This is a genomic window from Micromonospora wenchangensis, from assembly GCF_002210435.1.
GTDB lineage: Bacteria > Actinomycetota > Actinomycetes > Mycobacteriales > Micromonosporaceae > Micromonospora > Micromonospora wenchangensis.
This window is the reverse complement of the sequence record NZ_MZMV01000017.1, coordinates 57,672-112,040: the sequence shown is the minus strand read 5'-3', so window position 1 is coordinate 112,040 and position 54,369 is coordinate 57,672. Positions and strand designations below refer to the sequence as shown.

The window sequence follows — 54,369 nt, the reverse complement described above, 5'->3', positions numbered from 1 at the left end:
CTGGTCGCCGAGACCGAGGTCGGCGGCGTCCCACTGATCCGGACCCGGGCCCGGATCGGCCACACCGGCCACGAGCTGCGCGCCGGCCATCACCGCTACTTCACCAGGCGCGACGGCGAGCTGTTCAGCGGGATCTACCCCTACGTCTCCGAACCGGTCAGCCCGTTCGAGATCGAGTCGGTGGAGTTCCTCGACCCGCGGCATCCGAGCTACGCGCTGCGCCCGGAGAACCCCCTGCTCATCGCCGGCGGCTGCTACGCCCCGCGTACCTCGTTCGCCTACCCGGGCGGGTTGACCCGCCACCCCACGCCGCCCGCGCCGGCCCCCGACCGGCGGGACCTACCAGGTGCCCTTGCGGCGGGCGTGCAGCGGCCGGCCGTCGGGGTCGTAGACCAGCCGGTACGCCGGTAGCGCCCAGAGCCGGGTGTACCAGGGCAGCCGCTCGGGCCGGTGCGGGCGCAGCCGGCCCGGCGGCCGGGGGCCCGAGCGGCCCGAGTCGTGCCACCGCTGGAGGGCGTCCGCCGTGGCGGTGATCGCCGCGACCGCGTCGGCCGGGTCCAGCAGGTCGGCGTCGTCGGCACCGTCCGGGTCGCGGTCCAGGTGCTCCCGCCACAACCGCAGCCGCAGGTCCCGGGCGAACACCCGGGCCCCGTCACCCTGACCCGCCGGGTCGACGGGCACCCGCTCGTCGCGGGTCTCGTCGAGCACCGCGCAGGACAGCTCGCTGTCGTGCGTCCAGGAACGCCTGTTGAAGTTGTCGCTGCCCACGCTCGCCCAGACATCGTCGACCACGCAGATCTTGGCGTGCACGTAGACCGGGTCGCCCGCCCGGTTCTCCACGTCGAAGACGTGCACCCGGTCCGGCGCGGCCCGCTCGCACAGCGACAGCGCCTGCTCCCGGCCCACCGTGTTGGGCGGCAGCGCCAACGCGCCGTCGACGTCCGGGTAGCGGGGGACCACCGCGACCAGGTGCAGGTCGGGATTGTCCCGCAGCGCCTCGGCGAACAGCTCGGCCACCTCGGTCGACCAGAGGTACTGGTCCTCGAGGTAGATCAGCCGGCGGGCCCGGCGTACCGCCTTGGTGTAGCCCCGGGCCACCGTCCGCTCGCCGTCCGGGGCGAACGCGTAGCGGGGACGCACCGCCGGGTAGGTGCGCAGCACCTGGATGTGGTGCGGGCCGCAGGGCGGCGGATCGGCCGGCGGGTCGGGCAGCGGATCGGGGCTCAGGTCGGAGCCGCGCAGCCGGTCCCGCAGGTAGGCCAGCGGGTTCTCCGAGTCCAACGGCATCGGGTCGGTCCACCGCTCACGGAACGTGGTGTCCAGCGCGGCGACCACCGGACCCCGGACGGCGAGCTGCACGTCGTGCCACGGCGGGTGCGGGCCGTACTTCGGTGACATGGCGAGGGCCTGCGGGTCGCCGTGGTGGTCGGCGTCGTCGCGGCGGCTGTGGCACAGGTCGATCCCGCCGGCGAAGGCGACGTCCCGCTCCGGGGCGTCGCGGTGGCGCAGCACCACCAGCTTCTGGTGGTGCGACCCGCCCCGCCGGACGCGCTGGTCGAGCAGCACCTCACCACCGGCGGCGTTGACCGTCTCGCTCAGGTCGCGGTTCTCCGCCTCGCTGTAGGACAACGAGTCGAGGTGGGAGCGCCAGAGCAGCCCCTTGACCAGCACGCCCCGCTGGGCGGCCCGGGCGAAGAGCTGGGCCACCGTCGGGCCGTCCGGGCGCATCCGCTCGTCCGGGTCGCCCCGCCAGTCGGTGAAGAAGAGTTGGTCGCCTGCGCCGAGCGCCTCGACCTCGGTGACCAGGCGGTCGAAGTACGCCGAGCCGTGAATCAACGGCTCGGCGAGGTTTCCGGACGTCCAGACGGGTATCCCGGAGACCGGGTTGGCGCGTTCCTCAGCGGTCAGGAACCAGTCCTCGATCGCCACGTTCCAGCCTCCCGAGGTCGACGACGTCCTCACGGTAGGACCCCCGCCGTCGGTACGCACTCCGGGTCTCCCGGAACCCGCCCGGACGGTGGCCTACCGCACCCCGCGAAGCCGTGAACGCCGAGGAGGCCAGGCCATGCCCGCCGAGACGACGAACCCCGCGACCGAGGACCGTACGGATGCGGTCGAGAGCGAACGCGGCGCGATCCTGGCGGTGCTGCTCATGGTGATCCTCGGGGTGGCCGGGATCTTCGCGGTCTCCTGACCGGCGCGGCCCCGCCCTGGGCGTCCGACGGGCGTCCCGGTGGCACCGGGACGCCCGTCGGAGGGCGGTCTCAGGGGCGGTCGCCCTGGCCGCCGGTGTGCGGCAGCCGCTGGGCGGGAACCACGCCCAGCTTGCCGGCCTGGAAGTCCTCGAAGGCCTGCATCAGCTCGGCGCGGGTGTTCATCACGAACGGCCCGTAGTGCGCCACCGGCTCCCGGATGGGCTGTCCGCCCATGATGTAGAGGTCCAGGGCCGGGGTGTTGCCGTCCTGCCTGCCGGCGGCGGTCACCCGCAGCGCGTCGCCCGGACCGTGCACGGCCAACTGGCCGCCCTGGAACGGACGCCGGTCGGTGCCGACCGTGCCGCGACCGGAGAGCGCGTAGACCAGCGCGTTGAAGTCGGCCCGCCAGGGCAGGTCCAGCTCCGCGCCGGGCTCCAGCGTGACGTGCGCGATGGTGATCGGGGTGTGGGTCGACCCCGGCCCCCGGTGCCCGGCGATCTCACCGGCGATGATCCGGATCAGCGCGCCGCCGTCCGGCGTGGTCAGCAGCGCCGACTCCCGGCCACGGATATCCTGGTAGCGCGGCGGCATCATCTTGGCCACCCGGGGCAGGTTGACCCAGAGCTGGAGGCCGTGGAAGAGACCGCCGCTGGCGACCAGGTGCTCCGGCGGGGCCTCGATGTGCAGCAGGCCGCTGCCGGCCGTCATCCACTGGGTGTCGCCGTCGGTGATGGTGCCGCCGCCGCCCTGCGAGTCCTGGTGGTCCATGATCCCGTCGATCATGTAGGTGACCGTCTCGAAGCCCCGGTGCGGGTGCCACGGGGTGCCCTTCGGCTCGCCCGGCGCGTAGTCCACCTCGCCCATTTGGTCGAGGTGGATGAACGGGTCGAGATCCGACATCGGCACCCCGGCGAAGGCGCGGCGGACCGGGAAACCCTCACCCTCGTAGCCGCTGGGGGCGGTGGTCAGCCGGCGGACCGGCCGGTAGCTGGTGGTCTCGTCGAGCCGGGGCAGGCGGGGCAGGACGAGGACGTCGTCGACGGTGATCGCGGGCATCACGGGCTCCTCAGGTGTCGCGGTGGGTGGACGACGCGTCCCGGTCGGCGCGCAGCCGCCGGCCGAGCCGGTCGAAGACCCGGGTCAGGGTGGCGACCTCGACGTCGTCGAGGTCGTCCATCAGGTGCCGCCGGACCGAGGCGAGGTGCCCCGGCGCGGCCTCACGCAGGGCGAGCAGCCCGGCGGCGGTGAGCACCGCCTCGCTGCCCCGACGGTCCCCGGGGCAGGACTGCCGGGCGACCAGACCCCGCCGCTGCATGGTGGAGATCTGGTAGGTGAGCCGGCTGGGGGAGAAGACCAGCCGGGCGGCCAGCTCGCCCATCCGCAGCCGCTGGCCCGGTGCCTCGGAGAGCAGGACCAGCACGTGGTAGTCGGCGAAGCTCAGCCCACCGTCGGCGCGCAGATCGTCCTCCAGCTGGGTGAACAGCCGCTGGCTGGCCTCGATGTAGGCACGCCAGCAGGCCATCCGCTCGCTGTCCAGGCTCTCCGTCATGCCCCGAACAGTAGCACTCTTTCAAATTTAAACAAGCTCTCCCCAATCCGTGTGAGCAGCGAGACAGCTCTCCTTGACGGGTGGAACTTCGGGATTTGAAAGGAAGGGCTGGCCGGTGAGCTGGCAGACTGCCCCGGTGGAACCCGTACAGATCACCGCACCCGGCCTGGTGCTGCGCCCCTGGCGGGCGGCGGACGCGCCGGCCGTACTGGCCGCCCTGGTCGACCCCGACATCGTCAGGTGGAACGGGCAGGGGGTGACCGACCTGGCGCAGGCCGCCGCGTGGATCACCCGACGGGCCGACCGCAGCGACGGCAGCCACGTCTCCGTCGCGGTGACCGACGCCACCGACGGGACGCTGCTCGGCGGGGTCTCCGTGCACCAGATCCGGCACGGCAACGCCGCCGTCGGCTACTGGACCGCCGGCCCCGCGCGTGGACGCGGAGTCGCCGTCGGCGCGCTGCGGGCGCTCACCGGCTGGGCCTTCACCCACCTCGACCTGCACCGGATCGAGCTGTGCCACGCGGTCGACAACCCCGCCTCCTGCCGGGTCGCCACCCGCGCCGGCTACCGCTGGGAGGGCACACTGCGCGAGTCGTACCGCTACGGCGACGGCCACCGCCACGACGAACACCTGCACGCCCGCCTCGCCACCGACGACTGACCCGCCCCCCTCCCGCTCACCCGTCGCCCCCGCTCACCCGTCGCCCCCGCCGCGGGCTGCCTGCCCTGTCCCGGGTGATCAAGAGCTTTGCGTCACCATTGAGCCGGAATGCTGACGCAAACTTCTTGATCACCGCCGCTCGGCGCGGTGTCCCGGTGGAGCGTCCCGTGATCAAGAGCTTTGCGTCACCGTTGAGCCCGATTTCCGCCCCAAACTTCTTGATCACCGCCGCTCGGCGTCGTGTCCCGGCGGTGTCCCCGGTGATCAAGAAGTTTGCGTCATCGTTCAGCCCGATACTGACGCGAACCTCTTGATCACCGGGGACGGCGGTTCGGGGGCTGGTTAGGGTCGACGGGTGGACGACCTCGACGTGCTCGACTGGCGGGAACGCACCGCCGCGCTCTACCTGTCCGACACCGACCTGGCCGGCTTCCAGGCCGCCCGGGACGAGTTGTTCCGCAGCCACCCGGCCAGCCCGCTGCCGGCCGCCGACCGGGCCGGTTTCCCCGGGCTCGGCTGGTTCCCGCCGGACCCGGGGGCGGTGGTCGAGGCCCCGCTACGCCCCGCCTCCGGCACCGAGACCATCGACACCGGCGGCCCGGACGGCGTGGTGAGCTACCGGCGGGTGGCGGTCGCGGAGACGCCGTGGGGGCCGCTGACCGTGTGGTGGATCGAGGCGTACGGCGGGGGACTGTTCGTGCCGGTCCGCGACGGCACCAGCGGCCGGGAGACGTACGGCGGTGGCCGGTACCTCACCGACACGGTCAAGGGGACCTTCGGGCGGGGGCTCACCGTGCTCCCCGGCCACCGGGTGCGCCTCGACGCCAACTACCTCTACAACCCGAGTTGCGCGTACGACGACACCTGGGCCTGCCCGCTGGCACCCCCGGAGAACCGGCTCGCCACACCGATCCGGGCCGGTGAACTGGTCTATCCCCGCCGCGACCGCTGACCCTGCCACGTCCCCGCCCCACCCGCCCCACCCCACCCGCCCCGCCGCTCGGCGAGAGGTGAGGTCAGCGGCCGGCCTGGCATGCCCAGGTCAGGAACCGGTCGGTCGTGTCCACGGGCCTGCCGCCGTCGAGCTGCGTGAGCTGGTCTTCGGCTTCCTCCCTGAGCTTCGACAGCAGGGTCAGCAGGCCCGGCCGGTCGTCGGCGTACGCCACGAGGAGCGCGAGTTTCGCTTCCCCGCAGGGCCACGGGTGGGCGTCGATCCGGCAGAGCCAGGTGGGTGGCAGCGGCGTGTGCCGGCCGGGAAGCAGCTCGGTCACGCCACCACGACCCTTCCCGGGATCGGCCTGCGCGGAGCCGGTCGACGGGGGCCGGGCTCCAGGCGCGTCGCTCCGGCCGGCATCAGGAACAGGGTCCGCCGCCGGACCGCGTCGCCGGCTGCGTCCAGCTCGTAGGCGTCGATCCACAACCAACAGTCGTACGTGTGCCGGTCGGTGAGCACCCGGATGACCCGTACCGCGATCGGACGGATGAACTGCACGCTCGCGGCGCGCGTCAGGTGGAGCACGTCGCCGGGGCGGATCGTGTGCGGCGTCACCGGGCTGGCTCCCGTTCCAGCCGGGAGGCCCGGCGGTGGCAGGGGGTCCGGCGGTGGCAGGGGACGGCGTTCGTCAGCCGGCCGGGGCCCCGCCACGGTAGGACGAACGGCCCGATCGGGCCGGGCACCGACGGGCGTGCCGGTGGTGGGTCGTCAGGCTTGCGGCGCGGCTCGGGCGGCGGTGGGCTGTCGGGCTCCGGCGTGTCCGGCATGGTTCCCCCTTCGTAGCGGTGGATGGAACGGGGGCCGCCTCCTGCCCCTCCACAGGAGACGGCCCCCGCAGCAGACGCGGCCGGCGGATCTCCCCTCCGACCGGCGGCGCCGCTCTGGACTCCACCTTGCCGAGGGTTGTGTAGCAAACACACCGCGTAGCAATATGCAGGCGGACGTCCAGAACGTTCGGCCGCAACGTGGGAGGGAACGGGATGAATCTGGCAGTCAAAGAGGCCATGGCGCAGACCGGGGAGACCGCCGAGAGCCTGGCAGCTCAGGTCGGGGTCGACCCGAAAACCGCAGCCAGGTGGGCACGCCACGGGAGCATCCCGCAGACCCGGCATCGCGCCAAGGTCGCGGCGGTCCTGGGCCGCGACATCCTGGACCTCTGGCCGGATGCGCTTAAGCGTCGTGAACCGGCATGGTTCCGATCCTGGGTCGACATCGAGCGCGAGGCGGTCGCCCTACGGGGATTCGAGCTGGCATGGGTGCCCGGCCTCCTCCAAACGGAGGCGTACGCGCGGGCGACGCTGGGGCTGGCGACAACCACCCCCGAAGAGGTCGACGAACTGGTGACGGCACGGATGCAGCGGCAGGCGATCCTGCACCGGCCGCAGCCTCCGCTCGTCGTCGCGGTGCTCGATGAGGCGGTCCTCCGGCGGCGCGCAGGCCGCGACGGCAAGCTGATGCGCGAGCAGTGCGAACACCTCGCGGCCTGCGCCGAACTGCCGTGCGTGCAGGTGCACGTCGTACCGCTCGACACGCCTATCTACCTGGGCATGGGCGGTCCGTTCGTCCTGGCCGAGCTGCCGGACGGTGCGCGGATGGCGCACCAGGACGGTCCGGCCAGCGCACACGTCACCGACGACGCGGCAGAGATCGCTAGCCTTGAACGTAGGTGGGCCCGCATAGTCGGCGAGGCCCTACCCCGGTCGCAGTCTCTCGACCTCATCAGGAAAGCGGTGGCAGCATGGACCTGACCGGCGCGCGGTGGCGCAAGAGCACGAAGAGCGGGGACAACGGCGGAAATTGCGTCGAGGTCGCCGACAACCTGCCCGGCGTCGTCCTGGTGCGGGACACGAAGGACCGTGCGGGTGGGACGCTGGCGTTCGCGCCGGGTGCGTGGCGGGGGTTCGTGGACTTCGCGAGGGCGTCCCGCTAGCCAGAAATCCCAGTGCCCCCGTCGGCCGGGGCCTTATCCGGTGCGTGGGTGACAGGTGCTCCCGGCGGGTCGTGGTCGGGCCGCCCGCCCCGGTCGGGGGCGACGACGCGACCGCCGCCCCGGCGCGAACCGCCGCCCCGGCGCGAACCGCCGCCCCGGCGCGAACCGCCGCCCCGGCGCTGGGCGCGTCGGGACGGCGGCGGGGTCGGACGGGTCAGCGGGCGGTGGCCCCGGTCGGGGTCAGGTGCATCCGGCCGAGCATCTGCCGCGCCTGGTCGGCCAGGGCGGCGTCGACGGTCACCGCGTACTGGCCGGCGCGTAGCGAACTGGCCGAGGTGAAGTCGCGCTGGCCGCCGGACATGGCGTGCGCCACCGCGCCGAACACGGCACCCCAGATCGCGCCGATCACCAGGCCGACCAGGATCACCGCGAGCCAGTTGCCGACCGTGAAGATGCCGAACAACAGGCCGATGAACAGCCCGAACCACGCGCCGGTGCCGGCACCCAGCAGGGCGGCACGTCCCGTGGTGAGCCGGCCGAGCACCGTCTCCACCAGGGTGAGGTTGGTCCCGACGATCGCGGTGTGCTCCACCGGGAACCGGTTGTCGGCCAGGTAGTCCACCACGCGCTGTGCGGACGGGTAGTCCGGGTACGCGCCGATCGTCACCGTGGGCGGGCCGCCCTGCGGGCCGTGTCCGTCCCCCGGTGGGGTCGCCGGCCGGCCGGCCGGACCGGACGGGAGGTTGTCGCCGCCCGGCATCCCGGGTCGCCAGGTGGCGGTCGGGTTCGCTGCTCTGGTCATGGCCTCCTCCTTCGTCAACGACAGGCGTTCCCGCCGACCCGCCGGGATAACGCCGGCAGCTCTGGTAATCCGGGCCGCACGGCAATCCGGGCCGCCGGGACAACCCCGCCGGGCGAGGAATGCCGGACGAGGAGCCCGGGTAACCCGCCCCGTGGACAGCGGACGGATCAGCGAGCACGGGTTCCTCGCCGACGGGCGCAGCGCCGCGCTGGTGGACCGGCACGGCTCGGTCAACTGGTGGTGCCCGGCCCGGTTCGACAGCCCGTCGGTGTTCGGGCGGCTGCTCGACGACCGGGCCGGGCACTGGTCCATCACGCCGGAGGGCGACGACGTCCGGGTGTCCCGCTCCTATCTGGACGACTCGCTGGTGCTGCGTACCGTCTTCCACACCCGCACCGGCTCGGTGGCGGTCACCGACGCGCTGGCCCTGGAACCCGGGGCGCGGGGTCACGACATCGGCCTGCGCTCGCCCCGGGTGCTCGCCCGGCTGGTCGAGGGGCTCTCCGGCGAGGTGCCGGTACGCGTCGAGTTCGCTCCCCGGTTCGAGTACGGCCGGGTCACCGCGTACCTGACCCACGCCGCCGGGGTGATCGACGCGCGGGCCGGCGCGTGCCGGCTCAGCCTGCGCTCCGACGTGCCGTTGGCCTGCCGGCACGGCGACGCCGTCGGCCGCGCGACCGTCCGGGCCGGGGACACCCTGCGGCTCACCCTCGGGTACGCCCCGACCTACGACGGCGGCGAACCGGCGCTGCCCGACGCCGACCGGGTGGTGGCCGACGCGGTGACCGGCTGGCGTTCCTGGGCCGACCTGCACGACTACCGGGGCCTGTACCGCGACCAGGTACGACTCAGCGCGATGGTGGTGCAGGGCATGACCTACCAGCCCAGTGGCGCGATCGTCGCGGCGGCCACCACCTCGCTGCCGGAACAGGTGGGTGGCGACCGCAACTACGACTACCGCTACGTCTGGGTCCGCGACTTCAGCCTCACCCTCCAGGCGCTGTGGCGGTCGGCCTGCCCCGACGAGGCCGACCGGCAGTTCTCCTGGGTGGCGCGGGCGATGGGCCGCATCGACGACGGCCGGGTGCCGATCATGTACGGCGTCGAGGGGGAGCGGGACCTCACCGAACACTCCCTCGACCACCTGCGCGGCTACGCCGACAGTCGACCGGTGCTGGTCGGCAACGACGCCTGGACCCAGCGGCAGAACGACGTGCTGGGCGAGATCCTCGACGCCGCCTGGCTGATGCGGCACTACCTGGACCCGATGTCACCCGACGTACGGCACCTGCTGCGGGCGCTGGCCGACCAGGCGGTCCGGGCCTGGCACCTGCCGGACTCCGGCATGTGGGAGGCCCGCGACGCCGAACGGCACTACGTGTCGTCGAAGGTGCAGTGCTGGACGGCGCTGGACCGGGCGGTCCGCTTCGGTCCCCGGCTCGGTGACCCGGCCGACGTCGCGCGGTGGACGCGGGCCCGCGACGAGGTCCGCGCGGCGGTGCTGCGGCGGGGGTGGAACGACCGGCTGGGCGCGTACACCGGGGCCTTCGACTCCGACCGGTTGGACGCCTCGGTGCTGCTCATGCCGCTCGTCGGTTTCCTGCCCGCCGCCGAGGCGAGGATGCGCTCCACCATCGACGTGGTGGAGCGGCGGCTGTCCCGGGACGGGCTGCTGCGCCGCTGGGACGGTGACCCGGCCGGCTTCGTGATCTGCTCGTTCTGGCTGGCGAGCTGCCTGGCCCTGGCCGGCGAGCAGGAGCGGGCCACCCGGCTGTTCGAGCAGCTCGCCGGCCGGGTCAACGACCTCGGCCTCTACGCCGAGCAGATCGACCAGGCCACCGGCGAACAGGTGGGCAACTTCCCGCAGGCCTTCTCGCACATCGGCCTGATCAACGCGGCCGGGTTGCTCACCGACATCGCCGAACGACGACGCGACCTCGCCACCGACCGGCCGCACTTCGTGACGACCGGCACCGACGTCGTGGCGACGTCGACGTGAGCCGTGCCGACCGGCACGGACCGACGGAGGGAACACGCTGATGAGCGGACGACTGACCGGCCGCACCGCCCTGATCACCGGCTCGGACTCGGGTATCGGGCAGGCCACCGCGATCGAGTTCGGCCGGGAGGGCGCCGACGTGGTGGTGCACTACCTGCACGACCATGCCGGCGCGAACCACACCCGGGCCGAGATCGAGAAGGCCGGCCGACGGGCGGTGGTGGTGCAGGGCGACATCAGCGTCGAGCACCAGGTCGAGGCGATGTTCGACGAGGCGCTGGCGGCGTTCGGCGCGCTTGACGTGCTGATGAACGACGCCGGGGTGGACGCCTCCGGCATCTCGGTGGCCGACCTGGATACCGCGACCTGGGACCGGTGCATCCGCACCAACCTGTACGGGATGTTCTTCTGCTGCCGGCGGTTCGTCCGGCACCGCCGCGACCAGGGCGGCGGCGGGAAGATCATCAACATCACCTCGATCCACCAGGAGGTCGCCCGGGCCGGCGGGGCGGACTACGACTCCAGCAAGGGCGGCATGCTCGAACTGGCCAAGAGCCTCGCTCTGGAGGTCGCCCCGATGCGGATGAACGTCAACAACATCGGACCCGGGATGGTGCTCACCCCGTTCAACCAGGAGGCCATCGACGACCCGAAGTACCTGGCGGAGCAGGTGCAGAGCATCCCGTGGAAGCGGGCCGCCGAGCCGGCCGAGATCGCCAAACTGGCCGTCTTCCTGGCCAGCGACGACGCCGACTACGTGACCGGGTCGACGTACTTCATGGACGGCGGTCTGATGCAGAATCAGGGCCAGGGCGCCTGAGCCGGCCGGCCGCGCCCGGCCCCCGCCCGGAAGGCCCGCCTGATGCGGCTGCTCATGATCGCCGACACCCACCTGCCCCGGCGCGCCCGGGACCTGCCGGACGAGGTCTGGACGGCGGTGGACGCCGCCGACGTGGTGCTGCACGCCGGGGACTGGGTCGAGGTGGGGCTGCTCGACCGGCTGGCCGACCGGGCCCGTCGGCTGGTCGGCGTGTACGGCAACAACGACGGCCCCGACCTGCGGGCCCGGCTGCCCGAGGTGGCCGAGGTGGAGCTGGCGGGCCTGCGGGTGGCGGTGGTGCACGAGACCGGGCCGAAGACCGGCCGGGAACAGCGCTGCGCGGCCCGGTTCACCGACCACGACCTGCTCGTCTTCGGCCACTCGCACATCCCGTGGGACAGCGTCGCGCCGGGCGGCCTGCGGCTGCTCAACCCGGGCTCACCCACCGACCGGCGGGCCCAGCCGTACGCCACGTACCTGACCGCCGAGGTGGCGGCGGGACAGCTCGACCGGGTCGTGCTGCACCGCCTGCCACCCCGCTGAGGTCACCGGCCCCGGCCGGTCTCCTCCTGCAACTCGTCGATCCGCCGGGACGCCTCCGCCTTGGTCAGGTCGTCCGGCACCTCCTCGCCCGCCTCCCGGGCGAGGGTGTGCAGGTACGACTCCTGGGCGGCGGTGGGCGGCTCGTCCCCGGTCACCCACTCGTCCGGGTCCTTGATCGCCCCACGCGGGTCGGGCAGCTGGTCGTTGTCGGTCATCACGTTCACCTCTCCTCGAACAGCCGTGCCAATACCCCGCCGGCCGCCCGGTCATGCCGGTCGCGGTGCCTACGATCAACAGGTGGACACGGACGTGATCGTGGTGGGTGCCGGCATCGCCGGGGTGGCGTGCGCCGGTGAACTGGCGCGGGCGGGCGTACCGGTGCAGGTCCGGGAACGCGGTCGGGTGGCCGGGGGCCGGATGGCCAGCCGACGCTTCGACGGCCGCCCCGCCGACCTGGGGGCGGCGTACCTCACCGCCGACGACCCGGACTTCGTCGAGGTCGTCCGGCGTTGGCAGGCCGCCGGGCTGGTGCGGGAGTGGACCGACACCTTCGTCGCGTACGGCCCGGACGGCCGGCGGGAGGTGCCCGGACCGGTCCGCTGGGCCGCCCCGCGCGGCCTGCGCTCCCTGGTCGAGGAGCTGGCCCGGGAGTTGCCGGTGACCGTGGACCGGTTCGTGTCGGGCGTCGCGCCGGGCCCGCTGGTGGACGGCCGACCCGCCGCCGCCGTGGCGCTGTGCACCCCGGGACCGCAGGCCGCCCTGCTGCTCGACCCGGCGCTGGCCGGGGCCACCCGGGCCGCCGGCCGGCAGCGGTGGTCGCCGGTGCTCGCGGCGGTGCTGCGCTTCCCCGGCCGGCGGTGGGCCGACTTCCGGGGTGCCTTCGTCAACGACCACCCGGTACTCGCCCTGGTCTGCGACGACGGCGACCGGCGGGGCGACGCCGCCCCGGTGCTGGTCGCCCACACCACGCCGGAGTTCGCCGCCGGGCACCTGACCCAGCCCGGCGCGGCCGGCCCGGCGATCGAGGAAGCCGTGCGGGACCTGCTCGGGCTGCCGGACCCGGCCGAGTTGGTCCACGTGCACCGGTGGACGTACGCCCGGCCGGTCGAACCGGACCCCGACGGCGGGTTCTTCCTCGACGACGACCTGGTCGGGCTGGCCGGGGACGCCTTCGGCAGGCCGCGCGTGCAGAGCGCCTGGCGCTCCGGCCGCGACCTCGGCCGGGAACTGGCCCGCCGGCTCACCTGACCGTGCGGCCGGCCCGGTCCGGTACCCGGTCAGCTCCGGGCGGCGTCCAGGGCCGGTTCGTCGCGCCTGCCCCGCTCCGACGGGTCGGCGGTGCGTTCACCGGCCCGGTCCAGCAACTGCATCACCGGGGTCGCGGCGATCCCGTGCACCACCACCGACACGACCACCACCAGGCCGACCGTCGCCCAGATCAGGTCCGCCTGGGCGAAGTCCGCCTTGGTGGTGGCGTACGCCAGGTAGTAGAACGAGCCGACGCCCCGGATGCCGAACGACGAGATCACCCAGTGCTCGGCGGGCCGACCCGGCGCGCCGCGCAGCGACAACCACCCGACCAGCGGGCGGATGACGAACACCAGGGCCAGCCCGACCGTCGCCGCCTGCCAGGTGAGCGGGGCGAGCAGGCCGGTGATCACCGCGCCCCCGAACAGGAGCAGCAGCAGGACGGTCAGCAGCCGCTCGGTCTGCTCGGCGAAGTCGTGCAGCACGGCGTGGAACTCGTGGGTCCGCTCGGCCGCCCGGATCGCCCGCGCGGCGACGAACACGGCCAGGAAGCCGTACCCGCCGATCACCTCCACCAGCCCGTACGCCAGGAAGGTGGCGGCCAGCGCGAGGAAGCCCTCGGCGTGCCGGGCCAGCCGCAGCTCGCTCGGGGCGCGGAAGAACAGCTTGCCGAGCAGCCAGCCGATCAGCAGGCCGCCGCCGATCCCGACGGCCAGCTTGTAGAGCACGTCGACGGTGAACCACTCGGCGAACCAGCCCGACGGGGCCAGCCCGGCGGTGGCGATCGCGATGGCCGCGTAGACGAACGGGAAGGCCAGGCCGTCGTTGAGGCCGGCCTCGGAGGTCAGCGCGAAGCGCACCTCGTCCTCGGAGTCCTCCGCGTCGGTGGGCTCGCCGACCTGCACGTCGGAGGCGAGCACCGGGTCGGTGGGGGCGAGGGCCGCGCCGAGCAGCAGCGCGGCGGCCGGCACCAGGCCCGCCCACCACCAGCCGAGCAGCGCCACCGCCGCGATGCACAGCGGCATCGCGATCGCCAGCAACCGCCAGGTGGACGACCATTTCCGCCAGCTCAACGGCCTGTCGATCTTGAGGCCGGCACCCATCAACGCCACGATCACGCCGATCTCGGTCAGGTGGGTGGCGACCTGCGGGTACCGCAACGGGTCCGGCGCGGGCAGCCCGATCGGCAGCGCGAAGACCAGCATCCCGAGGCCGAGGAACGCTATCGGCATCGACAGCGGACGGCGCTCCAGCAGGCGGGGGAGCACCCCGGCCAGCAGGGCACCCACGCCCACCAGCGCGAACTCGACATCGACCAGTTCCACCCCGACCGCCTCTCACCCCCGGCCACGAGCGTGGGCGGGGGTGGGACTGTGCCCCGTCGATGGTCGGGCTAAGCCTGGGTGTCCGGCTTGTCCCGGCACGGGCGGTCGATCAGTGGCCGCCGATGGGCCGCCGGCCGGGCCGGACCCGCCGGTGTGGGGCGGTCAGCCGGTGGGCAGGAGGATCTCGAACCAGACCGTCGAGCCCCGTACCGTCGGGTCGGTGCCCCAGGCGTCGGAGAGCTGTTCGATCAGCCCGAGCCCCCGGCCCCGGCTGCTCAGCGTGTCGGTCTGGGCGCGGGTCACCGTGCCCCGGGTGCCCGAGTCGGCCACCGACACCAGTAGCCGCTCCGGGCTCAGGTCGATCTCCACCCGGGCGGCGGTGCCGGCGTGCAGCAACGCGTTGGTGGTCAGCTCGCTGGTGCACAGCACGGCCGCGCCGATCACCGCCTCGGGCACCTGCCACTCGGCCAACTGCGCCGTCATCCAGTGGCGTACCCGGCTGGGCGCGGTCGGCTCGGCCGGCATCTCCATCCCGGCCGACCGGCTCGGCTTGAGCGCGTGCTCGACCGCGAGCACCGCCACGTCGTCCTCGGTGGCGCCGGGGACCGCGCCGGTGGCGACCGCGCACAGCGCCCGGGGGTCACCGCTGGCCGCCCCGGCCACCGCCGCCGCCAACCCGGCCAGGCCGGCGGTGAGGCTCTGCCGCCGCCGCTCGACCACCCCGTCGCTGTAGAGCAGCAGGGTGTCGCCGGGGGCGAAGGGCACGGTCGCGGTGTGCGGCCGGCACCCCAACCCCAGGGGCGCGCCGGTCGGCAGCTCGACGAAAGTGGCGGTGGCGACGCCGTCCGGCCCGGTCCGCCGGATCAGCGGCGGGGGATGACCGGCGCTGGCCAGGGTGATCTCGCCCCGGTCGGCGTCGACCACCCCGAAGGCCACCGTCACGAACAGCTCGTGGGTGCCGGTCTCGGTGCCCAGGCTCGCCACCAGCCGGTCCAGCCCGGCCAGGACGGCGTCCGGGCGGGGATCGGTCAGCGCCAGCGCCCGCAGCGCGGCGCGTACCTGCCCCATCCGGGCCGCCGCCTGCACGTCGTGCCCGGCGACGTCGCCCAGCACCACGCCCAGGTCACCGGAGGGGAGCAGGAACGCGTCGTAGAAGTCGCCTCCGGCGGCGTTGCCGTCGACACCGGCGTCGTAGCGGGCGGCGATGCGCAGCCGGGGCAGCGCGGGCAACTGCTCCGGGAGCATGCTGCGTTGCAGAAGCTGGGCAGTGCCGTGCTGGGTCTCGAACCGGCGGGCACGCTCCGCCGCCTGGCCGACCAGTTCGGCCGAGGCGGCCAGCAGCGCCCGTTCCGCCGCCGTCCAGCCGTGCGGGGTCTGGTAGCCCACGGCGAGGCCGCCGCGGATCACCGACGAGCGCAGCGGCAGCGCGGCCAGCGAGCGGATCTTCTGGTCGTGCCGGTCGACGGCGGTGTCCCGCAGCGGTTGGCCGTCGCCGGCGAAGAAGGGCACCCCGCTGCGCGCGCCGACCACCACCGGCGCGGTGGTGTCCGGTGGGACCGGTCGCCACAGCGGGGGCAGCCGCTCGTCGGCCTCGTCGAGCAGTTCGCCCCGGATCCGGCGGACCAGCCGCCAGGCGGGGCCGTCGTCGACGGCGAAGGAGACCTGGTCGGCGTCGAAGGAGTGCAGCGCGTAGCGCAGCGTCACCCGGGCCACGTCGTCGAGCGTGAGGGTGCCCGACAGCGCCGCGGCGAAGTCGGACAGGCTCTGCAACTGCTGGGTGAGCTGGCTGGTCTGGGCGGCGACGGTGAGCACGCCGACGATCCGCCCGGTGCTGTCGCGGACCGGGGAGTGGCCCCGGGTGAAGACGGTGTGCTCACCGGTGCCCTGCTGGTGGACGGGGAGCACCGACTCCTTCTGGAGGAAGGACTCGCCGTGCCGGTAGGCCCGCTCGATGACCTCGCCGACGCCCGGGGCGTGCCACAGGTCGGCGTAGACCTCGGGGGCGGGCCGACCCATCGCGTCGGGGTGCCGGTCGCCGATCACCTCCGCGTACGCCTGGTTGTAGAGCAGCACGAAGTCGTCGCCGTAGTGCAGCGCCATCGGTACGGGGCAGGACAGGATCACGTCGACCAGGACGCGGATGGTCACGTCCCAACCCTGTTGCGGGCCCAGCGGGGTGTCGGCCCACGGGTGGGCGGGCACGGCCGTCGCCTCCGGTTCGACCCCGGCCGGCCCCGGTGCGGGGGTTGGTGACGTCGGGGCCCGCCCGACCGTGCCTGGCATGTCCGCAGCCTATCCGGAGCCGGCCCGGACGACCCGATCATGCCCGGCGCCTCCACTGACGCCGACCTTCGTGCAGTTCCAGCCTGTTTTCTATAGACATGTCGGGAAAATCGGTGCGGATTCTCCGGCGTGCTGCTGCGGCGGACGGGTAACCGGGCGGCGCAGTCCATTGGACAGGAGGGACATCATGCCGGAAACCCTTGCGGTCAGGCAGGTCGACATCGGTAGCGCCTTGACCGACATGTGGCGGTCGGTGCTGCTGTTCGTGCCGAGAGCCATCGCGTTCATCGTCATCCTCGTGGTGGGCTGGCTCATCGCCCGCGCGGTACTCAAGATCGTGGACGCGGCGCTGGAACGGGTGGGCTTCGACCGGGCGGTCGAACGGGGCGGGATCAGACGCGCGTTGGAACGCACCAGGTACGACGCCAGTGACATCCTGGCCCGCCTGGCGTACTACGCGGTGCTGCTGTTCACCCTGCAGTTCGCGTTCGGGGTGTGGGGCCCCAACGCGATCAGCGACCTCATCCGGGGGGTGGTGGCCTGGCTGCCGCGGGCGTTCATCGCGATCGTCATCGTGGTCGTGGCCGCCGCCATCGCCAACGCCGTGCGGGACCTGGTCTCCGGCGCGCTCGGCGGCCTGTCGTACGGCAAGGTGCTGGCCGACCTGGTGGCGGTCTTCATCCTGGCGCTGGGCGTCATCGCCGCGCTGAACCAGGTCGGCATCGCCACCACGGTCACCACGCCGGTCCTGATCGCGGTGCTCGCCACCGTGGCCGGCATCCTGATCGTCGGCGTCGGCGGTGGTCTGGTCAAGCCGATGCAGTCCCGCTGGGACGGCTGGCTGGACCGGGCGGCCGAGGAGTCGCGGGCGGTCCAGGAGCACCGGCGGGCCCGCGCGGCCGGGCAGGGCGACATGGGCCGGCAGATGGCCGACCGGGGCGGCGAGCGGACGCAGGCCATGCCGCGCGTCGACGAGGCCCGCACGATGGCCGGCGGTCGGGGCACCTACCAGTCCGGCACCGGCGACGAGACCCAGCAGTTCGGCCGTCCGGGCAGCTGAGTCGGCAGTACCACCGGGAAGGGTGTCCGCGCGAGGCGGGCACCCTTCCGGCGTGGATCGGGTCAGGCCGGGTCGAGGTGCCGGGGGTCGAGGGTGCGGGCCAGGGCGCAGACCGCGAGCAGGCGGACCAGCACCCAGTCCGGGGCGGTGAAGTCCGCCGCGCCCTCGGGGAGCAGGCCGTGCGCGCGGGCGGTCTCGCGGACCCCCTCGGCGTAGCCGGACAGGGCGGCCGGGGTCAGCGGCCGACGGTCACCGTCGAGGCTGTCCCGGATCGCCGCGGCGTGCTGGTCGACCAGCGCGAGCAGGCCGGGCCGGGCCGCCGCCGCAGCGAGGCCGGGGGCACCGACCGAGGCGGTGAGCAGGGCCAGGTGGGAGCGCGCCGCGCGCACGGCGGTCCGGGTGGCGACCTGGGGGTACGGCACTCGCATGAGGACCGAGGTTAACCACCCGGTAACCCCTCCGGAGTCGGCCAGCCGGCCGGTCCGGGTTCCCCCGCCGGTCGACCGGCCCTCCACCACCGGGACCGATCCGACCCCCGGCGGGCAGACGGCGCACCGGCCACCGTCGGCGTCCGGGCGGTCAGCAACGGGACGCGGTGCCGGAATCCGCCCCGGCGTCAGGGGGTCAGTGACCCGAGCAGCACGGTGCCGCCGCACGGCACCTGCCCCACGTTGCCGACGGTCAGCACGTACTGCCGTTGCCGGGAGCCGTCCGGGTTGGCCCGCTGCACGTACCGGCTCCGGGTCACCTCCAACTGGCAGGCGGTGCCCCCGGCGGCCCCCGTCGGGGCCAGCCCGGGTAGGTAGACCGCGGTCAGCGGGTTGGCGTTGTTCCAGGTCCAGGTGGCCGAGGCCCCGACGGGCAGGGTCCCGGTCGACCACGACGCCGACGGGTCGGTCTGGGCGAGCTGGAACTGACCGGAACAGGTGACCGTGCCGATGTTGCGGAGCACGAAGTAGAACTTGCGTACCCCGTCCGGTTCCTGCCGGTACCAGCTCCGGGTGATCTCCAACTGGCAGGCGGCCGTCGCGGTCGCCCCGGTCGGCGTCACCCCCAGCAGGTACGACACGGTGGGCGCGATCTGCTCCACCCAGCCGTAGTTGCCGCTGGCCCCGGGCGCGAGCGCGCCTGTCGACCAGTCGTGGGTCGGCGTCAGCCAGGACAGCAGGACGGTGGCCGTGCAGGTGAGCGTGCCGCTGTTACGGACCACGAAGTGGAACCGCCGCTCGCCGCCCGGCTCCCGCGAGTACCAGGTCCGGGTCACCTCGAACTGGCAGGGGGTGGTGTCGCCGGCACCGGTGGGGGACAGCCCCACCTGGTAGGCGGCGTTCAGCGGGTTGGCGTTGTTCCACACCCAGCCCTGGCTGACGCCCGGCGCGAGCGGGCCGGTCGACCACGACGCCTGCGCTGCGGCGCTGCGTACGGCGGCGAGGTCGCGGGCGTCCCGCTCGCCGCCGCCCGGGGCCGCCGACGCCGCCGGGGTCGGGGCGAGCGCCGCCACCAGCGCCAGCAGGCCCAGCAGCCACGTCCACACCGTCGGTCGTCTCGTCACGGTCGGCGCTCCTCGGGGTCGGGGTGCCGGGGTACGGCGACCGGGGCGCGGCGGGTGCCGGGCCCGGTGCCGGTGTGCGGCGGCATGCCGACAAGGTCGCACACCGGTGGCCGCCGTGGCGGGGCCGATATCCGACAGCGCGGGACGACGCCCCGGACGGCCCGGCGTCGCTACAGTCCAGATCCCACCCGGAAGGAATCCCGTCGATGGCTCTGTCCCGTTCCGCCCGCCGGTGGTTCGGCGCGCGACTCGCCGGCACCGTCGCCCTGGCCCTGACCGTCCCGCTCGCCCACCCCGGGGCGGCCGTGGCCGGCACTGCGCTCGGTGACGGCGACGTGCAGATCGCCCGGACCGCGCAGGACTACACCTACCGCACCTACCAACGGCACTGGTCGGTCGTCGCCGTCCAGCCCGCCGCCACCGCCGACTGGGACCTGACCCTGCGCGACGCCGCCGGCAGCACGCTCGCCACCAGCGTCTACGGGCTCGGCCGCACCGACTTCGTGGTGGTCGACTCCACGGCCGGACACCTGCCGTTCGGCGCTTACACGGCCGTGGTCAGCGCGTACACCCCGGGCGTGTACTGGGTGCAGCAGCGCACGGACACCGCCACGATCACCCTGCCGCCGGTGACGCACTCCGGCACCACCGGCGCGTCCGACCCCGACCTGACCTTCTCCAGCCTTGTCGACCACGACGTGGTCACCGTCGCCGACCTCTGGCTGACGGCGGGGGAGTCGTTCTGGGCGCACACCACGACGGCCGCGTCCTCGCTGCTGCTGGCCGAGAGCGACCCGGCCGACCCGACGAGCTTCGTCCAGGGCCGGGCCACCGTGGCGGCCCGTCAGCACACCGAGGTCATCGACGGCTGCACCCGGTACACCGCACAGCGCACCGGCTGGCACGCCCTGATCCAGATCGGCGACCGCGCGCCGAGCACGCACGTCCCGACGCAGGGCACCGGGTACGCCCTGCACCGGATCGACCCGGCCCGCCCGCTGAGCTGCCCGCAGCGGGAGTTTCCCGGCCCCACCCCGTGACGGGGGCCGCCGGGCGGGTCAGTCCGCGGAGGTGGCGTCGGCCGGGCGACGACGGCTGGCGTCGTCGGCGATGATCACGGTGGCCACCATCAGCGCGACGCAGAGGCTGAACAGCCACGAGTCGTCGGAGGAGAACCTGGCGGAGACCGGAGCCTGGACGGCGGCGAGCAGGAAGCCGAGCCAGGCCAGCCGACGCTGACGAGGGGTGAGGAAACCGGAGCCCTGTTGCATCCCGAAAGTCTTGCGCGACCCCTTCGGATTACCGTCAGCCGAACGGTGGATTCTGGACGACCTGTCCGGTTTACTGCCCGTCCGGGCGTTCCAAACCACCGGTTCGGGGGAGGCGACAATCACGTCGACCCGTTCTCGGTGATACGGCAGGATGAGCCTCCGTGTCCGTCGCCCCGCCCCGTACCTCCCTGCTCCTGCTCGCCTACCTCGCGTTCGTCAGCCTCGGCCTGCCCGACGGCCTGCTCGGCGTCGGCTGGCCCTCGATCAGCGCCGAGTTCGGCGTGCCGACCGGCGCGGTCGGGCTGGTGCTCACCGCCGGCACGATCGGATACCTGACCTCCAGTGTGCTGGCCGGATTCACCCTCGCCCGGCTGGGCGTGGGCCGGCTGCTGGCCGGCAGCACCCTGCTGGCCAGCCTCGCGCTGACCGGGTACGCCAACGCACCGGCGCTGACCGTGCTGATCGGCTGTGCGCTGGTGCTCGGCCTGGGCTCCGGGGCGATCGACTCCGGTCTCAACGCGTACGCCGCCGGGGCGTTCGGCCCCCGGCACATGAACTGGATGCACGCCTTCTTCGGCCTCGGCGTGGCCATCGGCCCCCTGGTGATGACCGCCATGCTGAGCACCGGCGCCGGCTGGCGCTGGGGGTACGCGGTCACCGCCGCCGCCCAGCTCGCGCTGGCCACCGCGTTCGCGCTCACCGTCGGCGCGTGGCGGGACCGCACGGCCGGCTCCCCGCCGCCGCACGCCGCGCCGGTCGACCGGACGGTCGGTGCGCGGCCCGACGACAGCGTCGTCGTACCGGCCGGGCACGGTGGGCTGGTCGATGATTCGGCGGTGGCCGGGCACGGTGGGCCGGTCGACGATCCGGCGGCGGCCGGGCACGGTGGGTCGGCGGTGCCGGCGGGGGTGCGGATCGCCGACACGCTCCGGTTGCCCGCCGTCTGGTTCGGCGCGCTCGCCTTCGCCGTCTACGTGGCCATCGAGGTGTCCGCCGGGCTCTACGCGTTCCTGCTGCTCACCGAGGGGCGGGGGGTGTCCGCGGCGGCCGCCGGGGTGGCGGTCTCCGGCTACTGGGGCAGCCTGTTCGTCGGCCGGGTGGTGCAGGGGCTGGTCGCCGAACGGCTCGGCACCGCCCGGGTGCTGCGGGGCAGCCTGCTGGGCATGGCCGTCGGGGCGGTGCTGATCGCGCTGCCGGCCCCGGGCTGGGTCACGGTGGCCGGCCTGGTCGTGCTCGGGTTCGCCGCCGCGCCGGTGTTCCCGCTGCTCACCCTGAGCACCGCGGAACGGGTCGGCCGGCAGCACGCCGACCGGGTGATCGGCGTGCAGATCGGTGCCGCCGGCATCGGGGCGGCCCTCATCCCGGCCGGGCTCGGGGTGCTGCTCGGCGACACGTCGGTGCGGCTGCTCGGCCCGGCGCTGACCGTGCTGGCGGTGGCGCTGCTGGTGGCGCACGCCGCCGCCGCCCGCCAGACCGCCGCGCCGCCCCCCACCCACTGAGCCGCGCCGCCCTTCTCGGGCTCGGCCAGCCAGGGCAATCGTGCTTCTGGGCCGATGATGCGGTGTCGTTCGACCGGGACACCGCATCATCGGACCCCATGCCGCCGACCCCGACCCCGACCCCGACGCGGGCCCCGACGCCGACCGTCACATGGTGTCGGGGCCGGTGCGTCCCGTCGTGGAGGGGCGGTAGGCGCGCTCGGTGTCGGTCATCTCCCGGCGCTCGGCCTGCGGGCCGGCCCCCCGGTCCACCGGCTCGGGGCCGTGCCCGAAGGCGGCCTCCTCGCCCGCGTCGTTGCCGGTCGGGTCGTCGGCCTGCCCGTCAATGGTGGACCTGGCGATCGCCCGGTCCAGCTCCTCCAGCGGCGTCTTCCGCTCGTCCCGCCACACCCTGCCGTCGTTGTCCGTCATACCTCCGCGGTACCCCGACCCGATGATCGCAAACGGTCGGACCGGACGCGGCGACGGCCGCCGGGCAACCGGCGGCCGTCGGGGTCGTGCGTCCGTTTCGGGGGAGGCGGGAATCAGGGCTGCGGCCGGTCGACCGACCCGCGCCACGCCCCGGTCTCCTGACCGCGACGCTCGATGAACTGCTTGAACCGCTCCAGGTCACCTTTCGTCCGCCGGTCGACCACACCCAGCTTGTCGCCGGCCTGCTCGACCACGCCGTGCGGCTCGAAGTCCATCTGCAGGGTCACCCGGGTGTTGCCCTCGTCGAGCCGGTGGAACGTCACCACACCGGCCTGCTGGGTGCCGCCCGTCGACTTCCAGGCCACCCGCTCGTCGGGGAGCTGCTCGGTGATCTCGGCGTCGAACTCGCGCTTGACCCCGGCGATCTCCACCGTCCAGTGGGTCATCGTGTCCGACAGCTGCCGGACCTCCTGCACCCCCTCCATGAAGTGGGGGAACTCCTCGAACTGGGTCCACTGGTCGTAGGCGGTCCGTACCGGTACCGACACGTCCACGTGCTCGATGACGCCGCTCATGCGAAATCCTCCTCTGGCCGCTGGTGCTCGTCCGGATCGTGGGCCGATCCGGTCACCAACGCGTCGTCTCGTTCCGGTGCCCGAGTGCGGCCCACACCTCGGAAATCGTCTGGAAACGGGTGCCCTCCGGCAGGCGCTCCAGGGCGGCCACCAGGTCGTCGGGCGCGTCGTTCTCCCGGGCGTTGGCGACCAGCGTCAGCCGGTCCCCGGGCAGGGCCGTCATCGTGATGAACCGGCCCAGCCGGCTGCGCGCCTCCACGTCCTCCGAGGTCATCCCCTGCGGGGTGCCGGTGCGCAGGTCGCCCGCCGGCGCCGTGGTCGCGCCCGGCTGGTCCTCGCCGGCCGGCTCCGCCTCACGGAACTCCTCGACCCGGGAGCCACCGGCGCCGGACCCCTGGACCAGGCCGCTGACCTCCTGGCTCATCTGGTCGTCGACCCTCGGTGCGTGCTTGCTGCTGCCACGTTCCATGTCTGTTGTGCTACCCGCGCCCGCCCCGGGGAAACACCGACCCGGACGCCGAACCCGACGGGTCACGAACCGGCGGTGGCCTTCGGCGGCAGCACCGGCTCACCCGGGTCGTCCTCGCCCGCCTGCAACCTGCGCCCCCGCTGCAACTCCGCGTTGATCTGCACCCCGAACATCAGCGCCGAGTTCGACAGGTACAGCCACACCAGGAAGGCGATCACCGCGCCCAGGCTGCCGTAGGTGACGTCGTACGAGCCGAAGTTGGCCACGTACAGGCCGAAGCCGAAGGAGACGACGATCCAGGACAGCAGCGCCACCGCCCCGCCCGGGGTGAGCCACCGGAACCGGGGCTGCCGGACGTTGGGGGCGATCCAGAACATCAGCGACAACAGCGTCATCATCACCAGCGCCAACACCGGCCACTTCACGACGCTCCACGTCGTCCGGGCCAGCCCACCGGCACCCACCAGGTCGCCGACCGCGTCGGTCACCGGGCCGCTGACGATCAACCCCAGCGCCACCACCGCGAGCAGCAGCAGCGACACCCCGGCCAACCCGATCTGCAACGGGCGCAGCCGGTAGAACGGGCGGCCCTCCTGCACCCCGTAGACCGCGTTGGAGGCCCGGGTGAACGCGCCGATGAACCCCGACGCCGACCACAACGCGCCCAACAGACCGAAGCTGAGCAGCACCTTCGTCCCGCTCTGCTGGTCGACCACCGTCCGCACCACGGAGACGAAACCCTCGTTGCCGACCACCGAACCGGCCCCGATGTCGCGGGCCAGGTCCAGCACGGTGTCCACCGTCCGCTCGCCGTCGGAAACCAACCCCACCAGGGCCACCACCACGACCGTGGACGGGAACAGGGCGAGCACCCCGTAGTAGGTCAACGCCGCCGCCCAGTCGGCGCAGTTGTCCTCCACGAAACCCCGGCCGCTGCGGACCAGCACCCCGCGCCAGGTCGACCAGCTCAACTGGCGTACCCGGCGGGGCACGCGTACCCCCGGGCCGTCACCGGCTACCGTGGTCGGCTCCGTCGTCGCTGCCATGCTCGGCTCCTCGTCGCCCGACGACCCGGCGGACCCGGCGTCCGGCGCGCGTCTGCGCGGGGCGGTACCCGACGGCGGAAACCGGCAAACCCGACGTCGGTGTTTGCCGGTGCCGGCCCAGGGAACCGTTGGGGTCAGCGAGGAAACCGACACGGAGGAGGACGGGATGCCCGGGCGCGAGGTACTGCCCAGCACGCTGCGACGCTCCCCGGAGAAGGCGCAGCGCACCTGGGAGAAGACGCACGACTCGGCGGTGGAGACCTACGGCGAGGGGGAGCGCGCGCACCGCGCCGCCTTCGCCGCCGTCAAGCACAGCTTCGAGAAGGTCGGCGACCACTGGGAACCGAAGGGCCGCAAGGGGCCCAGCGACCGGCAGGCCGAGGGCGGTGGCCCCGCCCGCCGGGCCCCCACCGCCGGTGGGGTGGACGCCAACGCCACCAAGGACCACCTGATGCAGGTGGCGAAGAAACTGGACGTGCCCGGCCGCAGCCGGATGACCAAGCCGGAACTGGTCAAGGCCATCGAGAAGGCCAACGACCGGGCCACCCGCAAGGCCCGCGGCGACTGACCGGGGGTACGCGCGGAACGCGGGGCCGCCCCGGACCGGGGCGGCCCCGGCTCACCAGTGCCCGCCGGCCGGCGGTTGCAGGTGCACCGCCTTGACCGTGCTGAACTCGTCCAGCAGCTCCGGGCCGTACCCGAAGCCCTGGCCGCTGCCCCGGCGCGGCTGCGCGGCACCACCCGGCGCGCCCCCGAACACCGCGTTGACCTTGACGGTGCCCACCGGCAGCTCCCGGAAGGCCCGCTGGGCGTGGCTCATCGACCCGGTCAGCACCGTCGCCGCCAGCCCGTACGGCGAGTCGGCGGCACACCGCAGCGCCTCGCTGAACGAGTCCACCGTCACCACCGCGGCCACCGGCCCGAACGTCTCCTCCCGGACCACTGTCATCTCGTGCCGGCAGTCGGTGACCACCGTCGCCGGATAGAACGCCCCCGGCCCGTCCGGCAGCACCCCACCGGCGCGCAGCGTCGCCCCCTGCGCCACCGCCGCCGTGACCTGCCCGTGCACCTGGTCGCGGTGTCGCCGGTCGACCAGCGGGCCCAGCTCGGTCGCCGGGTCGCGGCCCGGCCCGACGACCAGCGCCCCGGCCCGCTCCACCAGCGCGTCGACGAAGTCCTCGGCGACGTCGCGGTGCGCGTAGATCCGCTCCACCGCCACGCAGAGCTGCCCGGCGTTGGCGAACGCCCCGAGGGCCGCCTGCTCGGCCGCCCAGCGCGGGTCCACCCCGGCGTCGACCACCAGCGGGTCGCTGCCACCGTTCTCCAGCAGCGCCTTGGCCCCGGTGCGGGCGCAGGCCGCCGCGATCGCCCGGCCGGTCGCGGTGGCCCCGACGTGCGCCACCACGTCCACCGGCTGCGCCGCCAGCGCCGCGCCCACCTCGGCACCCCCGGTCAGCAGGGACAGCACGCCCGCCGGGAACACCCCGTCGAACAGCCGGGCCAGCAGCCACCCGGTGACCGGGGTCCGCTCGCTCGGCTTGTAGAGCACCACGTTGCCGGTGACCAGGGCCGCGCCGAGCAGCCCGCAGGAGACCGCCACCGGGTCGTTCCACGGGGTGATCGCGGCGACCACCCCCCGGGGCTGCGGCAGCATGAAGTCGAGCGCGTCGCCGTCGCCGTGCAGCGTCCGGCCGCCGCGCAGCGGGCCCAGCTCGGCGTACTGGCGCAGGGTGCCGACGCCGGCCGCCACCCCGCCCCGGGCGTCGCCCAGCGGCTTGCCCATCTCCGCAGTCGTCGCGGCGGCCAGCTCCTCGGCCGCCGCCGCCACCGCGTCCGCCGCCCCGTGCAGCAGCGCCGCCCGCCCGGCCGCCGGCGTCGCCGCCCACCCGGCGGCCGCCTCCCGGGCCGCCTCCACCGCCTTGGCGACCTCGTCCGCCGTCGCCACCGGCACGGTGCCGACCGGCCTGCCGTCCGCCGGATCGAGGACGGTCAGCTCACCGCCCGCCCCGCCCGCGCCCCACACCCCACCGATGAGCTGCTCCACCCGGTACATGCGGCGGGATGCCCCGCTCCCGTCGAAGCAAACGCGTTTCGCCCGGTTGCCGGCCGGGTAGCCGGATCCGATGATCTCGCCGGGCACGGACACCGCGGACGCCGTCGTCATCGGCGCCGGACACAACGGCCTGGTGGCCGCGAACCTGCTCGCCGACGCCGGCTGGGACGTCCTGGTGCTGGAGGCGACCGGCGCGCCGGGCGGGGCGGTCCGCTCCGCCGAGGTCACCGCCCCCGGCTACCTCAGCGACCTGTACAGCTCCTTCTACCCCCTCGGGTACGCCTCCCCGGTCCTGGCCGGCCTCGACCTGCCCCGCTACGGGCTGACCTGGACGCACGCCCCCGACGTGCTGGCCCACCTGCTGCCCGACGGGCGCGCCGCGGTGATCAACCGGGACCTGGACACCACCGCCGCCTCGCTGGAGACGTTCGCCCCCGGCGACGGGGACCGCTGGCGGCACGCGTACGCCGACTGGGCGCAGGTGGCCGGGCCGATGCTCGACGCCATCACCTCCCCGTTCCCCCCGGTACGCGGCGGGCTGGGCCTGCTGCGCCAACTACGGGTCGGCGGCGCGCTGCGGCTGGCCCGCCGGCTGGTCCTGCCGGTGCGCAAACTCGGCAGCGAACTGTTCACCGGCGAGGGCGGCCCCGCGCTGCTGGCCGGCTGCGCCCTGCACACCGACCTGTCCCCCGAGGAGGCCGGCTCCGGCGTCTACGGCTGGCTGCTGGCCATGCTCGGCCAGCAGATCGGCTGGCCGGTGCCGGTCGGCGGCGCGCAGCGGATCACCGACGCGCTGGTGGCCCGGCTCACCGAACGGGGCGGCCGGATCAGCTATGGGGCGGAGGTCGACCGGGTGCTGACCGCCCGGGGCCGGGCGGTCGGGGTCCGCACCGTCGACGGACGGCTGTGGCGGGCCCGCCGGGCGGTGCTCGCCGACGTGCCCGCCCCCGCCCTCTACCTGGACCTGGTCGGGGCCGCCCAGCTACCGCCCCGGCTGGTCGAGGACCTGGCCCACTTCCGCTGGGACGGCTCCACCCTGAAGGTCGACTGGGCGCTGTCCGCCCCGCTGCCGTGGACCAATCCGGCGGTGGCCGGCGCCGGCACCGTGCACCTGGGCGCCGACCTCGACGGGCTCACCGGCTACTCCGCCGAACTGGCCCGGGGTGCGATCCCGACGAAGCCGTTCCTGCTGGCCGGGCAGATGACCACCGCCGACCCGACGCACTCACCGGCCGGCACCGAGTCGCTGTGGGCGTACACCCACCTGCCGTTCCGGCGGGACTGGCGGGCCGAGGACGTCGCCCGGCAGGTGCAGCGGATGGAGGACGTGCTGGAGGCCGCCGCACCCGGGTTCCGCAGCCTGGTCGTCGGCCGGCACGTCGCCGGGCCGGCCGAGCTGGAGCAGGGCGACCCGAGCCTGGTCGGCGGGGCGCTGGGCGGTGGCACCGCGGCGGCGTACCAGCAGCTGTTCCTGCGCCCGATCCCCGGCCTGGGCCGGGCCGACACCCCGGTCGACCGGCTCTACCTGGCCAGCGCCTCGGCGCACCCCGGCGGCGGGGTGCACGGCGCGCCCGGCGCGAACGCCGCCCGCGCGGCGCTGGCCCGCGACCGCGCCGTCACCGGTGGCCTGTACGCCGGCATGATCGACGCCGCGCACCGGACGCTCTACCGCTGAACCGTCCACCCACGACCCCGCTGCGGGGTCAGGAGTCCAGGTTGCGGTGCCGGGTGCGCAGCTTGAACGGCATCAGCGCGCTCTCCACCTTGGTCGCGGTGGTCATCTTGGACATGCCGTCGCGCCGCTCCTCGAACCGGATCGGCACCTCCAGGATGGTGTGCCCCAGCTTGGTGGCCAGGTAGTGCATCTCCACCTGGAAGCTGTAACCGTTCGACTGCACCCGGTGCAGGCCGATGTCGCGCAGCGCGTCGGCCCGCCAGATCTTGAAGCCGGCGGTCAGGTCGCGGATGCGCACCCGCAGCAGGGTGTGCACGTAGAGGTTGGCCCAGCCGCTGAGCGCCCGCCGGTAGAGCGGCCACGCCTCGTCGAGCTGCCCGCCCGGCACGTACCGGGAACCGATCACCACCCCCGCCTGGGTGGACAGCAGCGCGCCCAGCATCCCGGGCAGCGCCTCCGGCGGGTGCGACAGGTCGGCGTCCATCTGCGCCACGTACTCCGCGCCGCCGTCGAGGGCTCGGCCGATGCCGTCCACGTACGCCCGGCCCAGGCCCTCCTTGCCGGCCCGGTGCACGACCTGCACCCGGTCCGGGTTCTCGATGGCCAGCTTGTCGGCCACCTCACCGGTGCCGTCGGGCGAGTTGTCGTCGGCGACGAGTACCTTCAGGCCCGGCAGCGGAAGGGCCAGCAGCCGGTCGACCAGCACCGGGAGGTTGCCCGCCTCGTTGTAGGTGGGGACCACGACGGTCAGGCGTGCGTCCCGCCACGGTGACGGCAGCTCCACGGGTTCGATCATCTCGGACATCCTCAGTCGCGGTCGGCATTCCCCCACAGGGTAGCCAAAGCCCGGCGGGACCCCGCCGAGGCTCCCCGCGGCCGCCAGGTCACCGCCCGGCGCGCTCGTCGGCCTTCTGCCGGGTGGCGATGTCGGAGAGCCGGCGCAGCGTCTCCCTGTTGCGCTGGTGCAGCACCAGGTCGTTGAGCTTGTTGCGGACCCAGCGCAACGGGCCGGCGGCGAAGTCCTCGCCGATGCGGACCCGGGTCGCGCCGTCCCCTTGCGGGGTCAGCGTGAACACCACGACCGCCTCCCCGGCCGGCCACAGGCCGGCCCGCAGCACCAGCCGGTGCGGCGGCTCGCAGACCAGCACCGTCGAGGCGTCCTCCAGGGAGAACGGCCACGGGCCGGCCCGGTGGTGCAGTCGGGTGCCGACCCGGGGCCACTGCGCGTCGACGTCACGCACGTGCACCGTGCCGACCACCCAGTCGCTGTACGTCCAACCGTCGGCCAGCACGTCGAAGACCCGCTGCGGGGGTGCATCGATCACTTTCTCCACGACTGCCACCGCTGACCAGTACCCGGGCCCGCCCGGCCTAACCCGCCGCGTTAGCTTCTCCGGGGCGGCGGGTAACGCTGCACCGACGCGGGCGGGTCGACGGCGCGGGCCGGCCCGACGCCGGCAGCGGGCCGGGCGGCGTACCGCCCGGTAGGGCCAGGTTTACTCCCCGGGGCCTCGGGAACCCGCCGCCCGTGCGACGGGACGCGGAGCCGTATCAGCGCAGGTCAGGCCGGGTTGATCCGGTCGCTGACCGGGGCGGCCGCGCACTGTACGACGCGGTGCTGCTCGACCGCGACGGCACCCTGGTCGAGGACGTGCCGTACAACGGCGACCCCGACAAGGTACGGCCGGTGCCCGGCGCACGGGCGGCGCTGGACCGGCTGCGCGCCGCCGGGCTACGGCTCGGCGTGGTCACCAACCAGTCGGGGCTGGCCCGGGGGCTGTTCACCGCCGCCCAGTTGCGGGCGGTCAACGCGCGGGTCGAGGAACTGCTCGGCCCCTTCGACACCTGGCAGTGCTGCCCGCACGACGAGCGGGCCGGCTGCGCCTGCCGCAAACCCGCGCCCGGCATGGTGCACGCCGCCGCGCGGGCGCTCGGCACCACCCCGGACCGGTGCGTGCTGGTCGGGGACATCGCCGCCGACGTGGGCGCCGCCGCCGCGGCCGGTGCCGCCGGGGTGCTCGTGCCCACCCCGACCACCCGGGCCGTCGAGGTGGCCGCCGCCGGGCAGGTCGCCGCCGACCTGCCCGCCGCCGTGGAGCTGATCCTCACCCGGTCGGCCCTGCTCGCCGGGCCACCGCCGCGCCGGGCCGGCACCGTGCTGGTGGTCCGCAGCGACTCCGCCGGGGACGTCCTGGTCACCGGCCCCGCCGTCCGGGCCGTCGCCGCGTACGCGCAGCGGGTCGTGCTGCTCTGCGGCCCCCGGGGCCGCGCGGCCGCCGCCCTGCTGCCCGGCGTCGACGAGATCGTCGAGTGGCCGCTGCCCTGGATCGACGGGGCACCCGACCCGGTCGACCCGGTGGACATCGACCGGCTCACCGACCGGCTGCGTGCCGTCCGCGCCGACGAGGCGGTGGTGTTCACCTCGTTCCACCAGTCGCCGCTGCCGCTGGCGCTGCTGCTGCGGCTGGCCGGCGTGCCGAGGGTCAGCGCGATCAGCGACGACTACCCGGGCTCGCTGCTCGACGTGCGGCACCGGGTCCCCGCCGGGCTGCCGGAGCCGGAGCGGGCGCTGTCGCTGGCCGCCGCCGCCGGTTTCACGCTGCCGCCCGGCGACGATCCGCGACTGCGGGTCCGCGCCGACCGGGTGCCGCCCCCGCCGGCCGGGCTCGGCGGCCCCGGGTACCTGGTGCTGCACCCCGGTTCGGCGGTGCCGAGCCGCGCCGTGCCACCCGAACTGGCGGCCCGGATCGTGCGGACGCTCACCGCCGCCGGTCACCGGGTGGCCGTCACCGGCGGACCCGACGAGACGGAGCTGACCGCCCGGGTGGCCGGCGACACCGGCCTCGACCTGGGCGGCCGTACGGGCCTGGCCGACCTGGCCGGGGTGCTCGCCGACGCCGGCGCGCTGGTGGTCGGCAACACCGGGCCGGCGCACCTGGCCGCCGCGCTGGGCGTGCCGGTGGTCAGCCTGTTCGCCCCCACCGTCCCCTACGGACAGTGGGGGCCCTACCGGGTGCCGACGGTCCGGTTGGGCGACGCCGCCGCGCCCTGCCGGGACACCCGGGCCACGGTCTGCCCGGTGCCCGGCCACCCCTGCCTGTCGGCCGTCGAACCGGGCCGGGTCCTCGACGCGGTACGCCTGCTCGGCGTCCCCGCCGACGTCCCGGCCGGGTCGCCGCCGGTCGAGGGGACGCCGGTGACCGCCGGGCGGGGGAGCCACCGATGAACATCCTGCTCTGGCACGTGCACGGCTCCTGGACCACGTCCTTCGTGCACGGCAGGCACCGCTACCTGGTGCCGGTCACCCCCGACCGGGGCCCGTACGGGCTGGGCCGGGCGCGCACCTACCCGTGGCCGGACAGCGCCGTCGAGGTGACCCCGCAGCAGTTGCGCCACGCCGACGTCGACGTGGTGCTGCTGCAACGCCCCGAGGAGCACGACCTGGCCCGGCAGTGGCTCGGCCGGGCGGTGCCGGCGGTCTACGTCGAGCACAACACCCCGAAGGGCGACGTGCCGAACACCAGGCACCCGATGGCCGACCGGGACGACCTGCTGCTCACCCACGTCACCCACTTCAACGAGCTGTTCTGGGACAACGGGTCCACCCGCACCGCAGTCGTCGAACACGGCGTGGTGCCACCCGCGGTGACCTGGACCGGTGAGCTGGACCGGCTCGCCGTGGTGATCAACGAGCCGGTACGCCGGGGGCGGATCACCGGCACCGACCTGCTCGCCCGGTTCGCCGAGATCGCCCCGCTTGACGTCTTCGGCATGAGGGTGGCCGGGCTCGCCGACCACCTCGGGCTGCCGGCCGACCGGTTGACCAGCCACGACGACGTCCCGCAGCACCTGATGCACGCCGAGTTGGCCCGGCGGCGGGCCTACCTGCACCTGTGCCGGTGGACCTCGCTCGGGTTGAGCCTGATCGAGGCGATGACGATCGGCATGCCGGTGATCGCGCTGGCCACCACCGAGGCCGTGCAGGCGGTGCCTCCCGGGGCGGGGGCGCTGGCCACCCGGGTCGACACGCTGCTGGCCGCCGCCGCCCGGTTCGTCGCCGACCCCGCCGAGGCGCGTCGCGCGGGTGCGCAGGCGCGTACCGCCGCGCTGGGCCGTTACGGCCTGGACCGATTCCTCACCGACTGGGACCGCCTGCTGGAGGAGGAAGTATGCGCATCGCGATGATCTCCGAGCACGCCAGCCCGCTCGCCGTGCTGGGCGGTGAGGACGCCGGTGGGCAGAACACGCATGTCGCGGAACTCTCCGCCGCGCTGGTGGCGGCCGGCCACGACGTCCGGGTCTACACCCGGCGCGACGCCGTCGACCTGCCGGTCGCCGTCCGCGCCCCGGACGGGTACGACGTGGTGCACGTGCCCGCCGGGCCGGCCGAACCGGTCGCCAAGGACGCCCTGCTGCCGCACATGAAGGAGTTCAGCCACTGGCTCACCGGCCGCTGGCGGGGCGGGGACTGGGTGCCCGAGGTGGTGCACGCGCACTTCTGGATGAGCGGGCTGGCGGCGCTGGCCGCCGGCCGGCAGACCGGGGTGCCGGTGGTGCAGACGTACCACGCGTTGGGCACCGTCAAGCGACGTCACCAGGGGGTGCAGGACACCAGCCCGGCCCGGCGGATCGGCTACGAACGGGAACTGGGGTGCGCCGTCGACCGGGTCGTCGCCCAGTGCCGCGACGAGGTCGGGGAACTGGTCCGCCTCGGCGTCCCCCGGTCCCGGATGACCGTCGTGCCGTCCGGGGTGAACCTGGACACCTTCGCCCCGCTCGGCCCGGCCGTCGACCGCGACGCCGACCGGCCCCGGGTGCTCACCGTCGGCCGGCTGGTGGAACGCAAGGGCTTCCAGACGGTGATCCGGGCGATGGCGCTGGTGCCCGACGCCGAGTGCGTGGTCGTCGGCGGGCCGCCCGCCGGGCTGCTGGAGACCGACCCGTACGCCAGGCGGCTGCGGGCGCTCGCCGGCACCTGCGGGGTCGCCGACCGGGTCCGGCTGGTCGGCGCGGTGCCCCGCGAGGAGATGGGCCGCTGGTACCGGTCGGCCGACGTGCTGGTCGCCGCCCCCTGGTACGAGCCGTTCGGGCTGACGCCGCTGGAGGCGATGGCCTGCGGGGTGCCCGTCGTCGGCACGGCGGTCGGCGGCATCCGGGACACCGTGGTCGACGGGGTGACAGGTGACCTGGTGCCGGCCCGGGACCCGCAGGCGCTGGGCGACGCGCTGGCCGGCCTGCTCGGCGACCCGGCCCGCCGCTACGGCTACGCCACCGCCGCGTTGCAGCGGGCCCGCCGCAGCTACTCGTGGGCCACCGCCGCCGACCGGTTGACCGAGGTGTACGCCGAGGTCGCCGCCGTACGCAGGCCGAGCCGGGTGGTCGCCTGATGACGACCTCGACCCGGGCGGCGCGGGCCGGCCTGCTCGACGCGCACCTGACGCTGCTGGCCGAGGCGCTGTTGCCGTACCGTGCGGCGGAGCCGTTGCTGGCCCGCTGGGGCACCGAGTTGGCCGGCATCCTGGTCGGCGGCGGGCGGTTGCTGGTCGCCGGCAACGGGGGCAGCGCCGCCGAGGCCCAGCACCTCACCGCCGAACTGGTCGGCCGGCTGCGCGACGAGCGCCGGCCGCTGTCGGCGATCGCCCTGCACGCCGAGACCTCCGCGTTGACCGCGATCGGCAACGACTACGGCTACGACGAGGTCTTCGCCCGGCAGGTGCGGGCCCATGGCCGTCCCGGTGACGTCCTGCTGCTGATGTCCACCAGCGGGTCCAGCGGCAACCTGCTCGCCGCCGTGGCGGCCGCCCGGGAGGTCGGGCTGCGCTGCTGGGCGTTCACCGGCCCGACGCCGAACCCGCTGGCCGACGCCTGCCACGAGGCGCTGGGCGTCGCCTCGCCGGACAGCCAGGTGGTGCAGGAACTGCACCTGGTCTCCACCCACGTGCTCTGCGAGTACGTCGACCGGGCGCTGCCCACGGCGCTGACCGCGCTGGCCGGGCAGGCGGCGGCCACCGCGGCCGCCGCGTCGCCGGCCCGGCCCGTGGACCCGGCCGCCCCGCCGGTGGACCCGGCCAGGGCGGTGGACCGGCCGGCGACCGACGACCCGCCCGCCCCGCCGGTGGCCGACGACGGGCCGGTACGGGCCGGGGTGGAGGTGGTCGTCGACCCGGCGGCCGACGGGCGACGCGGGGACCCGGCGTGAGGGGCCCGCTGGTGGTGGTCGGGGACACCCTGCTCGACCGGGACGTCGAGGGGGTGGTGAACCGGCTGTGCCCCGACTCGCCGGTGCCGGTGCTGGACGAGACGGCCGCCGCCGACCGGCCCGGCGGGGCCGGCCTGGCCGCCGTCTTCGCCGCCGCCGCGGGCGCCGAGGTGGCGCTGGTGACCGCGCTCGCCGACGACGCCGGGGCGGCCCGCCTCAGCTCCCTGCTCACCGCCGCCGGGGTGCAGGTGTACGGCCTGCCGCTGGCCGGGGCCACCCCGGAGAAGGTCCGGCTGCGGGCCCGGGGCCGGGTGCTGCTGCGCCACGACCGGGGTGGCGTGGCGGGCGAACCGGGGCCGCCCACCGAGGCGGTGCTGCGGCTACTCGCCGGGGCGTCCGCGGTGCTGGTCAGCGACTACGGCCGGGGGGTGGCCCGACAGCCGGCGCTGCGGGCGGCGCTGGCCGCGACCCGCGCCCCGGTGGTCTGGGACCCGCACCCACGGGGCCCGGTCGCGGTGCCGGGGGTGCGGCTGGTCACCCCGAACGAACCGGAGGCCCGGGAGTTGGCCAAGGTGCCGCCGGGCGGGACCCGGCTGGCGGTCGCCGCCCGCGCCGGCCAGGGGCTGCGGGAACGCTGGCGGGCCGGCGCGGTGGTGGTGACCCTCGGTGGTGACGGCGCGCTGCTCTGCTCCGCCGGGGCGACGCCGCTGATGGTCTCCGCGCCGGTCAGCGCCGAGGGGGACACCTGCGGGGCGGGGGACCGGTTCGCCTCCGCCGCCGCGGTGGCGCTCGCCGGGGGCGCGCTGGTCTCCGAGGCGGTCCAGGCGGCCGTCGGGGCGGCGTCGGCGTACGTGGCGGACGGCGGAGTTGCCGCCGCGCTGCCCGTACCGGTGCGGGACTGCCCGCCGGTGCTGGTCGGCGGCGGGGAACGGATCGGGGCCGCCGCGGCGGGCGCGGTGGTCGCCGAGGTCCGGGCGGCCGGCGGCACCGTGGTCGCCACCGGGGGCTGCTTCGACCTGCTGCACGCCGGGCACGTGGCGACGTTGCAGGCCGCCCGGCAGCTCGGCGACTGCCTGGTGGTCTGCCTGAACTCCGACACCAGCGTCACCGGCCTCAAGGGCCCCGACCGGCCGGTGATCCCGCAGGGCGACCGGGCCCGGCTGCTCGCGGCGTTGAGCTGCGTCGACGCGGTGGTGGTCTTCGACGAGCCCACCCCGCACGCGACGTTGGGCTGGCTGCGGCCCGACATCTGGGTCAAGGGCGGGGACTACGCGACCGGCGTCGACGACGGGCCGAACCTGCCGGAGGGCGAGCTGTTGCGCCGGTGGGGCGGGGACAGCGTGGTGGTGCCGTACCTGGACGGGCGCTCCACCACCGACATGATCGCGGCGGCCCGGGGTGAACGCCGGCGCACCGGCCCGGCCGGTGGTGCCCGGCCGGAACCCGCCGGGCCCCGCCCGGCGCATCCGACGACGAAGGGAGCACGATGAGCAGCAGTCCACCCGGTGCCGGTCCGGCCGTCCTGGTCACCGGCGGGTCGAGCGGCCTCGGCGCGGCGGTGGTCACCGCCGTCGCGCGGGCCGGCGGACGACCGCTGGTGCTGGACCGGCAGCGCCCCGACGACGGGGTGCCGTGGATCGAGTGCGACCTGGCCGACACCCGGGCCGCCGAGGAGGCCACCCGGGACCTGGCCGAGCGGGTCGGCGGGCTGGACGCGGTGGTGACCGCCGCCGGCATGGACGTGCCCGGCAGGCTGGCCGACGTCCCCCGCGACACCTGGGAACGGATCGTCGTGGTGGACCTGCTCGCCACGGTGGCGGTGGTCCGGGCCGCGCTGCCCTACCTGGAGGCGTCCCGGGGCAACGTCGTCACGGTCGCCTCCACCCTGGGCGTCAAGGCGGTCGGGGACGCCACCGCGTACTGCGCGGCGAAGTTCGGGGTGGTCGGGTTCACCAGGTCGCTCGCCGCCGAGCTGGCCGGCAGCGTCGGGGTGACCCTGCTCATCCCCGGCGGGATGCGGACCGCGTTCTTCGACGACCGCGACCCGCAGTACCGCCCGGGGCCCGACGCGAAGCTCAACGACCCGGCCGACACCGCCGCCGCGATCATGTTCGCGCTCTCCCAGCCACCCGGCAGCACCGTACGGGAACTGGTGGTCTGCGCCGAGCAGGAGACCTCGTACCCGTGATCCTGGTGCTGCGGGCGCTCGGCGTCGGTGACCTGGCCACGGCGGTGCCCGCGCTGCGCGCCCTGCGGGCCGGGCACCCGGGCGAGGAACTGGTGCTGGCCGCGCCGGCCTGGCTGGGCCCGCTGGTCGAGCTGGTCGGCGGGGTCGACCGGCTGCTGCCCACCGACGACCTCGGCCCGCCGCCCTGGCCCGTCCCGCCGTCGGCCGGCCGGTGGCCAGGTCGGCCCCCGGCTGGCGCGCCGCCATGGTCCGGGCCGCTCCCGGCTGGCGCGCCGCCATGGTCCGGGCCGCTCCCGGGTGGCGTGCCGTCGTGGTCCGGGCCGCCGCCGGAGGTGGCGGTCAACCTGCACGGGCGCGGGCCGCGTTCGCACCTGATGCTGGCCGGCGCGGGCCGGCTGGTGGCCTTCCGGTGCCCGCCGGCCGGGCACCGCGACGGCCCCGACTGGGACGACGACGAGCACGAGGTGGACCGCTGGTGCCGGCTGCTCGACTGGTACGGCATCCCGGCCGACCGCACCGACCTGGCGCTGCGCCGGCCGCCCGCGGGCCGGCTGCCGGCCGGGGTGACCGTGGTGCACCCGGGCAGCAAGGTCGAGGCGAAGCGGTGGCCGGCGGACCGGTTCGCCGTGTTGGCCCGGCGGCTGGCCGACCGGGGGCACCGGGTGGTGGTGACCGGCTCGGCCGGCGAACGGGAACTGGCCGCCCGGGTGGCGGCCGGCGCGAGGCTGCCCCGCTCGGCGGTGCTTGCCGGCCGGACCGACCTGGGTGAGCTGGCCGCCCTGGTGGCCGCCGCCCGGCTGGTGGTCAGCGGGGACACCGGGGTCGGTCACCTGGCCACCGCCTACCGGGTCCCGTCGGTGCTGCTGTTCGGCCCGGTGCCGCCGGCCCGCTGGGGCCCGCCCGCCGACCGGCCGTGGCACCGGGTGCTCTGGGCCGCCGGCGAGGATTGCGCCGCCGGGCCGGGGGTAGGTACGGCGGCGAGATGGGCGGCGCTCCCGGTCGACCGGGTGCTGGCCGCCGTGGACGAGGCCGAGGAAACGGTACGGGTCTGAGGTGCGACTGCGGCGCAGTGATCCGGGTCGGGCGGGCTACGGGCGTCGCCGGCGCGGCAAGGGCTGGACCTTCCTGGACCGGCACGGGGAACGGGTCCGGGACCCGGACACGCTGGCCTGGCTGGGGGAACTGGTCATCCCGCCGGCCTGGTCCGACGTGTGGATCGCGCCGTACCCCAACGGGCACATCCTGGCCACCGGCACCGACGCCGCCGGCCGACGGCAGTACCTCTACCACCCGCAGTGGCGGCGCAAGCGGGACGAGGCGAAGTTCGACCACGTGCTGGAGGTGGCCCGGCGGCTGCCGACCCTGCGCGAGCGGATCGCCGGTGACCTGACCGGGCGGGGGCTGAACCGGGACCGGGTGCTGGCCACCGTCGCCCGGCTGCTCGACATGGGCGCCTTCCGGGTCGGCAACGAGCAGTACGCCGTCGGGGAGGACGCCACCTTCGGCGTGTCCACCCTGCGCCCGGAGCACGCCCGGTCCCGGGGCGGCTGCGTGGTCTTCGAGTTCCCGGCCAAGGGTGGCGTCGAACAGGTCCGCCGGATCGAGGACCCGCAACTGTGCCGGGTGCTGACCACCCTGCGGCGGCGACGGCGCACCGAGGAACGGCTCTTCGGCTACTGGGACGGGCGGACCTGGCGGGACGTGCGCAGCGACGAGGTCAACGGCTACCTGCGCGACGCCAGCGGCGGCGAGATGACCGCGAAGGACTTCCGCACCTGGCACGCCACCGTCCGGGCGGCCACCGAACTGGCGACCGTGGGGACGCAGCGTTCGGTGACGGCCCGTCGCCGGGCGGTGGCCGGGGTGATGCGGGAGGTCGCCGACCTGCTCGGCAACACCCCGACGGTGGCCCGCACGTCGTACGTGGACCCCCGGGTGGTCGACCTCTACCACGACGGCGTGGTGCTGCCGGTGCCCGCCGACGCCCCACGTGAGCTGGTCGAACGGTCGGTGCTGGAGCTGCTGGAGGAGACCTGACCGACCCCGTCGCTGTCCTGGGGGAGGCGCGACGGGGTCGGGGTCGGTGCGGCCGGGAGCCATCCGGGCGACGGCGGTCGCGCGCCGGACGGGCTGCGGCACCGGGCGGCCGTCCGTGACCCGTCTGGGTCACGGACGCCACGCCGCGGTCCCCCGTTACCGTCGGGCCGGCCGGTCGGGTGACCGTCGGCCCGCTGTCAGTATGTCCGTCCCGGGTTGACTGCGGACGCCGTGCTGTTGACGATCCGTGCCTGTTGCAGGTGCAGCGTCCGGTACGCCTGCGGGGTGAGCTGGTGGGCGGCCCGGAACGCCCGGCTGAAGTGGGCCTTGTCCCGGAAACCCCAGCGCGCGGCGACGGCCTGCACCGGCCGGTGGGCCAGCGCGGGGTCGGCCAGGTCCCGCCGGCACCGCTCCAACCGCAGCTCCCGGATGTACGACGCGACAGTGGCGTGCTCCTCCTCGAAGAGCCGGTGCAGGCTGCGTACCGAGATGTGGTGCGCCTCGGCGATGGCGGCCGGGGTCAGCCCGGCGTCACCCAGCCGCCGCTGGACGTACGCCCGCACCTGGGCGAGCAGCGCCCGGCGGCGTACCTCGCGGGGCATCTCGTCCTCGGCGACCAGGTACCTGCCGAGCATGGTGGAGATCAGGTCCAGCGCCACCCCGCCCAGCCGCTCGGCGTCGGCCTGCTGGTACTGCTCCGGATGGGTGGTGATCCGGGTCAGGTACTGGGCGACCAGCGCGCCGATCCCCTCGCTCGCCGACATCCGGCCGGCCAGCAGCGGGGCGAGCTGGTCCGGGGTGAGCGGGATCGCCCCGTACGGGATCAGGGCGACGATCGAGGCGGCGTGCTCCGTGCCGTTGCCGTCGCCGAGATGGCTCACCTCGTGCGGCCGGGAGCCGTCGTAGAAGGTGAATTCACCGGGGCCGAGCCGGCTCTCCCGCCCGGCCTGCCCGGCGACGCCGGTGCCATTGGTGGTGAGGGCGAGCATGTGGAAGTCCACCTCGGTGCGCCGGACCAGCTTCGGGGTGCGGACCGCCTCCAGTGACGGGTAGCGGTAGCGCACCAGCCGGATCGGGCCCAGCTCGACGAACTCGGCGCGGGCCCGGAAGTCGTGCTGGTGGTCGGAGCGGATGCGCAGCGGCGCGGCGGTCCGGGCGACCAGGTCCAGCCACATCCCGAACCGTTCCGTCGGCGGTAGTTGTTCGGTGTCGATCACTGCGCGGTGCACCATGTCCGGCCTCCCCCGTCGGCGGGCACTTCCCCTCCATTCTGGACGAAGACCCCACCGGCCCGCTCCGCACGGGGTGCGCGAGGGCTGTCGATGCCGCTGTTTCGCCGATCCAGCGGCATCGAAGCGCCGGGGATACCACTCCATCGACGACATTGAGTCGATCATGGCCCACGAGACGACGAAGGCCGGGCCGCCGTCAGGCGGGCCCGGCCCGTCGGCCGTGGGTCGACGTCAGTCGTTGAGGACCTGGGAGAGGCGGTCGCGGAACTTCCGCTCCGAGTCGCTGACCTGGTCGCCGCCGAGGCCGAGCAGCCCCCCGCTGGACGCCGCCCCGACCACCTGGTCGGCGATCTCCACCAGCCAGTGCCGGTACGCCCCGGCGTCGCCCTCGTCGACCTTCGCGGCCAGCAGGGTGGTCGCCTGTCCGGCCCGGACCAGCACGTCGTCGATGAGCGCCTGCGGGTCGGCCGGCGAGATCACCGGCAGTTCCTCGCCGGCCTCCGGGTCGCCCACCCGGGAGACGATCTCCCCGGCGACGGCAGCGACGAGCGGGCTCGCCGACTCCCGGCCGGCGGCGATGGTCTCCAGCCCGGCCGCGTTCTCGGCGCGGGTGCGCCGGGCACCGTCCGACTCGGCGGCGCTGGCCGCGGTCAGGACCGACTGCGGCAGGCCGACCAGCAGCCCCCACTCCTCGTCGGAGAACCCGAACCCGGTGTACGCCGGCTGTTCGATCACGACTGAGCCCCTCTCGATCGTTGCACTGCGGGCACCGCCCCCGGCGGTCGCCCGGGTCAGGCTAGTCCAGCGTCAGCAGGCCCTGTTCGGACACCACGCGCACGGAGAGCGTCTTGTAACCCACCTCGTCGAAGAGCACCGTCATCCGGTCCTCCTCGTAGTTGAGCACCAGGCCGGGGCCCCACTCCGGGTGCCGGACCTGGCTGTGCACCGGGAACGGGCCGACCGCGCCGTCGCTCGCCACGCTGGTGCCGGCGTGGCAGTTGTCGCAGTGCCCGCAGACCTGCGACATCTGCTCGCCGAAGTAGGCCAGCAGCACCTGCCCCCGGCACCCGGTGGTCTCGGCGAAGGCGCGCATCATGTCGGTACGCGAGCGGGTCACCGTCTGCTGCCGTTCGGCCTCGGCCAGGGCCGCCGCGCCGGCCTCGGCCGGAGTGGGGGAGTAGCGCGGCGCGCCGATCTTCTGCCCGGCCCGGGGTTCGGCCGCCCCGATCTGCTCCAGCAGGGCCAGGTACTGCCCGAGCTTGCGCGGCCCGAGGCCGGTCGCCTCGCGCAGCGCCTTCTTGGTGGTCGCCCGGCGACGCAGCAGCGCGGCCAGGTCCCGCAGCTCGGTCTCGTCCGGCAGGCCGCCGGAGAAGAAGCGTTGCAGGCCGACGTCCTCGGCCCGCCACAGCAGCAGCACCCGGGCCGGCGCACCGTCGCGCCCGGCCCGGCCGATCTCCTGGAAGTAGCTGTCCGGCGAGTCGGGCAGCGCCATGTGCACCACCCAGGCGATGTTCGGCTTGTCGATGCCCATGCCGAACGCCGAGGTCGCCACCATGATCGGCACCTGGTCGGCGAGGAACGCCTCGTGCAGCCCGTGCCGGGCGGCGGTGGGCATCCCGCCGTGGTAGTACTCGGCCGGGAACCCGGCCGTGGTCAGCCGCTCGGCCAGCTCCTCGGCGGCCCGCCGGGTCGGCACGTAGATGATGCCGGGCCGCTCGTCGTCACGCAGCAGCGCGATCAGCCGCCGCCAGCGGTAGTCGTCGGTGGGACAGTAGGCGACCTCGACGAACAGGTTCGGCCGGTCCAGCCCGGAGACCACCACCTCGGGGTCGCGCAGCCGCAGCCGGGCGATGATGTCGTCGCGTACCGGCGGGGAGGCGGTGGCGGTCAGCGCCACCACCGGCGGCCGGCCGAGACCGTCGATCAGGTGGCCCAACGCCAGGTAGTCGGGGCGGAAGTCGTGCCCCCACGCCGAGATGCAGTGCGCCTCGTCGATCGCCACCAGGGCCGGTTGCAGCGACCTCACCTCGGCCATCCGGTCGGGGTTGGCCAGCGCCTCCGGGGTGATGAAGAGGAACTCCGCCCGCCCCTGCCGGATCTCCTCGATCGCCTCGGCCTGCTGCGCGGCGCTCTCGTCCGAGCTGATCCGCACGGCGCGCAGCTCGGGGCGCTGGCGTTCGTTGAGCGCGGCGATCTGGTCCTGCTGGAGGGCCAGCAGAGGGGAGATCACCACCGTCGGCCCGGGGATCAGGCTCGCCGGGATCTGGTAGATCGCCGACTTGCCGGCTCCGGTGGGGAGTACCACCAGGGCGTCGCGTCGTTTCATCACCGCGCGCATGGCGGCGAGCTGGTTGGGCCGCAGCGCTTTCCAGCCGAACAGGCTGCGCGCCGCGCGGCGCAACGTCGTCGAGTGCATGGACAGCTTCATCGAGGGCCGGAGGTACCCGGGCGGATCGACCCCGAAACCGCTCCCACCGGATCGGGCACACCGCCCACGGCGGCCGGTACGTCGCAGGTCAGGCGCGGTGACCGGGCGCGCACACGCGATCGACCACGGGTCACCGGCGGTGGTGCGTGTCGGTGACCCGTGGACGGTGGGATTCAGCGCAGGTGGGGGAGCACCTCGCGCTGGTAGAGGTCGAACAGGCCCTGCCAGTGCGGGCCGGTGTTGGCGACGTAGACCTCGTCGAAGCCGGCCTTGGCGTACCTGTCGATCATCTCCAGGTGGGCGTCGGCGCTGTCGCCGCAGACGAAGCCCTGCCGCACCTGATCCGGCGTGACCAGTTGGGCCGCCTGCTCGAAGTGCCGGGGGGAGGGCAGCACCTGGGACAGCTCGCCGGGCACGCCGGCGTTGGGCCACGTCTCGTACGCGATCCGCGCGCCCTCGTCCTCGGTGTCGGCGTACGCGGCCTTGAAGCCGGCCTGGCACGGCTTGTCGCCGCCGCCGTTGTCCCGGAACCGGCTGACCAGGTCACCGTCGGGCATCATGCTCACGTAGCCGTCGCCGATCCGGGCGGCCAGGTCGACGGCCTTGGGCCCGAAGCCGGAGACGTACACCGGCGGGGGCGCGTCGGGCAGCGTGTAGACGCGGGCGTGTTCCACGGTGTAGTGCCGGCCGTGGTGGTTGACGAAGTCGCCCCGCCACAGTTCCCGCATCACCGCCACGGCCTCCTCCAGCATCTCCAGCCGCACGTCGGTCTGCGGCCAGGCGTCGCCGAGGATGTGCTCGTTGAGCGCCTCGCCGGTGCCGACGCCGAGGACGAACCGGCCGGAGTGCAGGACCGCGCTGGTCGCCGCCGCCTGCGCCAGCACCGCCGGGTGGATGCGGACCGTGGGGCAGGTCACCGCCGTGCTCACCGGCAGCGAGCTGACCTGGCTCAGTGCCCCGATGACGGACCAGACGAAGGGGCTCTGCCCCTGGGCGTCCGTCCACGGGTGGTAGTGGTCGGAGATCCACAGTGCCTGGAAGCCGGCCCGTTCGGCGGCCCGGGCCTGCTCCAGCAGTTGCGCCGGGGTGAACTCCTCGCTGGACAGGAAGTAGCCGATCTTCATGGTGCCCCCTCGCCGGGCCCGCCGCCGGGTGCGGCGTGACCTCCACCAGCGGTACCCCGGCCGGCAGGGGATCAGTCGACCGGACTCACCGGCGGCCGGACCCGGCACTCAGCGGCGGCCGAACATGGCCCGGATGGCGGCCAGCAGCAGCAACCCGCCGACCACCAGGCCGAGCAGGCGTACGCCGGGGATGTCGGCCGGCGAGGTGGCGTCGGCGAGCGGCGGCAGGTCCATCCCCGCACTGTCGCACGTCGCTCCGACCGACGCCAGACAGTAACAGTAAGGTTTATTGACTATTACCTCGCCCGGTGTGACCATGGCAGCACCGCGACGGCATCGGGCCGTCGACACGCGACGGGGGTACCGGGGCCGGATGAACGAGCGCAACCTGGCGGGCCTGGCCGCCACCGTCCTGCAACCCGGCTTCGTCGGCACCACCCCGCCCGACTGGGTCCGCCGGTGGCTGGCCGACGGGCTCGGCGCGGTGGTGCTGTTCGCCCGCAACGTCGTCGACCCGGAACAGGTGGCCGCGCTCACCGCGACGCTGCGCGCCGAGCGCCCCGACGTGCTGGTGGCCATCGACGAGGAGGCCGGCGACGTCACCCGGATCGAGTCCGGCCGGGGCAGCTCCCGCCCCGGCAACCTCGCCCTCGGCGCGGTCGACGACCCGACGCTCACCGAGGACGTGGCCCGCGACCTCGGCGTCGAACTCGCCGACCTCGGCGTCACCCTCAACTACGCCCCGGACGCCGACGTCAACATCAACCCGGCCAACCCGGTGATCGGGGTGCGGTCCTTCGGCGCCGACCCGCACCTGGTCGCCCGGCACACCGCCGCCTGGGTACGCGGCCTCCAGTCCGCCGGCGTCGCCGCCTGCGCCAAGCACTTCCCCGGCCACGGCGACACCCGGGTCGACTCGCACCACGACCTGCCCCGCATCGGGGCCAGCCGGGCCCGCCTGGACGCCGGTGAGCTGGTTCCGTTCCGGGCCGCCGTCGCCGCCGGGGTGCAGGCGGTGATGACCGGGCACCTGCTGGTCCCCGCCCTCGACCCCGACCTGCCGGCCACCCTCAGCCGCCGCATCCTCGGTGACCTGCTCCGCGAGGAACTGGGCTTCTCCGGCGTGGTGGTCACCGACGCGGTGGAGATGCGCGCCGTCGCCGACCGGTACGGCTTCGCCGGCACCGCCGTCCGGGCCCTCGCCGCCGGAGCGGACGCGATCTGCGTCGGCGGCGAACGCGCCGACGAGGCCGCCGCCCGCTACCTGCGCGACGCGATCGTGGCCGCGGTGCTCACCGGTGAGCTGCCCGAGGAACGCCTCGCCGAGGCCGCCAAGCGGGTCGGTCAGCTCGCCGAGTGGAGCACCGCCGCCCGCGCCGGCCGGCCCGACCCCGCCCCGCGCCCCACCGACGGCTCACCGGTCGGCCTGACCGCCGCCCGGCGGGCGGTCCGGGTCAGCGGCGACGCGGTCGGCCGACTGCCGCTGACCGCCGCCGCGCACGTGGTCGAGTTCGCCGCGCCGCACAACATCGCGATCGGCGCGGAGACCCCGTGGGGCCTCGGGGCACCCCTGGCCGACCTGCTCCCCGGCACCACCACCGTCCGGCTCACCGAGGCCGACCTGCCCGCCGACCCGACCGCCGGGGCGGCCGGCCGGCCACTGGTGCTGGTGGTGCGGGACCTGCACCGGCACCCGTGGATGCGGACCGCGGTCGACCGGGCGCTGGCCACCCGGCCGGACGCCGTGATAGTCGAACTCGGCCTGCCCGAACTGGTCACCGGCGGCCTGCACCTGGCCACCCACGGCGCGACCCGGGCCGCCGCCCGGGCCGCCGCCGAACTGCTCACCGGAACCCGCTGACCCGCCCTCAGCGGTCCGCCGGTTCCCCCTGCTCGGCCAGCCGGTCCAGCTCGGCCAGCAGCCGGTCCACCTCGTCCACGGTGTTGTAGTGGTAGACGCTGGCCCGTACCGCCCCGCCACTGTCCCGCAGCCCGAGCGCCTGGAAGTACTCGTAGGCGTAGTAGTCCCCACTGGACAGGCAGAGCCCGGCGGCCCCCAGCGCGGCGGCCAGCCCGGCCGGCGTCCACCCGGCCAGCCGGAACGACACCGTCGGGCAGCGCCGCACCCCGGCCGGCAGGACGCTGACCGCCGGCCGGGCGGCCAGCCCGGCGGCCAACCGGGCGAACAGTGCCCCCTCGTGATCCTGTGCGGCGGCCAGTCCGGCGCGGACCCGGGCCCGGCGGTTACCGGTGGCCGTCGGGTCCAGCCCGGCCAGGTGGTCGACCGCGGCGGCGACCCCGGCGAGCAGCGGGAAGCTCGGCGTGCCGGCCTCGAACCGGTCGGGCACCGCGTCGGAGGAGGGGACCAGCTTGGCCGGGCGCAGTCCCGCCCAGCGGGCAGGGTCGGCAACCACCGCCGCCAGGTGCGGACCGGACCACTTGTAGGCGCTGGTGACGAGGAAGTCGGCGCCCGTGGCGGCCAGGTCGGTGGGGCCGTGCGGCACCGAGTGCACGCCGTCCACGCAGACCAGCGCGCCGGCCGCGTGGGCCGTCGCGGCGATCGCCGCCACGTCCGGCATGGTGCCGGTGGCGTTGCTGCCGGCGGTCACCGCCACCAGCCGGGTCCGCGCGCCGACCAGGTCGGAAAACTGATCGGCGGGCAGGTCGCCGGTGGCCGGGTCGAACTCGGCCCAGCGTACGGTCGCCCCCGCCGCCCCGGCCGCCTGTACCCAGGGCCGCACGTTGGCGTCGTGGTCGAGCCGGGAGACCACCACCTCGTCCCCGGGACCCCAGTCCGCGCCCAGCGTGCGGGCCAGCGTGTACGTCAGCGCGGTCGCGCTCGGCCCGAGCACCACCCCGTCCGGGGCGACGCCCAGCAGGTCGGCCACCGCCGTGCGGGCCCCCGCCACCAGCTCCAGTGACCGGCGGCCGGGCAGGAAGGCGGTGCTGCGGTTACCCACCGCGGTCCGCATCGCGTCGGCCACCGCGTCGATCACCGACCGGGGGGTCTGGGTGCCACCGGCACCGTCGAAGTGGGCGAAACCCTCGGCGAGCGCGGGGTACGCGGCCCGGGTCCGGGTGATGTCGAACGGCATGCCGGGACCCTAGCCCGCCGGAGGAACCCGAAGATCCACCCGGGTGCCGGGGTGGGCTGCGTCTCGTACCCTTGGTGGGGTGACGAAGCGAAGCGCCACCACCCCCACCCCCCTCCGGCGGACCGCCGGCCTGCTGGCCGGCCTGGCGCTCGGCGTGGCCGTGCTGGCCGGCTGCAGCTCGGACGGCGCCGACACCGACTGCGGCCTGGACGCCTGCACGGTCACCTTCGACCGGGGTGTCGACGCCCGCGCCTCAGTCCTCGGCGTCGAGGCGAAGCTGATCGGCGCGCAGGGCGACCAGGTGACCGTCGAGGTCGCCGGCGAGCAGCTCTCGTTGACCATCGGCCAGCAGGCCACCGAGGTGGGCGGCTTCGCGGTCACCCTGGACAGCGTCACCGACCAGCAGGTCCAGATCCGGGTGTCGCGCAACGCCGGCAGCTGACCTGCACCGGGCCGGCGGGCAGCACGTTTGGGGATCTTCCCGAACGGAGATTGTGGGCCCATGTCACTCACCCGGAACGCCGAAGCCACCGCTGCCCGCACCGCGGACAGCCGCTGGCTGGAACTCCTCGCCCGGGCCGGTTTCATCGGCTACGGGATCGTGCACCTGCTCTTCGCCTGGATCATCCTCCAGATCGCCTTCGCCGGCTCCGGCGAGGAGGGCAACCAGAACGGGGCGCTGCGCGCCCTGGGTGCCCAGCCGATGGGCAAGTTCCTGCTGATCGCGATCGCCGTCGGCCTGATCGCGATGGCCATCTGGCAGGCGCTGGAGGCGGCCGTCGGCCACCACGCCAAGCGCGGCAAGGAACGTCTCTTCGAGCGGATCGCCTCGGGCGTCCGTACCGTCGTCTTCCTCTGGCTCGCCTGGACCTCGATCCAGGTGGTGCAGGACGCCAGCTCCAACAGCGCCGACCAGCAGGAGCAGTTCAGCGAGAAGCTGATGGCCTCCAGCGGCGGCCGCTGGCTGGTCGGGCTCGCCGGCCTGGTGCTCGCCGCCGTCGGCATCGGCATGATGATCTACGGTTACAAGAAGAAGTTCGAGCGGAACCTGAAGACCAACGAGATGAACGGCAAGACCCGGCAGACGGTCCGTCGGCTGGGCATGGCCGGTTACATCGCCCGGGGCGCGGTGTTCGCCGTCGCCGGTCTGCTGATCGTGGTCGCGGCGATCAACTACGACCCGGAGAAGGCCCGTGGCCTCGACGCCGCGCTGCGGACCCTGCGGGACCAGTCGTACGGGCCGTTCATCCTGGCGCTGATGGCGCTCGGCATCGCCGCGTTCGGGGTCTACTGCTTCTTCCAGTCCCGGTTCCGCAAGATCTGAGCCTGGTCGATACCGGAAACGCCGGGCACCATTGGGCCTTTGCCCGATTGCGATCAGCCCGGCCGGAAGGAGATAACCACGTGCAGGACTACCTCGAGACGATCGCCGCCGCGGCCACCGCGGCGGCGATCGCACTGTTGCTCGTCGAGGTGGTACACCGGCTGATCCGCCGGCTCGGCCGGCGGTCCCACCTGATGACGGAGCTGACCGCGCACGTCCACCGGCCGTTGCAGGTGGCCGGCACGGTGGTGGCCGTCCAGTTCGCGGTGCGCTGGACCACCGGCTACGCCGTGGGCACCGGATGGCGGCAGGCCGTGCTGCACATCCTGGTGCTGGGGGTGGTCGCCGCGGTGGCCTGGCTGGTCGCCTCCCTGCTGGTGGTGGCGGAGGACACCGCGCTGGCCCGGTTCCTGCGGGTCGACGTGCCCGACAACCGGCACGTCCGGCGGGTACGCACCCAGGTGGTACTGCTGCGCCGGCTGACCATCGTGGTGATCGTGGTGCTGGCCGTCGGCGTGATGCTGATGACCTTCCCGGCGGTACGCGGTGTCGGCGCGGGCGTGCTCACCAGCGCCGGTGTGGTCGGTGTGGTCGCCGCGCTGGCCGCCCAGAGCCTGCTCGGCAACGTCATCGCCGGCCTCCAGCTCGCCTTCAGCGACGCCGTCCGCCTCGACGACGTGGTGGTGGTCGAGGGGGAGTGGGGCCGGATCGAGGAGTTGACGCTCAGCTACGTGGTGGTCCAGATCTGGGACGACCGGCGACTGATCCTGCCCACCTCGTACTTCACCAGCACCCCGTTCCAGAACTGGACCCGGACCGAGGCGGCGGTGCTCGGCACGGCCGAGTTCCACCTCGACTGGTCGGTGCCGGTGCAGTCGATGCGGGAGGAGCTGCGCCGGCTGGTGGAGAGCACCGACCTGTGGGACGGCCGGGTCTGCGTGCTCCAGGTCACCGACGCCACCGGCGGCGCGATCAAGGTGCGCGCCCTGGTCAGCGCCGCCGACGCCGGCAGCCTGTGGGACCTGCGGTGCCTGGTGCGGGAGCACCTGGTCGGCTGGGTGCGCGACCACCGGCCGACCGCGCTGCCCCGGACCCGTGCCGAGGTGGGCGACGGCGCCGGCAGCCTGCCCTGGCAGTGGGTGCCGCCGCGACGTCAGGTCCGCCGCCGCGCCGAGGGTGAGCTGCCCGACGACGCCCGGGTGTTCGGTGGCAGCGACGACGGCGACGCCCGCAGCGAGGCGTTCGTCGGCCCGGACCAGGACGCCCGGGGCGAGACCGTGACCGTCGGGGCCGACCCGGGGGCCGACGCCCGCCGTTGAGCCGGCCGCAGCACCGTCCGGCCCCCGCGACCCCTGGTCGTGGGGGCCGTGTCGTACCCGCTTCGGCGTTTTCCCGGACGCCCCGGCCCGACCTGCGGTCAGATGTGGTTGGCCACCGTGCGCGGGATTGCAGGATTGACGGAGGGCGGCTCCGGGCATACAGCGCGGTGATGACGAAAGGAGGACAGCATGGCTGACGTCGCGAACCACCGTACGTCCCGGACCGGGAGCGAGCCGTCCACCGCCGAACTGGTGCAGCGGGCCACCGAGCAGGTCTCCCGACTGGTCCGGGACGAGCTGGCCCTGGCCCGCGCGGAACTGACCCAGAAGGGCAGGCACGCCGGGATCGGGATCGGCCTGTTCGGCGGCGGCGGGGCGCTGGCCCTGTACGGGCTCGGCGCACTGGTAACCGCCGCGATCCTGCTGCTGGCCCTGGTGCTGCCCGCGTGGGCGGCGGCGCTGATCGTGGCGGTGGTGCTCTTCCTCGTCGCCGGGGTGCTCGCCCTGGTGGGGAAGAAGCAGGTCAGCCACGCGGTCCCCCCGATGCCGGAGGCGACGGTCCGCAGCGTCCGCGCGGACGTGGACACGGTCGCCGCCGCGGTGAAGGACAGGGGACGGGCATGACCGGCACGACAGGCAGCAACGGGACCGGCAACGGCACCGGCGACACCGAGGCGCTGCGCGAGGAGATCCGCCGGACCCGGGTGGAGCTGGGCGAGACCATGGAGCTGTTGGCCGCCAAGGCCGACGTCAAGGCCCGGCTGAAGGACTCGGCGGAGCAGGCGCGCGAGCGGGTACGCGAGCAGGCCGCGTCGACCGTGGCCCGGGTGCGGGGGCAGGCGGCCCAGGGCGTCGACCGGGCCCGGACCCAGGCGTACGACACGTCGGTGGCGGTGCGGCGCGATCCGGTGCCGTGGGCGACGATAGCGGCCGGCGCGGTGGCCGCCGTGGTGGTGTTGTTGATCGTTCGGGGGAGGCGCAGGTGAGCAAGGGCATCGGCAGGACCGCGTACAAGCCGGTCGGGGTGCTGCTGGGACTGGCGGCCGGTGCGCTGGCCGGGACGATCTTCCGGCAGGTGTGGAAGGCGACCGCCGGGGACGGCGAGGCGCCCAACCCCACCGACGAGGACCGCCGCTGGGGCGAGATCCTCGCGGCGGCGGCGTTGCAGGGGGCGATCTTCTCGGTCGTCCGCGCGGCGGTGGACCGGGGTGGCGCGGTCGGCGTCCGGCGGCTGACCGGACGCTGGCCCGACTGACCCGCCCCGGCCGGTCGCAACCCTGCTGACCAGCCGCGACGGCCAGTTCTTCCGAGGGTGACGACGACCTGTGGCCCCCCGTTCGCATCGACGGACGGGGGGCCTTTCGCCCGGGTAGGGTGACCCGGCCAGCGTGCGTCGGGCATCCGTCAGGTCACATGTCGGAGAATTTCGTCGATTAGGCTGTGCAAGGTTTTTGGGTACGTGGTTTGCTGATCCCCGCTGTTGCGAGACGGGGTCGGCACGGAGCAGTCTCCCGCTGTGGGGAGCCCGCCCGGGTCGCCGCCGCTCGCACACGGCCAATCGGCCGCACAGCGTGCTCGGCCGCCGGTTTTAGAAGGAGATACACATGGCGCAGGGAACCGTGAAGTGGTTCAACGCTGACAAGGGCTTCGGCTTCATCACCGTCGACGGCGGGGGTGCTGACGTGTTCGTCCACTTCTCGGCCATCCAGACCAGCGGCTACCGCACGCTGGAGGAGAACCAGCGGGTGGAGTTCGAGATCGCCCAGGGTCAGAAGGGTCCGCAGGCCGAGCAGGTCCGCCCCCTCTGAGCGAAGCCGGTCGGCGAACGCCGGCCCGGGTGGTCCGGCCAGCCGGATCGACGAGAAGCCCCGTGTCCCCTCAGGACGCGGGGCTTTCCGCATCGGTCCCCCTCCCCGTCGGCGTGCCGGGCCGCAGCCCACCGGGTCGGTCAGGGCAGCCGGCCAGGCCGGTCAGGGCAGCCGCCGGGCCCGCAGGCCGCGCCAGAGCAGCACCAGGCCGCCCAGCACCAGCAGCGGCCCGACGACGGCCCACAGCCGCTCGTCGCTCATCAGGCTGCCGTCGACGTACCCCAGACCCTGGACCGTCCAGACGGCGCCGACCACCACGGCCAGCAGGCCCAGGGTGAGCGTGAGCCATCCCCTCACCGGTCCCCCCTCCGCGGGCCGGTCGCTCCGGCCCGGTCACCAGGATGCCGGCCGGACCGCACCGGCGCGACGACCCGGCCGGCGTGGCTCACCACCGGTCGTGCACCCGGGGCCGGACCAGCTCGTCGTAGACCGACCGGACGGTGTCCAGCTCGGCGTCGGTGAGCGCGGGGGACCCGGCCGTGGCGGCGTTGCCCCGGGCCTGCTCCGGGTTGCGCGCGCCGGGGATGACCACGGTCACCCCGGGCTGGTCGATGACCCAGCGCAGGGCGAACTGGGCCATCGTGCGGCCGTCGCCGACCAGCGGGGCGAGCCGGCGCACCACGGTCAGGCCGAGGTCGAAGTCGACGCCGGAGAAGGTCTCGCCGACGTCGAAGCTCTCCCCGTGCCGGTTGTAGGTGCGGTGGTCGTCGGCGGCGAAGGTGGTGTGCTCGTCGTACCGGCCGGAGAGCAGGCCGCTGGCCAGCGGCACCCGGGCGATGATCCCCACGCCGGCCGCGGCGGCGGCCGGCAGCACCTCGTCGAGGGGCTTGAGCCGGACCGCGTTCAGGATGATCTGGACGCTGGCCACCCCCGGCCTGGCGATCGCGGTGAGCGCCTGGTCGCAGGTCTCGACGCTGACGCCGTACCCGGCGATCCGGTTCTCGGCGACGAGGGTGTCGAGGCCGTCGAAGACCCGGTCGTCGGCGAAGACCTCGGTGGGCGGGCAGTGCAGCTGCACCAGGTCGAGGGTGTCCACGCCGAGGTTGGCCCGGGACCTGTCGGTCCAGGCCCGGAGGTTGTCCAGGGTGTACGCCTGCGGCGTCTGCTCGACCCGGCGGCCCATCTTGGTGGCGACGGTGAGCCCGTGTCCGGGGTTGTCCCGCAGGAACCGCCCGATCAGCTGCTCGCTGCGGCCGTCGCCGTAGACGTCGGCGGTGTCGAGGAAGGTGACGCCGGACTCCACGGCGGCGGCGAGGACGGCCAGGGCGTCGCCCTCGCTGACCTGTCCCCAGTCCGCGCCGAGCTGCCAGGCCCCGAGGCCGACCACACCCACCTGCCGGCCGAGCCGGTCGAAGCTGCGCTGTTCCATGCGGTCGAGCCTAGTGACCTGCTTGCCGGGGCGCAGCGCCGGCCGTACCGTCATCACAAGACGTACGTACGGTTTGGGGGTTGGTCATGTGGGATCCGGGCACGTACCTGCGCTACGGCGACGAGCGGTCCCGCCCGTTCCACGACCTGCTGGCCCGGGTCGACGCCGACCGGCCCCGCGCGGTGGTCGACCTCGGCTGCGGCCCGGGCACCCTGACCGCGACCCTCGCCCGGCGCTGGCCGGACGCCCGGATCACCGGCTTCGACTCCTCCCCGGAGATGATCGGGCGGGCCCGCACGCTCGACACCCCGGTCACGTTCACCGTCGGCGACGTCACCGACTGGCGGCCCGCCCCCGACGTGGACGTACTGGTCGCCAACGCCGTGCTCCAGTGGGTGCCCGACCACCCGGCCCTGCTGCGCCGCTGGGCCGGCGCGCTGCCGCCCGGCGGCTGGCTGGCGTTCCAGGTGCCCGGCAACTTCACCGGCCCCTCGCACCGGGCGCTGCGCGAGGTCGCCGCCGACCCCCGCTGGGCGGCCACCGTCCGGCCGCTGCTGCGTGAGGACCCCGTCGACGACCCGGTCGGGTACGCCGCCGCGCTGACCGCCGCCGGCTGCGCGGTCGACGCCTGGGAGACCACCTACCTGCACCTGCTGCCCGCCCCCGCCGACGCCGAACACCCCGTGCTGACCTGGCTGGACGGCACCGCCCTGCGCCCCGTGCGGGCGGTGCTGGACGACACCGACCTCGCCGGGTTCCGCGCCGCGCTGGAGAACCTGTTGGCCCGCGCGTACCCGGTACGGCAGGGTCAGGTGTACTTCCCGTTCCGTCGGATCTTCGTGGTCGCCCGTACGGGTGCCCATCACAAGGAGCAGCAGTGACCGACCTGTCCGCCTTCATCGCCGAACTGCCCAAGGTGGAGCTGCACGTGCACCACGTGGGCTCCGCGTCCCCCCGGATCGTCGCCGAACTGGCCGCCCGGCACGAGGGACGCAGCCCCGTACCCGCGGACCCGGACGCGCTCGCCGACTACTTCGCGTTCCGCGACTTCGCCCACTTCATCGAGGTCTACCTCAGCGTCGTCGACCTGATCCGCGACCCCGACGACGTCTGGCTGCTCACCCACGAGGTGGCCCGGGAACTGGCCCGCCAGCAGGTGCGCTACGCCGAGCTGACCGTCACCCCCTACTCGCACGTGCGCCGGGGCATCCCCGCACCGGCGTTCTGCGAGGCGATCGAGGACGCCCGCCGCCGCGCCGAGGCCGACTTCGGCATCGCGCTGCGCTGGTGCTTCGACATCCCCGGCGAGGCCGGCCTGCCGGCCGCCGAGGAGACCCTGCGGATCAGCCTCGACGAGCGCCCCGACGGGCTGGTCGCCTTCGGCCTCGGCGGCCCCGAGATCGGGGTGCCCCGAGCGCAGTTCAAGCCGTACTTCGACCGGGCGCGGGCGGCCGGGCTGCGTTCCGTGCCGCACGCCGGGGAGACCACCGGCCCGCAGACCGTCTGGGACGCCCTGCACGAGCTGGGCGCCGAGCGGATCGGCCACGGCATCTCCGCCGCACAGGACCCGGAACTGCTCGCGTACCTGGCCGAGCGGCGCATCCCGCTGGAGGTCTGCCCGACGTCCAACGTGCGGACCCGGGCCGTCGCCCGGATCGAGGAGCACCCGCTGCGCCAGCTCGTCGACGCGGGGGTGCGGGTCACCATCAACTCCGACGACCCGCCGATGTTCGGCACCACCCTCAACGACGAGTACGCCGTCGCCGCCCGACTGCTCGACGCCGGCCCCGACGGGCTCGCGGCGCTGGCCCGGGAGGCGGTGTCCGCGTCGTTCCTCGACCCGGCCGGGCAGGCCCGCATCATCACCGAGATCGACGCCTTCGTGGCGACCCGCTGACCGCGGGGGCCGAACCCGGAGAAGTGGTGTACACGCGGCGGGAGCTGGTGTGGGGGACCGTGCCCCCGCCGCGCGTACCGATCCACCGGCCGGTGGGTGTCAGGGGCGACAGGCCGGTGGAACCGATGGGTTCGGACCTGATCCTGTCAGCGCGCCGGCCCCGCGTCGCCGTCGTTAATCCGGATCTAAGGAAACCTTGCGCCACAGCACAACCAGCGCCCGATTCTCAGCCGTCGGTGGGACGCTGCCGGGGCCAGCGGCGGCCCCCGCCCTTCTGCTCCCGGGCCTCCCGCGCCATCCGGCCCACCAGCCCGAACCGGTTGACC

At 74.5% G+C, this 54,369-nt stretch carries 61 protein-coding genes (2 of these 61 running past the window's edge); 33 read left to right on the top strand and 28 right to left on the bottom strand.

Annotated features, from left to right (window positions below; all coding sequences use genetic code 11):
* A protein-coding gene (locus tag B5D80_RS12920) for an acetoacetate decarboxylase family protein (protein WP_245854504.1) crosses the window boundary here: on the top strand, window positions 1-411 show its 3' portion. It extends 363 nt beyond the left edge of the window; the window shows 411 of its 774 coding nt (coding positions 364-774); its start codon lies beyond the left edge, outside the window; the stop codon is at window positions 409-411.
* Here the strand turns inward: B5D80_RS12920 and B5D80_RS12915 are convergent.
* Window positions 340-1,929 (bottom strand): phospholipase D family protein, encoded by a 1,590-nt coding sequence (locus B5D80_RS12915; RefSeq protein WP_088644085.1) that lies wholly within the window; start codon window positions 1,927-1,929, stop codon window positions 340-342. The genes B5D80_RS12920 and B5D80_RS12915 overlap by 72 nt on opposite strands.
* A 136-nt stretch (window positions 1,930-2,065) precedes the next feature.
* Here B5D80_RS12915 and B5D80_RS34790 point away from each other — a divergent pair, with 136 nt between their 5' ends.
* Window positions 2,066-2,194, top strand: coding sequence for a hypothetical protein (locus tag B5D80_RS34790; protein ID WP_269756975.1), 129 nt, complete (start codon window positions 2,066-2,068; stop codon window positions 2,192-2,194).
* A gap of 70 nt (window positions 2,195-2,264) precedes the next feature.
* On the opposite strand, the gene B5D80_RS12910 is transcribed toward B5D80_RS34790, so the two are convergent.
* The gene (locus B5D80_RS12910; RefSeq protein WP_088644084.1) at window positions 2,265-3,251 is read right to left on the bottom strand and encodes a pirin family protein; all 987 of its coding nucleotides are present in this window, start codon (window positions 3,249-3,251) and stop codon (window positions 2,265-2,267) included.
* Between the two features lie 10 nt (window positions 3,252-3,261).
* Window positions 3,262-3,744, bottom strand: a complete 483-nt coding sequence (locus tag B5D80_RS12905) for a MarR family winged helix-turn-helix transcriptional regulator (protein WP_088644083.1) — start codon at window positions 3,742-3,744, stop codon at window positions 3,262-3,264.
* Between the two features lie 136 nt (window positions 3,745-3,880).
* Between B5D80_RS12905 and B5D80_RS12900 the strand changes: the two genes are divergently transcribed.
* Together B5D80_RS12900 and B5D80_RS12895 are read left to right on the top strand one after the other, a co-directional pair.
* Window positions 3,881-4,408 (top strand): GNAT family N-acetyltransferase, encoded by a 528-nt coding sequence (locus tag B5D80_RS12900; protein ID WP_088644082.1) that lies wholly within the window; start codon window positions 3,881-3,883, stop codon window positions 4,406-4,408.
* Between the two features lie 355 nt (window positions 4,409-4,763).
* A complete protein-coding gene (locus B5D80_RS12895) occupies window positions 4,764-5,360 on the top strand; it encodes a DUF1684 domain-containing protein (RefSeq protein ID WP_088644081.1) in 597 nt (198 codons plus the stop codon).
* 64 nt (window positions 5,361-5,424) lie between these two features.
* Here the strand turns inward: B5D80_RS12895 and B5D80_RS12890 are convergent, their stop codons facing one another.
* Together B5D80_RS12890 and B5D80_RS12885 are read right to left on the bottom strand one after the other, a co-directional pair.
* Window positions 5,425-5,679, bottom strand: coding sequence for a flavin reductase (locus B5D80_RS12890; RefSeq protein WP_245854502.1), 255 nt, complete (start codon window positions 5,677-5,679; stop codon window positions 5,425-5,427).
* Complete coding sequence (locus tag B5D80_RS12885; protein ID WP_245854500.1) at window positions 5,676-5,957, bottom strand: hypothetical protein; 282 nt, start codon at window positions 5,955-5,957, stop codon at window positions 5,676-5,678. Before B5D80_RS12885 ends, B5D80_RS12890 begins: the two co-directional genes overlap by 4 nt.
* Window positions 5,958-6,382: 425 nt before the next feature.
* On the opposite strand from B5D80_RS12885, the gene B5D80_RS12880 reads away from it, so the two are divergent.
* Complete coding sequence (locus B5D80_RS12880; RefSeq protein ID WP_088644080.1) at window positions 6,383-7,150, top strand: DUF5753 domain-containing protein; 768 nt, start codon at window positions 6,383-6,385, stop codon at window positions 7,148-7,150.
* Window positions 7,141-7,332, top strand: coding sequence for a DUF397 domain-containing protein (locus B5D80_RS12875; RefSeq protein ID WP_088644079.1), 192 nt, complete (start codon window positions 7,141-7,143; stop codon window positions 7,330-7,332). The genes B5D80_RS12880 and B5D80_RS12875 overlap by 10 nt, the downstream gene beginning before the upstream one ends.
* Window positions 7,333-7,546: 214 nt before the next feature.
* Here B5D80_RS12875 and B5D80_RS12870 read toward each other — a convergent pair whose 3' ends face one another.
* Window positions 7,547-8,134, bottom strand: coding sequence for a YflT domain-containing protein (locus B5D80_RS12870; protein WP_088644078.1), 588 nt, complete (start codon window positions 8,132-8,134; stop codon window positions 7,547-7,549).
* 151 nt (window positions 8,135-8,285) lie between these two features.
* Here B5D80_RS12870 and B5D80_RS12865 point away from each other — a divergent pair, with 151 nt between their 5' ends.
* Genes B5D80_RS12865 through B5D80_RS12855 form a run of 3 tightly spaced genes read left to right on the top strand, consistent with a single transcriptional unit; the run spans window position 8,286 to window position 11,496 of the window.
* Window positions 8,286-10,133 (top strand): glycoside hydrolase family 15 protein, encoded by a 1,848-nt coding sequence (locus B5D80_RS12865; protein WP_211291470.1) that lies wholly within the window; start codon window positions 8,286-8,288, stop codon window positions 10,131-10,133.
* A gap of 40 nt (window positions 10,134-10,173) precedes the next feature.
* Window positions 10,174-10,953 carry a glucose 1-dehydrogenase gene (locus B5D80_RS12860; RefSeq protein WP_088644077.1) on the top strand — a complete coding sequence of 260 codons (780 nt, stop codon included), beginning with the start codon at window positions 10,174-10,176 and terminating at the stop codon, window positions 10,951-10,953.
* Between the two features lie 42 nt (window positions 10,954-10,995).
* On the top strand, window positions 10,996-11,496 hold the full coding sequence (locus tag B5D80_RS12855) for a metallophosphoesterase family protein (RefSeq protein WP_088644076.1): 501 nt from the start codon (window positions 10,996-10,998) through the stop codon (window positions 11,494-11,496).
* Between the two features lie 2 nt (window positions 11,497-11,498).
* Here B5D80_RS12855 and B5D80_RS12850 read toward each other — a convergent pair whose 3' ends face one another.
* Window positions 11,499-11,711, bottom strand: coding sequence for a DUF3072 domain-containing protein (locus B5D80_RS12850; RefSeq protein ID WP_088644100.1), 213 nt, complete (start codon window positions 11,709-11,711; stop codon window positions 11,499-11,501).
* A 94-nt stretch (window positions 11,712-11,805) separates the two neighbouring features.
* On the opposite strand from B5D80_RS12850, the gene B5D80_RS12845 reads away from it, so the two are divergent.
* Complete coding sequence (locus B5D80_RS12845; protein WP_088644099.1) at window positions 11,806-12,744, top strand: NAD(P)/FAD-dependent oxidoreductase; 939 nt, start codon at window positions 11,806-11,808, stop codon at window positions 12,742-12,744.
* 29 nt (window positions 12,745-12,773) lie between these two features.
* On the opposite strand, the gene B5D80_RS12840 is transcribed toward B5D80_RS12845, so the two are convergent.
* Together B5D80_RS12840 and B5D80_RS12835 are read right to left on the bottom strand one after the other, a co-directional pair.
* The gene (locus B5D80_RS12840) at window positions 12,774-14,069 is read right to left on the bottom strand and encodes a cation:proton antiporter (protein ID WP_088644075.1); all 1,296 of its coding nucleotides are present in this window, start codon (window positions 14,067-14,069) and stop codon (window positions 12,774-12,776) included.
* 162 nt (window positions 14,070-14,231) lie between these two features.
* Window positions 14,232-16,352, bottom strand: coding sequence for an ATP-binding SpoIIE family protein phosphatase (locus B5D80_RS12835; protein ID WP_088644074.1), 2,121 nt, complete (start codon window positions 16,350-16,352; stop codon window positions 14,232-14,234).
* Window positions 16,353-16,539: 187 nt separating this feature from the next.
* Here B5D80_RS12835 and B5D80_RS12830 point away from each other — a divergent pair, with 187 nt between their 5' ends.
* Complete coding sequence (locus tag B5D80_RS12830; RefSeq protein WP_088644073.1) at window positions 16,540-17,412, top strand: mechanosensitive ion channel family protein; 873 nt, start codon at window positions 16,540-16,542, stop codon at window positions 17,410-17,412.
* A 62-nt stretch (window positions 17,413-17,474) separates the two neighbouring features.
* Here the strand turns inward: B5D80_RS12830 and B5D80_RS12825 are convergent, their stop codons facing one another.
* Both B5D80_RS12825 and B5D80_RS12820 read right to left on the bottom strand, forming a co-directional pair.
* Window positions 17,475-17,840: a DUF6401 family natural product biosynthesis protein gene (locus B5D80_RS12825; protein WP_088644072.1), complete on the bottom strand. Its 366-nt coding sequence runs from the start codon at window positions 17,838-17,840 to the stop codon at window positions 17,475-17,477.
* A 188-nt stretch (window positions 17,841-18,028) separates the two neighbouring features.
* Window positions 18,029-18,964: a hypothetical protein gene (locus B5D80_RS12820; protein ID WP_144081648.1), complete on the bottom strand. Its 936-nt coding sequence runs from the start codon at window positions 18,962-18,964 to the stop codon at window positions 18,029-18,031.
* Between the two features lie 206 nt (window positions 18,965-19,170).
* On the opposite strand from B5D80_RS12820, the gene B5D80_RS12815 reads away from it, so the two are divergent.
* Window positions 19,171-20,004, top strand: coding sequence for a hypothetical protein (locus tag B5D80_RS12815; RefSeq protein WP_088644070.1), 834 nt, complete (start codon window positions 19,171-19,173; stop codon window positions 20,002-20,004).
* 18 nt (window positions 20,005-20,022) lie between these two features.
* Here the strand turns inward: B5D80_RS12815 and B5D80_RS12810 are convergent, their stop codons facing one another.
* Complete coding sequence (locus tag B5D80_RS12810; RefSeq protein WP_088644069.1) at window positions 20,023-20,235, bottom strand: hypothetical protein; 213 nt, start codon at window positions 20,233-20,235, stop codon at window positions 20,023-20,025.
* A 161-nt stretch (window positions 20,236-20,396) separates the two neighbouring features.
* On the opposite strand from B5D80_RS12810, the gene B5D80_RS12805 reads away from it, so the two are divergent.
* Window positions 20,397-21,734, top strand: coding sequence for an MFS transporter (locus tag B5D80_RS12805; protein ID WP_088644068.1), 1,338 nt, complete (start codon window positions 20,397-20,399; stop codon window positions 21,732-21,734).
* Between the two features lie 147 nt (window positions 21,735-21,881).
* Here B5D80_RS12805 and B5D80_RS12800 read toward each other — a convergent pair whose 3' ends face one another.
* From B5D80_RS12800 to B5D80_RS12785, 4 genes are all read right to left on the bottom strand, one after another.
* The gene (locus tag B5D80_RS12800; RefSeq protein WP_088644067.1) at window positions 21,882-22,145 is read right to left on the bottom strand and encodes a hypothetical protein; all 264 of its coding nucleotides are present in this window, start codon (window positions 22,143-22,145) and stop codon (window positions 21,882-21,884) included.
* Between the two features lie 113 nt (window positions 22,146-22,258).
* On the bottom strand, window positions 22,259-22,720 hold the full coding sequence (locus B5D80_RS12795; protein ID WP_088644066.1) for an SRPBCC family protein: 462 nt from the start codon (window positions 22,718-22,720) through the stop codon (window positions 22,259-22,261).
* Window positions 22,721-22,772: 52 nt separating this feature from the next.
* Entirely contained in the window at window positions 22,773-23,189 is a 417-nt protein-coding gene (locus tag B5D80_RS12790) for a DUF2795 domain-containing protein (RefSeq protein WP_088644065.1), read from the bottom strand.
* A gap of 62 nt (window positions 23,190-23,251) precedes the next feature.
* The gene (locus B5D80_RS12785; protein ID WP_088644064.1) at window positions 23,252-24,235 is read right to left on the bottom strand and encodes a YihY/virulence factor BrkB family protein; all 984 of its coding nucleotides are present in this window, start codon (window positions 24,233-24,235) and stop codon (window positions 23,252-23,254) included.
* A 166-nt stretch (window positions 24,236-24,401) separates the two neighbouring features.
* Here B5D80_RS12785 and B5D80_RS12780 point away from each other — a divergent pair, with 166 nt between their 5' ends.
* The gene (locus B5D80_RS12780) at window positions 24,402-24,803 is read left to right on the top strand and encodes a ChaB family protein (RefSeq protein WP_088644063.1); all 402 of its coding nucleotides are present in this window, start codon (window positions 24,402-24,404) and stop codon (window positions 24,801-24,803) included.
* A 51-nt stretch (window positions 24,804-24,854) separates the two neighbouring features.
* Here B5D80_RS12780 and B5D80_RS12775 read toward each other — a convergent pair whose 3' ends face one another.
* The gene (locus tag B5D80_RS12775) at window positions 24,855-26,288 is read right to left on the bottom strand and encodes an aldehyde dehydrogenase family protein (protein WP_088644098.1); all 1,434 of its coding nucleotides are present in this window, start codon (window positions 26,286-26,288) and stop codon (window positions 24,855-24,857) included.
* 70 nt (window positions 26,289-26,358) lie between these two features.
* On the opposite strand from B5D80_RS12775, the gene B5D80_RS12770 reads away from it, so the two are divergent.
* Complete coding sequence (locus tag B5D80_RS12770; protein WP_088644062.1) at window positions 26,359-27,963, top strand: phytoene desaturase family protein; 1,605 nt, start codon at window positions 26,359-26,361, stop codon at window positions 27,961-27,963.
* A 28-nt stretch (window positions 27,964-27,991) separates the two neighbouring features.
* Here B5D80_RS12770 and B5D80_RS12765 read toward each other — a convergent pair whose 3' ends face one another.
* Window positions 27,992-28,759 (bottom strand): polyprenol monophosphomannose synthase, encoded by a 768-nt coding sequence (locus tag B5D80_RS12765; RefSeq protein WP_088644061.1) that lies wholly within the window; start codon window positions 28,757-28,759, stop codon window positions 27,992-27,994.
* Window positions 28,760-28,847: 88 nt separating this feature from the next.
* The gene (locus tag B5D80_RS12760) at window positions 28,848-29,297 is read right to left on the bottom strand and encodes an SRPBCC family protein (protein WP_342747112.1); all 450 of its coding nucleotides are present in this window, start codon (window positions 29,295-29,297) and stop codon (window positions 28,848-28,850) included.
* Between the two features lie 194 nt (window positions 29,298-29,491).
* Between B5D80_RS12760 and B5D80_RS12755 the strand changes: the two genes are divergently transcribed.
* The 8 genes from B5D80_RS12755 to B5D80_RS12720 are packed head-to-tail and all read left to right on the top strand — an operon-like array spanning window position 29,492 to window position 38,387.
* Window positions 29,492-31,189 carry an HAD-IIIA family hydrolase gene (locus B5D80_RS12755; protein WP_088644059.1) on the top strand — a complete coding sequence of 566 codons (1,698 nt, stop codon included), beginning with the start codon at window positions 29,492-29,494 and terminating at the stop codon, window positions 31,187-31,189.
* Window positions 31,186-32,148, top strand: a complete 963-nt coding sequence (locus B5D80_RS12750; protein ID WP_088644058.1) for a glycosyltransferase — start codon at window positions 31,186-31,188, stop codon at window positions 32,146-32,148. The genes B5D80_RS12755 and B5D80_RS12750 overlap by 4 nt, the downstream gene beginning before the upstream one ends.
* Window positions 32,133-33,350, top strand: coding sequence for a glycosyltransferase (locus B5D80_RS12745; RefSeq protein WP_088644057.1), 1,218 nt, complete (start codon window positions 32,133-32,135; stop codon window positions 33,348-33,350). The genes B5D80_RS12750 and B5D80_RS12745 overlap by 16 nt, the downstream gene beginning before the upstream one ends.
* Window positions 33,350-34,162 carry a D-sedoheptulose-7-phosphate isomerase gene (locus B5D80_RS12740; RefSeq protein ID WP_088644056.1) on the top strand — a complete coding sequence of 271 codons (813 nt, stop codon included), beginning with the start codon at window positions 33,350-33,352 and terminating at the stop codon, window positions 34,160-34,162. The genes B5D80_RS12745 and B5D80_RS12740 overlap by 1 nt, the downstream gene beginning before the upstream one ends.
* A complete protein-coding gene (locus tag B5D80_RS12735) occupies window positions 34,159-35,652 on the top strand; it encodes a PfkB family carbohydrate kinase (RefSeq protein ID WP_088644055.1) in 1,494 nt (497 codons plus the stop codon). The genes B5D80_RS12740 and B5D80_RS12735 overlap by 4 nt, the downstream gene beginning before the upstream one ends.
* Window positions 35,649-36,350: an SDR family oxidoreductase gene (locus B5D80_RS12730; protein ID WP_088644054.1), complete on the top strand. Its 702-nt coding sequence runs from the start codon at window positions 35,649-35,651 to the stop codon at window positions 36,348-36,350. The genes B5D80_RS12735 and B5D80_RS12730 overlap by 4 nt, the downstream gene beginning before the upstream one ends.
* Window positions 36,347-37,402, top strand: coding sequence for a glycosyltransferase family 9 protein (locus B5D80_RS34275; protein WP_245854498.1), 1,056 nt, complete (start codon window positions 36,347-36,349; stop codon window positions 37,400-37,402). Before B5D80_RS12730 ends, B5D80_RS34275 begins: the two co-directional genes overlap by 4 nt.
* 1 nt (window position 37,403) lies before the next feature.
* Window positions 37,404-38,387, top strand: a complete 984-nt coding sequence (locus B5D80_RS12720) for a DNA topoisomerase IB (protein ID WP_088644053.1) — start codon at window positions 37,404-37,406, stop codon at window positions 38,385-38,387.
* 197 nt (window positions 38,388-38,584) lie between these two features.
* Here the strand turns inward: B5D80_RS12720 and B5D80_RS12715 are convergent, their stop codons facing one another.
* From B5D80_RS12715 to B5D80_RS34785, 5 genes are all read right to left on the bottom strand, one after another.
* Entirely contained in the window at window positions 38,585-39,619 is a 1,035-nt protein-coding gene (locus tag B5D80_RS12715; RefSeq protein ID WP_088644052.1) for an AraC-like ligand-binding domain-containing protein, read from the bottom strand.
* Between the two features lie 231 nt (window positions 39,620-39,850).
* On the bottom strand, window positions 39,851-40,354 hold the full coding sequence (locus B5D80_RS12710) for a hypothetical protein (RefSeq protein ID WP_088644051.1): 504 nt from the start codon (window positions 40,352-40,354) through the stop codon (window positions 39,851-39,853).
* A gap of 61 nt (window positions 40,355-40,415) precedes the next feature.
* Complete coding sequence (locus B5D80_RS12705; RefSeq protein WP_088644050.1) at window positions 40,416-42,047, bottom strand: RecQ family ATP-dependent DNA helicase; 1,632 nt, start codon at window positions 42,045-42,047, stop codon at window positions 40,416-40,418.
* Between the two features lie 173 nt (window positions 42,048-42,220).
* Entirely contained in the window at window positions 42,221-43,171 is a 951-nt protein-coding gene (locus B5D80_RS12700; RefSeq protein WP_088644049.1) for a TIGR03557 family F420-dependent LLM class oxidoreductase, read from the bottom strand.
* A 108-nt stretch (window positions 43,172-43,279) separates the two neighbouring features.
* Window positions 43,280-43,405, bottom strand: coding sequence for a hypothetical protein (locus tag B5D80_RS34785; protein WP_255470159.1), 126 nt, complete (start codon window positions 43,403-43,405; stop codon window positions 43,280-43,282).
* A 139-nt stretch (window positions 43,406-43,544) separates the two neighbouring features.
* On the opposite strand from B5D80_RS34785, the gene B5D80_RS12695 reads away from it, so the two are divergent.
* On the top strand, window positions 43,545-45,032 hold the full coding sequence (locus B5D80_RS12695; protein WP_088644048.1) for a glycoside hydrolase family 3 protein: 1,488 nt from the start codon (window positions 43,545-43,547) through the stop codon (window positions 45,030-45,032).
* A 7-nt stretch (window positions 45,033-45,039) separates the two neighbouring features.
* On the opposite strand, the gene B5D80_RS12690 is transcribed toward B5D80_RS12695, so the two are convergent.
* On the bottom strand, window positions 45,040-46,266 hold the full coding sequence (locus B5D80_RS12690; protein ID WP_088644047.1) for a cysteine desulfurase-like protein: 1,227 nt from the start codon (window positions 46,264-46,266) through the stop codon (window positions 45,040-45,042).
* A gap of 79 nt (window positions 46,267-46,345) precedes the next feature.
* Between B5D80_RS12690 and B5D80_RS12685 the strand changes: the two genes are divergently transcribed.
* From B5D80_RS12685 to B5D80_RS12655, 7 genes are all read left to right on the top strand, one after another.
* Window positions 46,346-46,708, top strand: coding sequence for a hypothetical protein (locus B5D80_RS12685; RefSeq protein WP_088644046.1), 363 nt, complete (start codon window positions 46,346-46,348; stop codon window positions 46,706-46,708).
* Window positions 46,709-46,768: 60 nt separating this feature from the next.
* Window positions 46,769-47,590: a DUF1206 domain-containing protein gene (locus tag B5D80_RS12680; protein ID WP_088644045.1), complete on the top strand. Its 822-nt coding sequence runs from the start codon at window positions 46,769-46,771 to the stop codon at window positions 47,588-47,590.
* 80 nt (window positions 47,591-47,670) lie between these two features.
* Window positions 47,671-48,909: a mechanosensitive ion channel family protein gene (locus B5D80_RS12675; RefSeq protein ID WP_088644044.1), complete on the top strand. Its 1,239-nt coding sequence runs from the start codon at window positions 47,671-47,673 to the stop codon at window positions 48,907-48,909.
* A 189-nt stretch (window positions 48,910-49,098) separates the two neighbouring features.
* Entirely contained in the window at window positions 49,099-49,533 is a 435-nt protein-coding gene (locus tag B5D80_RS12670; RefSeq protein ID WP_088644043.1) for a phage holin family protein, read from the top strand.
* On the top strand, window positions 49,530-49,895 hold the full coding sequence (locus B5D80_RS12665; protein ID WP_088644042.1) for a DUF3618 domain-containing protein: 366 nt from the start codon (window positions 49,530-49,532) through the stop codon (window positions 49,893-49,895). Before B5D80_RS12670 ends, B5D80_RS12665 begins: the two co-directional genes overlap by 4 nt.
* Window positions 49,892-50,164 (top strand): DUF4235 domain-containing protein, encoded by a 273-nt coding sequence (locus B5D80_RS12660; protein WP_088644041.1) that lies wholly within the window; start codon window positions 49,892-49,894, stop codon window positions 50,162-50,164. Before B5D80_RS12665 ends, B5D80_RS12660 begins: the two co-directional genes overlap by 4 nt.
* A gap of 349 nt (window positions 50,165-50,513) precedes the next feature.
* Complete coding sequence (locus B5D80_RS12655) at window positions 50,514-50,717, top strand: cold-shock protein (protein WP_011905669.1); 204 nt, start codon at window positions 50,514-50,516, stop codon at window positions 50,715-50,717.
* A gap of 162 nt (window positions 50,718-50,879) precedes the next feature.
* Here B5D80_RS12655 and B5D80_RS12650 read toward each other — a convergent pair whose 3' ends face one another.
* Window positions 50,880-51,074, bottom strand: a complete 195-nt coding sequence (locus B5D80_RS12650) for a hypothetical protein (RefSeq protein WP_088644040.1) — start codon at window positions 51,072-51,074, stop codon at window positions 50,880-50,882.
* A gap of 88 nt (window positions 51,075-51,162) precedes the next feature.
* A complete protein-coding gene (locus B5D80_RS12645; protein ID WP_088644096.1) occupies window positions 51,163-52,146 on the bottom strand; it encodes an aldo/keto reductase in 984 nt (327 codons plus the stop codon).
* Window positions 52,147-52,232: 86 nt separating this feature from the next.
* Here B5D80_RS12645 and B5D80_RS12640 point away from each other — a divergent pair, with 86 nt between their 5' ends.
* Both B5D80_RS12640 and B5D80_RS12635 read left to right on the top strand, forming a co-directional pair.
* Window positions 52,233-53,027, top strand: a complete 795-nt coding sequence (locus B5D80_RS12640; RefSeq protein ID WP_088644039.1) for a trans-aconitate 2-methyltransferase — start codon at window positions 52,233-52,235, stop codon at window positions 53,025-53,027.
* A complete protein-coding gene (locus B5D80_RS12635) occupies window positions 53,024-54,043 on the top strand; it encodes an adenosine deaminase (RefSeq protein WP_088644038.1) in 1,020 nt (339 codons plus the stop codon). The genes B5D80_RS12640 and B5D80_RS12635 overlap by 4 nt, the downstream gene beginning before the upstream one ends.
* Before the next feature lie 226 nt (window positions 54,044-54,269).
* On the opposite strand, the gene B5D80_RS12630 is transcribed toward B5D80_RS12635, so the two are convergent.
* A protein-coding gene (locus B5D80_RS12630) for a HAMP domain-containing sensor histidine kinase (protein WP_088644037.1) crosses the window boundary here: on the bottom strand, window positions 54,270-54,369 show its 3' portion. 1,304 nt of this gene lie beyond the right edge of the window; the window shows 100 of its 1,404 coding nt (coding positions 1,305-1,404); its start codon lies beyond the right edge, outside the window; it ends in the stop codon at window positions 54,270-54,272.

Bases quoted from the DNA above. Each gene is read 5' to 3' on its own strand.
- B5D80_RS12695 (WP_088644048.1), top strand. From the start codon at position 43,545: ATGAACGAGCGCAACCTGGCGGGCCTGGCCGCCACCGTCCTGCAACCC.
- B5D80_RS12830 (WP_088644073.1), top strand. From the start codon at position 16,540: ATGCCGGAAACCCTTGCGGTCAGGCAGGTCGACATCGGTAGCGCCTTG.
- B5D80_RS12705 (WP_088644050.1), bottom strand. From the start codon at position 42,047: ATGAAGCTGTCCATGCACTCGACGACGTTGCGCCGCGCGGCGCGCAGC.
- B5D80_RS12825 (WP_088644072.1), bottom strand. From the start codon at position 17,840: ATGCGAGTGCCGTACCCCCAGGTCGCCACCCGGACCGCCGTGCGCGCG.
- B5D80_RS12905 (WP_088644083.1), bottom strand. From the start codon at position 3,744: ATGACGGAGAGCCTGGACAGCGAGCGGATGGCCTGCTGGCGTGCCTAC.
- B5D80_RS12860 (WP_088644077.1), top strand. From the start codon at position 10,174: ATGAGCGGACGACTGACCGGCCGCACCGCCCTGATCACCGGCTCGGAC.
- B5D80_RS12765 (WP_088644061.1), bottom strand. From the start codon at position 28,759: ATGATCGAACCCGTGGAGCTGCCGTCACCGTGGCGGGACGCACGCCTG.
- B5D80_RS12880 (WP_088644080.1), top strand. From the start codon at position 6,383: ATGAATCTGGCAGTCAAAGAGGCCATGGCGCAGACCGGGGAGACCGCC.
- B5D80_RS12715 (WP_088644052.1), bottom strand. From the start codon at position 39,619: ATGGTGCACCGCGCAGTGATCGACACCGAACAACTACCGCCGACGGAA.
- B5D80_RS12870 (WP_088644078.1), bottom strand. From the start codon at position 8,134: ATGACCAGAGCAGCGAACCCGACCGCCACCTGGCGACCCGGGATGCCG.
- B5D80_RS12655 (WP_011905669.1), top strand. From the start codon at position 50,514: ATGGCGCAGGGAACCGTGAAGTGGTTCAACGCTGACAAGGGCTTCGGC.
- B5D80_RS12795 (WP_088644066.1), bottom strand. From the start codon at position 22,720: ATGAGCGGCGTCATCGAGCACGTGGACGTGTCGGTACCGGTACGGACC.
- B5D80_RS12780 (WP_088644063.1), top strand. From the start codon at position 24,402: ATGCCCGGGCGCGAGGTACTGCCCAGCACGCTGCGACGCTCCCCGGAG.
- B5D80_RS12855 (WP_088644076.1), top strand. From the start codon at position 10,996: ATGCGGCTGCTCATGATCGCCGACACCCACCTGCCCCGGCGCGCCCGG.
- B5D80_RS12790 (WP_088644065.1), bottom strand. From the start codon at position 23,189: ATGGAACGTGGCAGCAGCAAGCACGCACCGAGGGTCGACGACCAGATG.
- B5D80_RS12835 (WP_088644074.1), bottom strand. From the start codon at position 16,352: ATGCCAGGCACGGTCGGGCGGGCCCCGACGTCACCAACCCCCGCACCG.
- B5D80_RS12750 (WP_088644058.1), top strand. From the start codon at position 31,186: ATGAACATCCTGCTCTGGCACGTGCACGGCTCCTGGACCACGTCCTTC.
- B5D80_RS12910 (WP_088644084.1), bottom strand. From the start codon at position 3,251: ATGCCCGCGATCACCGTCGACGACGTCCTCGTCCTGCCCCGCCTGCCC.
- B5D80_RS12740 (WP_088644056.1), top strand. From the start codon at position 33,350: ATGACGACCTCGACCCGGGCGGCGCGGGCCGGCCTGCTCGACGCGCAC.
- B5D80_RS12775 (WP_088644098.1), bottom strand. From the start codon at position 26,288: ATGTACCGGGTGGAGCAGCTCATCGGTGGGGTGTGGGGCGCGGGCGGG.
- B5D80_RS12640 (WP_088644039.1), top strand. From the start codon at position 52,233: ATGTGGGATCCGGGCACGTACCTGCGCTACGGCGACGAGCGGTCCCGC.
- B5D80_RS34785 (WP_255470159.1), bottom strand. From the start codon at position 43,405: ATGGACCTGCCGCCGCTCGCCGACGCCACCTCGCCGGCCGACATCCCC.
- B5D80_RS12785 (WP_088644064.1), bottom strand. From the start codon at position 24,235: ATGGCAGCGACGACGGAGCCGACCACGGTAGCCGGTGACGGCCCGGGG.
- B5D80_RS12665 (WP_088644042.1), top strand. From the start codon at position 49,530: ATGACCGGCACGACAGGCAGCAACGGGACCGGCAACGGCACCGGCGAC.
- B5D80_RS12770 (WP_088644062.1), top strand. From the start codon at position 26,359: ATGATCTCGCCGGGCACGGACACCGCGGACGCCGTCGTCATCGGCGCC.
- B5D80_RS12730 (WP_088644054.1), top strand. From the start codon at position 35,649: ATGAGCAGCAGTCCACCCGGTGCCGGTCCGGCCGTCCTGGTCACCGGC.
- B5D80_RS12745 (WP_088644057.1), top strand. From the start codon at position 32,133: ATGCGCATCGCGATGATCTCCGAGCACGCCAGCCCGCTCGCCGTGCTG.
- B5D80_RS12690 (WP_088644047.1), bottom strand. From the start codon at position 46,266: ATGCCGTTCGACATCACCCGGACCCGGGCCGCGTACCCCGCGCTCGCC.
- B5D80_RS12850 (WP_088644100.1), bottom strand. From the start codon at position 11,711: ATGACCGACAACGACCAGCTGCCCGACCCGCGTGGGGCGATCAAGGAC.
- B5D80_RS12645 (WP_088644096.1), bottom strand. From the start codon at position 52,146: ATGGAACAGCGCAGCTTCGACCGGCTCGGCCGGCAGGTGGGTGTGGTC.
- B5D80_RS12680 (WP_088644045.1), top strand. From the start codon at position 46,769: ATGTCACTCACCCGGAACGCCGAAGCCACCGCTGCCCGCACCGCGGAC.
- B5D80_RS34790 (WP_269756975.1), top strand. From the start codon at position 2,066: ATGCCCGCCGAGACGACGAACCCCGCGACCGAGGACCGTACGGATGCG.
- B5D80_RS12670 (WP_088644043.1), top strand. From the start codon at position 49,099: ATGGCTGACGTCGCGAACCACCGTACGTCCCGGACCGGGAGCGAGCCG.
- B5D80_RS12800 (WP_088644067.1), bottom strand. From the start codon at position 22,145: ATGACGGACAACGACGGCAGGGTGTGGCGGGACGAGCGGAAGACGCCG.
- B5D80_RS12875 (WP_088644079.1), top strand. From the start codon at position 7,141: ATGGACCTGACCGGCGCGCGGTGGCGCAAGAGCACGAAGAGCGGGGAC.
- B5D80_RS12815 (WP_088644070.1), top strand. From the start codon at position 19,171: ATGGCTCTGTCCCGTTCCGCCCGCCGGTGGTTCGGCGCGCGACTCGCC.
- B5D80_RS12810 (WP_088644069.1), bottom strand. From the start codon at position 20,235: ATGCAACAGGGCTCCGGTTTCCTCACCCCTCGTCAGCGTCGGCTGGCC.
- B5D80_RS12700 (WP_088644049.1), bottom strand. From the start codon at position 43,171: ATGAAGATCGGCTACTTCCTGTCCAGCGAGGAGTTCACCCCGGCGCAA.